The 57,671-nt window shown below is 66.9% G+C and carries 49 protein-coding genes (1 of these 49 running past the window's edge); 13 read left to right on the top strand and 36 right to left on the bottom strand.

Translation table 11 applies throughout. The features are described 5' to 3' along the window. From opcA to AC5Y49_RS20310, 3 genes are all read left to right on the top strand, one after another. Positions 1-829 carry the 3' portion of a glucose-6-phosphate dehydrogenase assembly protein OpcA gene (gene opcA / locus AC5Y49_RS20320; protein WP_499890389.1) on the top strand. It extends 83 nt beyond the left edge of the window, so only the last 829 of its 912 coding nucleotides appear in the window; its start codon lies off the left edge, out of view; its stop codon occupies positions 827-829. After that, complete coding sequence (gene pgl, locus AC5Y49_RS20315; protein WP_499890388.1) at positions 826-1,578, top strand: 6-phosphogluconolactonase; 753 nt, start codon at positions 826-828, stop codon at positions 1,576-1,578. The genes opcA and pgl overlap by 4 nt, the downstream gene beginning before the upstream one ends. Positions 1,579-1,831: 253 nt before the next feature. Beyond that, positions 1,832-2,218 (top strand): ATPase, encoded by a 387-nt coding sequence (locus AC5Y49_RS20310; protein ID WP_499890386.1) that lies wholly within the window; start codon positions 1,832-1,834, stop codon positions 2,216-2,218. Between the two features lie 7 nt (positions 2,219-2,225). On the opposite strand, the gene AC5Y49_RS20305 is transcribed toward AC5Y49_RS20310, so the two are convergent. The 9 genes from AC5Y49_RS20305 to AC5Y49_RS20265 all read right to left on the bottom strand — a co-directional run bounded on the left by AC5Y49_RS20305 (position 2,226) and on the right by AC5Y49_RS20265 (position 10,780). Beyond that, positions 2,226-3,335 carry a methyltransferase gene (locus AC5Y49_RS20305; RefSeq protein ID WP_499890384.1) on the bottom strand — a complete coding sequence of 370 codons (1,110 nt, stop codon included), beginning with the start codon at positions 3,333-3,335 and terminating at the stop codon, positions 2,226-2,228. A 55-nt stretch (positions 3,336-3,390) separates the two neighbouring features. Continuing rightward, complete coding sequence (secG, locus tag AC5Y49_RS20300; RefSeq protein WP_065013756.1) at positions 3,391-3,624, bottom strand: preprotein translocase subunit SecG; 234 nt, start codon at positions 3,622-3,624, stop codon at positions 3,391-3,393. Positions 3,625-3,669: 45 nt separating this feature from the next. Then, entirely contained in the window at positions 3,670-4,455 is a 786-nt protein-coding gene (tpiA, locus tag AC5Y49_RS20295) for a triose-phosphate isomerase (protein ID WP_499890382.1), read from the bottom strand. Between the two features lie 13 nt (positions 4,456-4,468). Then, positions 4,469-5,695, bottom strand: a complete 1,227-nt coding sequence (locus AC5Y49_RS20290) for a phosphoglycerate kinase (protein WP_499890380.1) — start codon at positions 5,693-5,695, stop codon at positions 4,469-4,471. A gap of 2 nt (positions 5,696-5,697) precedes the next feature. Then, positions 5,698-6,720, bottom strand: coding sequence for a type I glyceraldehyde-3-phosphate dehydrogenase (gene gap, locus AC5Y49_RS20285; protein ID WP_499890378.1), 1,023 nt, complete (start codon positions 6,718-6,720; stop codon positions 5,698-5,700). 154 nt (positions 6,721-6,874) lie between these two features. After that, positions 6,875-7,306, bottom strand: coding sequence for a type II toxin-antitoxin system VapC family toxin (locus tag AC5Y49_RS20280; protein WP_499890377.1), 432 nt, complete (start codon positions 7,304-7,306; stop codon positions 6,875-6,877). Continuing rightward, positions 7,303-7,560: a ribbon-helix-helix domain-containing protein gene (locus tag AC5Y49_RS20275; RefSeq protein WP_499890373.1), complete on the bottom strand. Its 258-nt coding sequence runs from the start codon at positions 7,558-7,560 to the stop codon at positions 7,303-7,305. The genes AC5Y49_RS20280 and AC5Y49_RS20275 overlap by 4 nt, the downstream gene beginning before the upstream one ends. A gap of 93 nt (positions 7,561-7,653) precedes the next feature. Beyond that, a complete protein-coding gene (locus AC5Y49_RS20270; protein ID WP_499890371.1) occupies positions 7,654-9,630 on the bottom strand; it encodes a hypothetical protein in 1,977 nt (658 codons plus the stop codon). Positions 9,631-9,703: 73 nt separating this feature from the next. Continuing rightward, complete coding sequence (locus tag AC5Y49_RS20265) at positions 9,704-10,780, bottom strand: ATP-grasp domain-containing protein (RefSeq protein WP_499890542.1); 1,077 nt, start codon at positions 10,778-10,780, stop codon at positions 9,704-9,706. A gap of 434 nt (positions 10,781-11,214) precedes the next feature. Between AC5Y49_RS20265 and AC5Y49_RS20260 the strand changes: the two genes are divergently transcribed. Both AC5Y49_RS20260 and AC5Y49_RS20255 read left to right on the top strand, forming a co-directional pair. After that, on the top strand, positions 11,215-12,153 hold the full coding sequence (locus AC5Y49_RS20260; RefSeq protein ID WP_499890369.1) for a methionyl-tRNA formyltransferase: 939 nt from the start codon (positions 11,215-11,217) through the stop codon (positions 12,151-12,153). After that, entirely contained in the window at positions 12,150-19,829 is a 7,680-nt protein-coding gene (locus AC5Y49_RS20255; protein ID WP_499890367.1) for an amino acid adenylation domain-containing protein, read from the top strand. Before AC5Y49_RS20260 ends, AC5Y49_RS20255 begins: the two co-directional genes overlap by 4 nt. Positions 19,830-19,844: 15 nt before the next feature. Here AC5Y49_RS20255 and whiA read toward each other — a convergent pair whose 3' ends face one another. The 8 genes from whiA to AC5Y49_RS20215 form a co-directional block, all read right to left on the bottom strand. Further along, the gene (whiA, locus tag AC5Y49_RS20250; RefSeq protein WP_082969301.1) at positions 19,845-20,822 is read right to left on the bottom strand and encodes a DNA-binding protein WhiA; all 978 of its coding nucleotides are present in this window, start codon (positions 20,820-20,822) and stop codon (positions 19,845-19,847) included. Next, positions 20,819-21,874 carry a uridine diphosphate-N-acetylglucosamine-binding protein YvcK gene (yvcK, locus tag AC5Y49_RS20245; RefSeq protein WP_499890365.1) on the bottom strand — a complete coding sequence of 352 codons (1,056 nt, stop codon included), beginning with the start codon at positions 21,872-21,874 and terminating at the stop codon, positions 20,819-20,821. Before yvcK ends, whiA begins: the two co-directional genes overlap by 4 nt. Positions 21,875-21,923: 49 nt before the next feature. Beyond that, positions 21,924-22,832 carry an RNase adapter RapZ gene (gene rapZ, locus AC5Y49_RS20240; protein WP_499890536.1) on the bottom strand — a complete coding sequence of 303 codons (909 nt, stop codon included), beginning with the start codon at positions 22,830-22,832 and terminating at the stop codon, positions 21,924-21,926. Between the two features lie 11 nt (positions 22,833-22,843). Continuing rightward, positions 22,844-24,787 carry an excinuclease ABC subunit UvrC gene (uvrC, locus tag AC5Y49_RS20235; RefSeq protein ID WP_499890363.1) on the bottom strand — a complete coding sequence of 648 codons (1,944 nt, stop codon included), beginning with the start codon at positions 24,785-24,787 and terminating at the stop codon, positions 22,844-22,846. 47 nt (positions 24,788-24,834) lie between these two features. Beyond that, a complete protein-coding gene (locus AC5Y49_RS20230; RefSeq protein ID WP_499890359.1) occupies positions 24,835-25,299 on the bottom strand; it encodes a PH domain-containing protein in 465 nt (154 codons plus the stop codon). Continuing rightward, a complete protein-coding gene (gene ribH / locus AC5Y49_RS20225; protein ID WP_499890357.1) occupies positions 25,296-25,778 on the bottom strand; it encodes a 6,7-dimethyl-8-ribityllumazine synthase in 483 nt (160 codons plus the stop codon). Before ribH ends, AC5Y49_RS20230 begins: the two co-directional genes overlap by 4 nt. A 48-nt stretch (positions 25,779-25,826) precedes the next feature. Continuing rightward, positions 25,827-27,104 (bottom strand): bifunctional 3,4-dihydroxy-2-butanone-4-phosphate synthase/GTP cyclohydrolase II, encoded by a 1,278-nt coding sequence (locus AC5Y49_RS20220; protein ID WP_499890356.1) that lies wholly within the window; start codon positions 27,102-27,104, stop codon positions 25,827-25,829. 92 nt (positions 27,105-27,196) lie between these two features. After that, positions 27,197-27,796, bottom strand: coding sequence for a riboflavin synthase (locus AC5Y49_RS20215; RefSeq protein WP_499890354.1), 600 nt, complete (start codon positions 27,794-27,796; stop codon positions 27,197-27,199). A gap of 70 nt (positions 27,797-27,866) precedes the next feature. Between AC5Y49_RS20215 and AC5Y49_RS20210 the strand changes: the two genes are divergently transcribed. After that, positions 27,867-28,568 carry an LppX_LprAFG lipoprotein gene (locus AC5Y49_RS20210; protein ID WP_499890353.1) on the top strand — a complete coding sequence of 234 codons (702 nt, stop codon included), beginning with the start codon at positions 27,867-27,869 and terminating at the stop codon, positions 28,566-28,568. 4 nt (positions 28,569-28,572) lie between these two features. Beyond that, the gene (locus tag AC5Y49_RS20205) at positions 28,573-30,111 is read left to right on the top strand and encodes an MFS transporter (protein ID WP_499890351.1); all 1,539 of its coding nucleotides are present in this window, start codon (positions 28,573-28,575) and stop codon (positions 30,109-30,111) included. On the opposite strand, the gene ribD is transcribed toward AC5Y49_RS20205, so the two are convergent. From ribD to AC5Y49_RS20170, 7 genes are all read right to left on the bottom strand, one after another. Then, positions 30,108-31,127, bottom strand: coding sequence for a bifunctional diaminohydroxyphosphoribosylaminopyrimidine deaminase/5-amino-6-(5-phosphoribosylamino)uracil reductase RibD (ribD, locus tag AC5Y49_RS20200; RefSeq protein ID WP_499890349.1), 1,020 nt, complete (start codon positions 31,125-31,127; stop codon positions 30,108-30,110). The two genes, AC5Y49_RS20205 and ribD, sit on opposite strands and share 4 nt — an antisense overlap. Then, the gene (rpe, locus tag AC5Y49_RS20195; RefSeq protein WP_499890347.1) at positions 31,124-31,813 is read right to left on the bottom strand and encodes a ribulose-phosphate 3-epimerase; all 690 of its coding nucleotides are present in this window, start codon (positions 31,811-31,813) and stop codon (positions 31,124-31,126) included. The genes ribD and rpe overlap by 4 nt, the downstream gene beginning before the upstream one ends. A gap of 10 nt (positions 31,814-31,823) precedes the next feature. Beyond that, a complete protein-coding gene (locus AC5Y49_RS20190; protein WP_499890345.1) occupies positions 31,824-33,221 on the bottom strand; it encodes an RsmB/NOP family class I SAM-dependent RNA methyltransferase in 1,398 nt (465 codons plus the stop codon). Next, complete coding sequence (gene fmt / locus AC5Y49_RS20185; RefSeq protein WP_499890341.1) at positions 33,218-34,150, bottom strand: methionyl-tRNA formyltransferase; 933 nt, start codon at positions 34,148-34,150, stop codon at positions 33,218-33,220. The genes AC5Y49_RS20190 and fmt overlap by 4 nt, the downstream gene beginning before the upstream one ends. 91 nt (positions 34,151-34,241) lie before the next feature. Then, positions 34,242-36,197, bottom strand: a complete 1,956-nt coding sequence (locus tag AC5Y49_RS20180) for an aconitate hydratase (RefSeq protein WP_499890339.1) — start codon at positions 36,195-36,197, stop codon at positions 34,242-34,244. A gap of 73 nt (positions 36,198-36,270) precedes the next feature. Next, a complete protein-coding gene (locus tag AC5Y49_RS20175; RefSeq protein WP_499890337.1) occupies positions 36,271-38,220 on the bottom strand; it encodes a primosomal protein N' in 1,950 nt (649 codons plus the stop codon). A 75-nt stretch (positions 38,221-38,295) separates the two neighbouring features. Further along, entirely contained in the window at positions 38,296-39,018 is a 723-nt protein-coding gene (locus AC5Y49_RS20170) for a lysoplasmalogenase (RefSeq protein ID WP_499890336.1), read from the bottom strand. Between AC5Y49_RS20170 and lipI the strand changes: the two genes are divergently transcribed. The 3 genes from lipI (at position 39,017) to AC5Y49_RS20155 (ending at position 41,928) form a co-directional block, all read left to right on the top strand. Beyond that, positions 39,017-39,955 (top strand): esterase LipI, encoded by a 939-nt coding sequence (gene lipI / locus AC5Y49_RS20165; RefSeq protein ID WP_499890334.1) that lies wholly within the window; start codon positions 39,017-39,019, stop codon positions 39,953-39,955. The genes AC5Y49_RS20170 and lipI overlap by 2 nt on opposite strands. A 97-nt stretch (positions 39,956-40,052) precedes the next feature. Then, positions 40,053-40,343, top strand: coding sequence for a hypothetical protein (locus tag AC5Y49_RS20160; protein ID WP_499890332.1), 291 nt, complete (start codon positions 40,053-40,055; stop codon positions 40,341-40,343). A 94-nt stretch (positions 40,344-40,437) separates the two neighbouring features. After that, positions 40,438-41,928: a flavin-containing monooxygenase gene (locus AC5Y49_RS20155; protein ID WP_499890330.1), complete on the top strand. Its 1,491-nt coding sequence runs from the start codon at positions 40,438-40,440 to the stop codon at positions 41,926-41,928. A gap of 38 nt (positions 41,929-41,966) precedes the next feature. On the opposite strand, the gene metK is transcribed toward AC5Y49_RS20155, so the two are convergent. The 5 genes from metK to mihF form a co-directional block, all read right to left on the bottom strand. Continuing rightward, positions 41,967-43,178, bottom strand: coding sequence for a methionine adenosyltransferase (metK, locus tag AC5Y49_RS20150; protein WP_499890328.1), 1,212 nt, complete (start codon positions 43,176-43,178; stop codon positions 41,967-41,969). Between the two features lie 100 nt (positions 43,179-43,278). Continuing rightward, entirely contained in the window at positions 43,279-44,523 is a 1,245-nt protein-coding gene (coaBC, locus tag AC5Y49_RS20145; protein WP_499890326.1) for a bifunctional phosphopantothenoylcysteine decarboxylase/phosphopantothenate--cysteine ligase CoaBC, read from the bottom strand. A gap of 36 nt (positions 44,524-44,559) precedes the next feature. Next, entirely contained in the window at positions 44,560-44,889 is a 330-nt protein-coding gene (rpoZ, locus tag AC5Y49_RS20140) for a DNA-directed RNA polymerase subunit omega (protein ID WP_499890324.1), read from the bottom strand. Between the two features lie 69 nt (positions 44,890-44,958). Next, on the bottom strand, positions 44,959-45,585 hold the full coding sequence (gmk, locus tag AC5Y49_RS20135; RefSeq protein ID WP_499890322.1) for a guanylate kinase: 627 nt from the start codon (positions 45,583-45,585) through the stop codon (positions 44,959-44,961). Between the two features lie 87 nt (positions 45,586-45,672). Continuing rightward, positions 45,673-45,990 carry an integration host factor, actinobacterial type gene (gene mihF / locus AC5Y49_RS20130; protein ID WP_003932123.1) on the bottom strand — a complete coding sequence of 106 codons (318 nt, stop codon included), beginning with the start codon at positions 45,988-45,990 and terminating at the stop codon, positions 45,673-45,675. A gap of 528 nt (positions 45,991-46,518) precedes the next feature. On the opposite strand from mihF, the gene AC5Y49_RS20125 reads away from it, so the two are divergent. After that, positions 46,519-46,926, top strand: a complete 408-nt coding sequence (locus AC5Y49_RS20125) for a TOBE domain-containing protein (RefSeq protein WP_499890318.1) — start codon at positions 46,519-46,521, stop codon at positions 46,924-46,926. A 22-nt stretch (positions 46,927-46,948) separates the two neighbouring features. On the opposite strand, the gene pyrF is transcribed toward AC5Y49_RS20125, so the two are convergent. The 7 genes from pyrF to pyrR form a co-directional block, all read right to left on the bottom strand. Beyond that, the gene (pyrF, locus tag AC5Y49_RS20120) at positions 46,949-47,767 is read right to left on the bottom strand and encodes an orotidine-5'-phosphate decarboxylase (RefSeq protein WP_499890315.1); all 819 of its coding nucleotides are present in this window, start codon (positions 47,765-47,767) and stop codon (positions 46,949-46,951) included. Then, the gene (gene carB / locus AC5Y49_RS20115; protein WP_499890311.1) at positions 47,764-51,111 is read right to left on the bottom strand and encodes a carbamoyl-phosphate synthase large subunit; all 3,348 of its coding nucleotides are present in this window, start codon (positions 51,109-51,111) and stop codon (positions 47,764-47,766) included. The genes pyrF and carB overlap by 4 nt, the downstream gene beginning before the upstream one ends. Before the next feature lie 94 nt (positions 51,112-51,205). Then, positions 51,206-52,324: a glutamine-hydrolyzing carbamoyl-phosphate synthase small subunit gene (gene carA, locus AC5Y49_RS20110; RefSeq protein ID WP_499890308.1), complete on the bottom strand. Its 1,119-nt coding sequence runs from the start codon at positions 52,322-52,324 to the stop codon at positions 51,206-51,208. Positions 52,325-52,397: 73 nt separating this feature from the next. Continuing rightward, complete coding sequence (locus AC5Y49_RS20105; RefSeq protein WP_499890305.1) at positions 52,398-52,901, bottom strand: PH-like domain-containing protein; 504 nt, start codon at positions 52,899-52,901, stop codon at positions 52,398-52,400. Next, positions 52,898-54,190, bottom strand: coding sequence for a dihydroorotase (locus AC5Y49_RS20100; RefSeq protein WP_499890300.1), 1,293 nt, complete (start codon positions 54,188-54,190; stop codon positions 52,898-52,900). Before AC5Y49_RS20100 ends, AC5Y49_RS20105 begins: the two co-directional genes overlap by 4 nt. Then, positions 54,187-55,134 carry an aspartate carbamoyltransferase catalytic subunit gene (locus AC5Y49_RS20095; protein WP_499890296.1) on the bottom strand — a complete coding sequence of 316 codons (948 nt, stop codon included), beginning with the start codon at positions 55,132-55,134 and terminating at the stop codon, positions 54,187-54,189. The genes AC5Y49_RS20100 and AC5Y49_RS20095 overlap by 4 nt, the downstream gene beginning before the upstream one ends. After that, on the bottom strand, positions 55,131-55,694 hold the full coding sequence (gene pyrR, locus AC5Y49_RS20090; RefSeq protein ID WP_499890294.1) for a bifunctional pyr operon transcriptional regulator/uracil phosphoribosyltransferase PyrR: 564 nt from the start codon (positions 55,692-55,694) through the stop codon (positions 55,131-55,133). Before pyrR ends, AC5Y49_RS20095 begins: the two co-directional genes overlap by 4 nt. A 94-nt stretch (positions 55,695-55,788) precedes the next feature. On the opposite strand from pyrR, the gene AC5Y49_RS20085 reads away from it, so the two are divergent. Both AC5Y49_RS20085 and AC5Y49_RS20080 read left to right on the top strand, forming a co-directional pair. Continuing rightward, positions 55,789-56,445, top strand: a complete 657-nt coding sequence (locus AC5Y49_RS20085; RefSeq protein WP_499890290.1) for a class I SAM-dependent methyltransferase — start codon at positions 55,789-55,791, stop codon at positions 56,443-56,445. Beyond that, positions 56,442-57,647, top strand: a complete 1,206-nt coding sequence (locus AC5Y49_RS20080; protein WP_499890286.1) for a serine hydrolase domain-containing protein — start codon at positions 56,442-56,444, stop codon at positions 57,645-57,647. Before AC5Y49_RS20085 ends, AC5Y49_RS20080 begins: the two co-directional genes overlap by 4 nt. Positions 57,648-57,671: the final 24 nt, after the last annotated feature.

Genomic DNA, 57,671 nt, shown 5'->3' with positions numbered 1-57,671 from the left:
GCTCGGCCGAGTCCTGACGCTGGTCATCGCGCCGGACAGCGAGGCGGTGCTCGAAGAATCCATCGACGCCGCCAACGCCGCCAGCCACGAGCACCCCAGCCGGGTGATCGTGGTGATGACCGGGGACGCAGATGCCGCCGAGGCGCGACTGGATGCCCAGTTGCGAGTCGGCGGTGACAGCGGCGCCGGCGAGGTGGTGGTGCTGTGGCTGTCGGGTCCGCTGTCCGGGCATTCCGCCAGTGTCGTGGTGCCGTTCCTGCTGCCCGATATCCCGGTCGTGGCGTGGTGGCCCGATGTCGCGCCCGCGGTGCCCGCCCAAGATCCGTTGGGCAAGTTGGCAATCCGGCGCATCACCGACGCGACCTACGGGGTCGATCCGCTGTCGGCGATCAAGAGCCGCCTACCCGGATATACCCCCGGCGACACCGACCTGGCGTGGAGCCGGATCACCTACTGGCGTGCGCTGCTCACCTCGGCTGTCGATCAGCCACCGCACGAGCCGATCACGTCGGCGCTGATTTCCGGCCTGAGGACCGAACCTGCCCTGGACGTGCTGGCGGGCTGGCTGGCCAGTCGTATCGACGGGCCGGTGCGGCGCGCGGTCGGCGAACTCAAAGTGGAACTGGTACGCAATACCGAAACGGTGACGCTGAGCCGGCCACAGGAGGGGGCGACGGCGACACTGAGCCGCACCGCCCGACCGGACGCGTTGGTTCCGTTGCCGCGCAGGGAAACCCGTGAATGCCTGGCAGAGGATCTGCGACGACTGGACCCCGACGCGATTTACTGTTCCGCGCTGGAGGGTATCGACCGAGTGGAGTATTTGTGACCAGCACTGTGGAGACCTTCCCCGACAGCGACGCGCTCGTCGCCGCGGCAGGCGAGCGATTGATCGGCGTCATCGAAGCAGCCGTGTCGGCGCGAGGCCGGGCGCTGATCGTGTTGACCGGGGGCGGCAACGGTAACCGGCTGCTGCGTTATCTCGACACGCAAAAGCAGCGGGTCGACTGGGCCAAGGTGCACCTGTTCTGGGGCGACGAGCGCTACGTGACCCACGACGACGACGAGCGCAACGAGAAGCAGGCCAGAGCCGCGTTGCTCGATCGCATCGACATCCCGGCGCGCAACGTGCACGCGATGCCGGCCAGCGACGGCGAATACGGCAGCGATCTGGCTGCCGCGGCGCTGGCGTATGAGCAAGTCCTGGCCGCCAACGCCGAACCCGGCAGCGCCGCACCTGATTTCGATGTGCACTTTCTCGGCGTGGGACCCGAGGGTCACATCAACTCACTGTTTCCCGACACACCCGCGGTGCGCGAAACCACCCGGCTGGTGGTCGGCGTCGACGATTCGCCCAAACCTCCGCCGGAACGTATCACCTTGACACTGCCCGCTGTCCAGCAGTCGCGCGAGGTCTGGACGATGGTGTCCGGCGCGGAGAAAGCCGATGCGGTGGCCGCCGCTGTGGCCGGCGCCGACCCGGTGTCGGTGCCGGCGGCCGGCGCCATCGGACGGGAACACACCGTCTGGTTTCTCGACAGCGAAGCAGCTTCCAAGCTTTCGCCCGCCTCCGGGTAAAAGGAAGCCTGAGTCGTGACTTTGGGGGTCGTCACGACCCAGGCTCCAGCTGTGGTGCCGAGCTAACGTCGGTGCTCGGCTTGCCGTTCGGCATACCCGGCCGCATACGCTTCGAGCCGGCGGATGACATCACGTCGCGCGCCGTGCATGGCCATCAGATGGCGCCGCCCGTCAACGTCACAGTGTTTTTCCCGCACACCTAATCGGACGCGGCGCGGACTGTCGCGGTTCCGGGTCAGGTCATAATGACGTCATGGCAGACAAAAGCGAACGCGCCCCCCGGGAACGGATCAAAACCCTCGCACAGGCAGCGTTGAACGCCGACGTGACGGTGGGGCAACTCGAAGACGTTCTGTCCGGTCTGGGCGACACCATGAATGAACTGAACAGTTCGCTGGCGAACTTGAATGCCACGGTCGAACGCTTGGGGAGCGGCTTAGACCATCTCGAGGACACGATGGCGGGACTGGACGATCTGGCGCGGCGACTGGTCACGCTCATCGAGCCCGTCGAGGCCATCGTGGAGCGCATCGACTACATCGTGAGTGTGGGTGAGACGGTGATGTCGCCGTTGTCGATCACCGAGCACGCGGTGCGCGGTGTGTTCAACAGTTTGCGGAATCGGACCGCCCGGCAGTAGCAGCCGCTTAGCTGGGCCGAGCCTCGACGACACTGACGGGGCTGGCGGTCTGCACCACCCGGGTCAGCCGGAATCCGGCCCGGCCGAGCAACTCACCGAATTCCGCCTCGGTGCGTTCGCGACCGCCCACGCACAGCAGCATCTCCAAATCGGCCCACTTGCCCAGAGATTCCCGCTGGTGCGTTGGTATCACGAATTCGACGAGCAGCACTTTCGCCGAGCTCTCGGTGGCCGCGCGGACGTTTCGCAGGATCCGTACCGCGTCGTCGTCGCACCAATCGTGGATGATGTGTTTGAGCACGTACGCGTCGCCGCCGGTGGGGATGCGATCGAAGAACGAGCCGGCCACCACGTCGACGCGGTCGGCGACGTTCCGTTCCGCCAGCACGGTCGGCGCATTGGCCACCACCTCGGGCATATCGAACAGCACCCCGCGCGCGGTGGGTGCGGCGGCCAGGACTGCGGCCAGCAACCTGCCGTGTCCGCCGCCCACATCGACGATCGTGGAGTACGGGCTGAAGTCGTAGGCGGCCACCACGGGCGTCAGCACCAACTCCGAGCTGCTGGTCATGGCCTGGTTGAACTTTTCGCCGTATTCGGGGTTGGCAGCGGCGTATTCAAAAAAGTCCATGCCGCGCAACACTGGCACAGCGGCTTTGCCGGTTCGCACCGAATCGGCCAGCGCGCTCCAGTGCTCGTGATGCTGAGGTGATCCGTAGAAGCGCGCGGCTCCTGCCATCGACACGGGTGCATCGGACCGCAGCGTCTCGCCCAGCGGGCTCAAGGCGTAACGGCCGTCGCGACGCTGACGGAAAACGCCGCGACTAACCAGGGCGCGCAACAACCGATGAAGCGCGTCCTGGTCGGCGCCGACGCGGCGAGCCAACTCGTCGATGGGCAGCGGTCCATCGCTGAGCGCATCGGCCACGCCGAGGTCGGCAGCCGCCGTGATCGCCTGCGCTGTCCAACCGGCGAGGATCATCTCGCTCATTGCTGCCGGCGCCGGAACGGTTTTCTGGTGCAGCCGGTAGAGGTAGTGACGTGCGGTTTCGACGAGGCGCGCCAGCTTGGCCGGCGGCACCTTGGTATCGCTGGGAATCGATCTCTCCTGACTCAAGTCGCACTCAAGGCGACGGCTAGCGGGCTATCGCCCGGGTGAGGTGAACAGCCGCTTAGCGGTACTTGATCATCAGGGCCATTCCGATGATGGACACCAGCCAGATCCCGGTGACGAACAGCGTCAACCTGTCGAGGTTCTTCTCCACCACCGTGGACCCAGACAGACTGGACTGCACGCCGCCGCCGAACAGGGTCGATAGACCGCCACCCTTGGCGCGGTGCAGCAGCACCAGGAGCACCACCAGCACGCTGGTGATCACCAGGATGATCTGCAGGGTCAATTCCATGGCCGCTACCCTACCGGGTTGGGTTCGGCCGGCCGCACAGGCCGGTTACGGAATCGGCCCGCCCGCGGCGATGGCGCACATGATCGCGAACTGCTCCCCGTCCAGCGACGCCCCGCCGACCAGAGCGCCGTCCACGTCGTCGCAGGCAATGAGGTCGCCGATGTTCTTGGCGTTCGCCGATCCGCCATAGAGCACCCGCACCGACTCGGCGACCTGCGGTGAGGCCAGTTCGCCGAGTTCTTTGCGGATGGCTGCGCACACCTCCTGGGCGTCGGCGGCGCTGGCCACCCTGCCGGTGCCGATGGCCCATACCGGCTCGTAGGCGATGACGACCTTGCCGATCTGTTCGGCGGAGAGCCCGGCCAGCGAGCCGCGCAACTGCTCGACGTTGTGGCTGACGTGGTTTCCGGCCTCGCGAACCTCGAGGTGCTCGCCGATGCACACGATCGGGGTCAGTTCGTGCTTGAGCGCCGCGGCGGTCTTGGCGGCCACCAGTGCGTCGTCCTCGCTGTGGTAGGTGCGCCGCTCGGAGTGACCGACGACGACGTAGCTGCAGCCGAGTTTGGCCAGGAAGACGCCGCTGATTTCGCCGGTGTAAGCGCCCGAGTCGTGCCGCGAGAGATCCTGGGCGCCGTAGGTCAGCCGCAGCTTGTCGCCGTCGACCAGGGTTTGCACGCTGCGCAGGTCGGTGAACGGCGGAATGACCGTCACGTCGACCTTGTCGTAGTACTTGTCCGGCAGCGAGAAGGCGATCTTTTGCACCAGCGCGATCGCTTCGAAGTGGTTGAGGTTCATCTTCCAATTGCCGGCGATCAGCGGCGTACGGCTCATCGGGATCCTTACCTCAGCTGCTCAGTACTTCTAGGCCGGGCAATGTCTTGCCCTCAAGGTATTCCAGTGACGCGCCACCGCCGGTGGAAATGTGCGAGAAGCCGTCCTCGGGCAGCTCCAGCGCCCGCACCGCGGCCGCGGAGTCACCGCCACCGACCACGCTGAATGCGCCCTTCCCGGTTGCGGCGGCGATCGCTTCGGCGACGCCTTTGGTGCCGGCGGCAAACGCCGGGAACTCGAAGACGCCCATGGGGCCGTTCCAGAAGATGGTCTCGGCGTTGGACAACAGTTTGGTGAAGCGCTGCACCGATCCTGGCCCGATATCCAGGCCCATCTTGTCGTCCGGAATCTCGTCGCAGGCGACGACCTCCGGCGGCGAATCGGCGGCGAATTTCTCGGCCACCACGATGTCCCTGGGCAGGCGCAGCACGTCGGCATAGGTGTCCAGCAACCGCCGGCAGGTATCGACCATCTCAGCTTCCAGCAACGATGAGCCAACCGAAAGACCCTGTGCGGCAAGGAAAGTGAAGCACATCCCACCGCCGATGACGATGCTGTCGGCTTTGGTGGCCAGCTTTTCGATCACGCCGAGTTTGTCCGAGACCTTCGAGCCGCCGAGCACCACCGCGTAGGGCCGTTGGGTGGAGCTGGTCAGCTGTTCGAGCACCTCGACTTCCGCGGCGACCAGCCTGCCGGCGTAGGCCGGCAGCAACGTGGCGACATCGTAGACCGAGGCCTGTTTGCGGTGCACCACCCCGAAGCCGTCGGAGACATAGGCGCCAGCCGAACCGTCTGGGCCACCGACCAGTTCGACCAGCTGCCGGGCCAGCGCGAGCCGCTCCGCGTCGTCTTTGCTGGTTTCGCGCGCGTCGAAGCGGACGTTCTCCAGCAGCAGTACATCCCCGTCGGTCAGCCCCTCGGCGCGGGCCAGTGCATCGGTGCCGACGACGTCGCCGGCCAACTGCACGTGCTGCCCCAGTTGCTCGCCGAGCGCCGAAGCGACCGGCGCCAGCGACAATTTCGGGTCGGGACCGTCTTTGGGCCGGCCCAAATGTGCGGTCACCACCACCTTGGCGCCGGCGTCGGTCAGCGCTTTCAGTGTCGGCACCGACGCACTGATGCGGCCGGGGTCGGTGATGGCGCCGGCGCCGTCGAGTGGAACGTTCAGGTCGGAGCGAACCAATACGCCGCGACCCGAAACTCCTTCGGCGAGAAGGTCGTCGAGTGTCTTAATGCTCACGGTTAAAGCGACTTGCCAACCATGGCCACGAGGTCGACGAGGCGGTTGGAGTAACCCCATTCGTTGTCGTACCAGGACACCACCTTGGCCTGGCTCTCGATCACCTTGGTCAACCCGGCATCGAAGATCGAGCTGTGCGGGTCGGTGACGATGTCGCTGGAGACGATCGGGGCGTCGTAGTACTTGAGGATGCCCTTGAGCTTGCCTTCGGCGGCGGCTTTGAACGCGGCGTTGATGTCTTCGGCGCTGGCCGATTTAGACAGGTCAGCGGTGAGGTCGGTCACCGAGCCGGTGGGGATCGGGACCCGCAACGCGTAGCCGTCGAGCTTGCCCTTGAGTTCGGGCATCACCAGGCCGATGGCCTTGGCGGCGCCGGTTGAGGTGGGCACGATGTTCAGTCCGGCAGCGCGGGCGCGGCGCAGGTCTTTGTGCGGGCCGTCCTGTAGGTTTTGATCGGCGGTGTAGGCGTGGATCGTGGTCATCAGGCCTTTGACGATGCCGAACTCGTCGTTGAGCACCTTGGCCAGCGGCGCAAGGCAGTTCGTGGTGCACGACGCGTTGGAGATGATGTTTTGGCTGCCGTCGTACTTGTCGTCGTTGACGCCCAAGACGATGGTGATGTCGGGGTCGGTGGCCGGCGCGGAGATGACGACCTTCTTGGCGCCGGCCTCCAGGTGGCCCTTGGCCTTCGCCGCGTTGGTGAAGATGCCGGTAGATTCGACGACGACGTCAGCGCCGAGGTCGCCCCACGGTAGGGCCGCGGGCCCTTCTTTGACCTCCAGCGCCTTGATCTTGTGGTTGCCGATCACGATGGTGTCGTCACCTTCGAGGCTGACGTCGTAGGGCAGTCGGCCCAGAATCGAGTCGAACTTCAGCAGATGCGCCAACGTCGCGTTGTCGGTGAGATCGTTGACGGCCACCACCTCGATGTCGGTGCTGGTCCCCTGCGCCTGCTGCCCCAGCAGGGCCCGGTAGAAGTTGCGCCCGATTCGCCCGAAGCCGTTGATGCCTACCCGGACCGTCACGTCTCTCGTCTCCTTGATTGCTGATGTGGTTCACGCGCCAGCCTAATAGGGTGCCGCCGTTGTCGTGCGGGCGGTGACCGACCAACAATTTCCGACGAGCACGACAGCCGGCTGACCGTGGCGTCAGCGGCCCACATGCGGCACTACAGGACGGCTACGCCGAGAGCGGATCGATCCACCGCACACCGGAGAACCGACTGAAGTCGACGTCGGTGGAACACACTTGTGCGCCGTATTCGATGGCCAACGCGGCGAGGTGCGCATCGCTCGTCAGATTCCCCGCCGCTCCGAGCGGAGCGAGCAACCCGCGAAGCACACTCGCATGACGCTCGGTCGGATGCAGGACCGTCACGCATGGCTGCTGTAGCCACTGATCGACCACGTCAAACGACTCGTCGACCGTCAACGGCCGGGCAAACACCGCCGAGCGGGTGGATAGCCGCACAAAGCCGATGAGGACATGCCATGCGAATGCGACGGTGTCGGAACCGGAAAGCGTTTCATCAAGCCAGTCCCGTGCCGCCTGGTGACGAGGCGACGACTCGTCCATCGCATAGACGAGGATGTTCAGATCGAGCAGGTTCATTTGCGCAGCGCGAGCTTGCGCAGGGTCTCCGCGTCTTCGTCGGCCCCGGCCAGCGCCAATGCCTTGTCGATATCAAACCCCGCCCGCAGGCCCATGTCGCGGCTTGGCGTGCGAAAGCGGCGCCGCGTCGGTTCGCCACTCAATCCGCGCCGCACGGCGTCATTAAGCACCGCCTTGAACGACGTTCCCCGCTCGCGTGCTGCGCGCTGCAGCGCAGCGACAACATCAGCGTCGAGCGTCACGGTCGTCCGCATGATGTCATCATAGCAGCAATAGGGATGCTGTCATGATGCTCTCATGAGCCGCCGGCTGCGGTCCATCGGCCGCCCGACGATCCTCCCGCTGCCTCAGCCAATCGCGTCGGCCCCGGCCATGCGGCCCACACCCCAGCTTCGCTGCAGGTATCCAATGACGCGGTCGAGTTCGGCCTGGGTCACCGACGCCCGTTCGCCCGGCTCGAGCGGGTCGAAATGGAAAATGTAGAGCCGCGAGGCGAACTGCTCGAACGGCAGGGATGCCTCGCCGAAGCGCTCGCCGTTGCCCGCGGTGCTGACCACAACGCCGTCGCCCCAGTCCTGGCCGCTGTCGTTGTTCGGGTTGTAGAAGTAGACGCGCATCGTCTCTTCGGGGTCAAGACTGACTCGCAGCACGGTGATCGCATGCCATCCGATGAAGCGGGCGGCGCTGTCGGTCACCGCGACACCGGCCGGCTGCGGGTGGATCAGTGGTTGGTTGCCGTTGTAGAAGGGGTGGTAGGCGGCGTAGAAGTGCCGCAGAAATCCGTCGACGTCGACGAGATCGCCGGTCGCCACATCGACGTTGATCCGGAACCCTCGCCCGGACCACCACCCGTGAAACTCCGGATTGACCCAGCGGTGTGGATCACCGTCGCGGCCGACACAACGCCGGCCCATCTCCGCGTAGATGCGATCCAGATGTGGAACCACCAGCAGGGACACGGGATCCAAGTCGATCGGCAACTTCGCTGAGGTGAAGGCCACTCCCTCCGCCACTTCCCGCGACGAGATCGGCTGTCCCTCGAAGTGCATGACGATCTCGTCGTCGCGGGCTGCCCACGCGACGGTCTGCAGCAGATAATCCGGATCGTTGTATGCCCACATCGAAAGGGCGCGCGCGGATTGGCACGTGGGGTTATCGCCCTGGCCGACACCCAGCGGCAGCCCGAGCATCGAGAGCGTCCCGGCCAACAGCCAGGTGTGCGGGTCCTGCGCGGGCCCGAAGGCCAGGGTCAGCCTTTCGCGCGAGTAGGCCGAGAGCGGGAGAGCCAACTGACGCCACAGCGACGGCGCCACCGGCGGCTGGTAGAGGATGCCGCGCTCGAGCAGCAACGCCAGCCCGTAGATGCACTGGGCGGTTTCGTTGTGGACGGCCGCAGCGATCAGGGCGTGCACGAGGTCGTGGTAGCACAGCAGGCAGTCGCGCCCGGTGCTCGACAAGCCCAACGCCTCGCCGAGTAGATAGTCCCCCTTCTCCAGCGAGAAACGCAGCAACACCGCGTGGTACGGCGACACCAGCCCCGTATCGTGCATCGAGCGCGCGAAGCCGGCTGCCTCGTATTGCAGGGTGGGTTCGTCCATCGACTCCAGCCGGGCGCGGTAGACCTCGGCGCCCGGGTCCTCGCGGCACGCGTCGGTGGTTCCGTACAGGCTGGTGATCAGGCGGTCCACGCCCAGACCGCCGTTGCCCAGGTCGATGTCGGGGTCACTGCGGGCGATCGAGATCTGCGTGATCATCTGCTTGATCTGGTCAACCTGGATGGGCCGCTGTCGCAGGACCCGCCAAATCTCGTCGACGAGGCGGTCCAGCACGCTGTCGTAGCCGATCTCGTCGACCAGATGCCGAAACAGGTCACGGGTCACTTTCGCCATCCGCCCCTGCAGTTCGCGTTCCGCCTCGGTCGGCGGGGTGAACAGCAGCGAAAGGTTGATCGCCATCACCTGCGACAGATGATGCCGGGCCTGCTCGGCCGAGATCAGCGGGTGCACATAGTCGCCCTGGGCGACCGCGAGCAGGCGGAGCAGGCTGACCGCCTCCAAGACCACGGTGTCTTGGACTTCGCTGCGCAACGAGCCGGTGCTCAGCACGGGGAGCAGGGTCTGCGGGGACTCCCAGTCCGTCCCGCGAAACAGACCCGCGGCTTCCAACTCAGCCGCACGCGCCTGCACCGCAGCGCAGCCACCCGGCTGCAGTAGCACCAGCCGCAGGCCGTCGAGGACACGGCGCACCTTGGCGGGCTTGCCGACATCGCCCGCCTCCGCCAACGCCCGGGTTGCATCGCTGAGCGTCTCCAGACGCTTGCTCAACGCCGCATTGTCACTGTTCACGTCGCTGTTTACTGCGTTCAACCAGGTTCCTCGTGTCCCTGCCGCCGCCGCTTCAGACGTAGAAATCGAGCTCTTCTTGCCGCTTCAGTAGCCGCCGCATCTCATACGGGTCCTCCCCGAAGAAGTAGATCAGACCCCAATGCGTGCCGAACGCGGTGCGCTTGGTCACCGTCTCCTCGAGCGGCGCGGTGAGCTCGTGCGACTCGAAATACTCGTGGTCCTCAGTCTCCTCAGGCATCGCGAGGTTGCTGACCACCCGGCGCCGCGGATACACCCCGAAGCATCCTGCGTGTCCCTTGGCGTCCACGACCTCACGCGGAAAGAATTCCTCGAGCTCCTCCTCGGTCGCCTTCGGGTCGAACGCCAGCACCAGCGCCTGGTAGCCGTTGAACCCATACGTGCGTTCCAGCAACTCGAAGACCTTGAAGCCGGGCGGCCGGTACGCGACCTCACCGAAGTACATCTCCCCATCGCTGGTGACGAAATACTCGGGATGGACGAATCCGAAGTCGATGTCGAAGGTTTTGATCAGTTTCTCGATCTGACGGGTGATCTGCGGGCGGTACTGTTCCAGCTCGGGCGATGCGGGGACGAAGACGGAATATCCCAGCGTCACGTATTCGGAGATGTTCAAAAAGCGGATCTTGCCGTTGTGCACCCACGCCTCCACCGCAAATTCCCAGCCGTCCAGATGCGATTCCATCAGCGCGGGGAATTCCTCGTCCGGGATCGAGTCGATGTCATCCGGGGTCCGGATCACCCGGTGGCCCAGGCATCCGGCCTTGTCGAATGCCTTGAAGTGGATCGGGTCATTGGGATCGCCGTCGAGTTTCAGCAAGGTCTGATTGACGCGTTTTAGGAAACGGAAGACATCGTCGCGGTCGTGGGCCTCCTCGAAAATGCCGACCCGGATCCCGCCGAGCTGTGCGCGTCGCTTCATCAGCGACTTATCCCGCAGCAGCATCGACTGGCCCAGCAGCCGCGGGCTGTTTAACAGCACCGAGTTGATCGCGCCGGCCCACTCGACGGTCTCTTCGAAGAGCGGGATCGCGACGTCGACGCCGAGCTCCCTGAGGGTCTCGGCGATTTCCATGGAACGCTCGTTCAGCCGCTCGAAGTTCCAAGCGATGTGGGGGATGCCGTGTTGCTGACAGTATTCTTCAGCCCATTCCGGCGCGACCACGACATATCGACGGTCGAAGCGATCCACTGCATCGATGGCGTTCAAGCTCCAGCCCAACAGCGCGATATAGCCTTTTTCCGGGTTACGGCTCGTTTCCGAATTGCGATCACTTGAGTTATCAACGGAATTCGGCAAAGCACTTCCCCCTTCTTCCCTTCTTCGAGTGTGATCTTGGCTCCACGCTACGCACCGGGTGCCATCGCCCACCCGCTCAGCCGAGATCCTCGAGCGTGGCCGGCCTGGCGGTGCACGACGCGCAACCCGCCGAAATTGGCCCCCCCGTCAAACTTAGGCAAGGCTAACGTAAGCTCCTCGGCGGATGGGCGGCGCTCGAGAACGCGGATAGCCCTGGCTGACGGTGAAGAGTTAGGGGCTTGCTGATGCGCATCGTGTTTTTCGGCTTTCAGGCCTGGGGCTATAAGACCCTGCAGGCGCTGATCGATCTGGATCACGACGTCGTACTCGCCGTCACCCATCCGACGAGCGAAGAGTGTTACAAGGCGATCTGGTCGGCGCCGGTCGACGAACTCGCGCGCGAGCACGGGATCCCGGTGCATCTTGCTGAGCGGATTGACGCCGAGACCATCGACTTGGTCAAGCGCAGCGAGCCGGACGTGATCGTCGTCAACAGCTGGTACTACCGGATGCCCGTCGAGCTCTATGACCTCCCGCCGCACGGAACTCTGAATTTGCACGATTCGCTGCTGCCGAAGTTCACCGGGTTCTCCCCTGTCCTGTGGGCGTTGATTAGTGGCGAGTCCGAATTCGGGCTGACCGTGCACCGGATGGACGACGGCCTGGACACCGGGGACATCCTGGTACAGCATTCGTTACCGATCCGTCCCACCGACACGGGCACCGAGTTGGTACTGCGAGGCATGGACCTCATTCCTGGTGCGCTGGCCGAAGCGCTGGATCGGTTGGAATCCGGCACCGCGGATTGGCGACCCCAGAACAAAGCCGAACGAACGTACTGCCACAAGCGTTCGGAGCGCGACAGTTTGATCGACTGGACCTGGCCCGCCGAAGATCTCGGTCGGTTCGTCCTTGCGTTGTCCGACCCCTATCCTCGCGCGTTCACCTATTACCGCGGTGAACGGATCGAAGTCATCGAGGCACGTGTTTCCGAGGCGCGGTACGGCGGTACCCCGGGCCGGGTGATCGTGCAGGAGGAAGGCGGCGCAGTTGTCTGCGGCCCCAACGCATATCGGGGCGACAATACCGGTCTGGTGATCACTCGTATTCGAACCGCGGACGGCGTCGAGCACCGCGGCGATCAATACTTTCGGCGCGGAGGCTACCTGGACAGCCACGCATGACTGTGGCCGCCGCAACGCTGGGGCTGACTCGGGCGCAACTGGACATCTGGCTTGCCCAGCAGACTGGTCGCTTTGCTGCGAAATGGCAGCTGGGCGTGCTGGTTCGGCTCGAGGGCGCGATCGACCCTGTCTTGCTCGAGCGGGCGGTCCGGCAGGTGGTGAGCGAGGCCGAGCCGCTCAGGGCTGCTTTTTGCGAAGTGAATGGGCAAGTTTTCCAACAGCTAGTCGAGTACCCGGACATTGAGCTTGCTCGCTATGACCTGCTGGAGTCGCGGGACCCCGCCCACGATGCCCATCGCATAGCGGCATCGATCCAACGCACCCCCATGCCGCTCGATGGCCCGCTGTTCAGGTTTGCGCTGTTGCAGACGCGAGTAGACGAATCGTATCTATTCGTGTGCGGCCACCACATCGTGATAGACGGAATGGGCATTGCGGCCGTCTGTCATCGGATCGCTACCGTCTATTCCGCGATCGCGACAGGGGAATCCGTTCCCCCTGCGATTTTTGGGTCGCTGCGTGAACTCATCGAGTGTGAAGCAGAATATGAAGCGTCCACCGATTATCTTGATGACCAGGCTTATTGGACGGCAAACCTTCCGCAGGAACGCGGGTCACGTCATCAATTGGCGCATGCCGCGGACAGGCGCGATCCTGGCGACTCGGCGGCGCTGGCGCAGATAGACCCGTTCGTCGTGGCCGAGATCCGCACGTTCTCAACCGCATTGGGAGTGCGTCGAGCATCGGTGATCACTGCAGCGTGCGCGCTGCTGGTGCACGGATGCGACGTTGAGGGTACGGAGGTAGTGCTCGATTTTCCAGTAAGCAGACGTGTGCGTCCGGCGGCGCAGACGGTGCCCGGAATGGTTTCCGGAGTAGTGCCGCTGGTGTTGAAGGCTTCACCGGGTTCGGCGGTTGCCGATTTTTGTCGCCATGTCGACACGCGCATGCGAGAAGCGGTGCAGCACCAGCGGTTCCCGGTGCACTTTCTCGAGAAGAAGGCGGGTCTTCGCAACTCCAACGAGGCCCCGAACAGGGTCATTGTCAATTTCATTCCGACGACCCGGGTAGCAGACTTTGCGGACGCTGCCGGATCGGGTGTCGTGACCCATTCTGGGTTCGAGGAGCAGCTTGAGTTGTGGTTCATCCGGGCCGATGAGCAGCTCTTTCTCAGGATGGCCGGCCCAGGCCAATTGTTCTCCGATCGCGACGCCAGCGAATTAGTTCAGCGGTTGGAGCGCATGTTGATGGCGATGACCGCCGATCCGGGTCGATCGCTGTCGTCGCTGGATCTGCTGGACCCCACTGAGCATGCCCGGCTGGATGATTGGGGCAACCGGGCGACATCGGGCGGTCCGGCAGCCGCGCCGGTGTCGATCCCGGGCTTGTTCACCGAACACGTCGAGCGCGCACCAGAGGCGGTGGCGCTGACAGCCCAGGGCGGTTCACTGACGTACCGGGAACTCGACGAGGCGGCCAATCGGTTAGCGCACCTGTTGGTTTCCCATGGCGCGGGCCGGGGCGAGCGGGTGGCACTGATGTTTTCCCGCTCCGCCGAGGCGATCATCGCGATCTTGGCGGTGCTCAAGACCGGGGCGGCTTACGTGCCGATCGACCCGGCGGTGCCACGGGCGCGGATTGAGTTCATGGTTGCCGACGCGGCGCCGATCGCAGCGCTGACCACAGCCGAATTTGCCGGTCGGCTGGATGGGCACGATCTGGTGGTCATCGATGTCGACGACCCTGCTACCGACAGCCAATCCGACACGGCGCCAGCCGCGCCCACCGCCGAGGACATCGCCTACCTCATCTACACCTCGGGCACTACTGGCGTGCCCAAGGGGGTGGCCGTGCCTCATCACAATGTGATCCGGCTGCTGGAGGCGCTGGACGGCGGGCTGAAGCCGTCGCCCGGCCAAGTATGGACACAAAGCCATTCCTTGGCGTTCGACTTCTCGGTGTGGGAAATCTGGGGGGCACTGCTGCGCGGTGGGCGGCTGGTAGTCGTGCCCGAATCGGTCACGCGCTCACCCGAAGAGTTCCACGCATTGCTGGTCGCCGAACAGGTCAGCGTGTTAAGCCAGACCCCGTCGGCGTTCTATGCGTTGCAGGCAGCCGATGCACTGGAACCGAAGCTGAGACAACAGCTCAAGCTCCAGACGGTGATATTCGGCGGCGAGGCACTGGAACCGTCGCGGCTTGCGGCGTGGTTTAACCACCACCCGCAACAACCGCGCCTGATCAACATGTACGGGATCACCGAGACGACGGTGCATGCCTCGTTCCGGGAAATTCTTCCCGTCGATGTCGACAGCACTGCCAGCCCGATCGGCGGGCCGTTGGCCCATCTTGGCTTCTTTGTGCTGGACGGGTGGTTGCGGCCGGTGCCCGCCGGCGTGGTCGGCGAGTTGTACGTGGCCGGTGCCGGCGCGGCCTACGGCTATTTCGGCCGTCCAGGATTGACGGCGTCTCGATTTGTGGCGTGCCCGTTCTCCGACGAAAGCTTTGCGGGACAACGGATGTACCGCACGGGGGATCTGATGTGGTGGGGCGCCGATGGGCAGCTGCGGTATGTGGGGCGCGCCGATGCGCAGGTCAAGATCCGCGGGTATCGCATCGAACTCGGGGATGTCCAGGCGGCGTTGTGCGGGTTGGACGGCGTGCAGCAAGCGGTGGTGACCGTCCGCGAGGACCACCCCGGCGATAAGCGCCTGGTGGCTTACACGGTCGGGGCCGTCGACCCCGGCGGGCTGCGCACCCAACTGGCGGATCGGTTGCCGCCCTACATGGTTCCCGCTGCCGTGGTGGCGATCGACGCGCTGCCGCTGACGATCAACGGCAAACTGGACACCCGTGCGCTGCCGGCACCGGAGTATCAGGATGGCGATAGGTACCGGGCCCCGGCCAGCACCGTCGAAGAACTCCTGACCGGGATCTACGCCCAGGTGCTCGGCGCGGAACGCGTCGGAGTGGATGATTCGTTTTTCGACCTCGGCGGGGATTCGTTGTCGGCGATGCGAGTGATCGCCGCGATCAACGCCAGCCTGGGAACCGGCCTTTCGGTGCGGACGGTTTTCGAGGCGCCCACGGTGGCGCAGCTGGCACCTCATGTCGGTACCGAGGCGGGTGGGGTGCAGCCGTTGGTGGCCGGTGAGCGGCCTTCGGTGATTCCGTTGTCGTTTGCCCAGAGCGGATTGTGGTTCCTGGATCAGCTGCAAGGGCCGTCGCCGACGTACAACATGGCGGCGGCGTTCCGGCTGTGCGGTCGCCTCGATGGCGACGCGTTGGGTGCGGCGATCGGCGATGTGGTGGGCCGCCATGAGAGCTTGCGCACCTCGTTTACGGCGGCCGACGGGGTTCCCCAGCAGCTGGTGATGCCCGCCGAGCAGGCCAACTTCGGCTGGCAGATCGTCGACGGCACCGGATGGTCGGCGGTCCAGCTGGACGAGGCCATTGACGCCGCGGCACGGCACAGCTTTGACCTGACAGCCGAGATCCCTTTGCGGGCAGCACTTTTCCGCGTCGCCGATGATGACCATGTCCTGGTGGCTGCGGTGCACCACATCGCCGGCGACGGCTGGTCGATCACCCCGCTGATGCGTGATCTGGGTATGGCCTATGCCAGCCGATGCGCGGGACGGGCACCCGATTGGGCCGACCTTCCGGTGCAGTATGTCGACTACACGCTGTGGCAGCGGGCCCACCTTGGTGATCTCGACGACGTCGACAGCCCCATCGCCGCCCAGCTGGCCTATTGGGAGGACGCCCTGGCCGGGATGCCCGAGCGCCTCGTGCTGCCCACCGATCGGCCCTACCCGCCGGTCGCCGATTACCGCGGCGCCAGGATCGCGGTGGAGTGGTCGGCGCAGTTGCAGCAGCAGGTCGCCCGGGTGGCCCGCGAAAACGACGCGACCAGCTTCATGGTCATTCAGGCCGCCCTGGCCGTGTTGCTGTCCAAGTTCAGCGCCAGCAGCGATGTGGCCTTCGGGTTCCCGATCGCCGGTCGCCGCCATCCCGCGCTCGATGAGCTGGTGGGCTACTTCGTCAACGCCTTGGTGCTGCGGGTCGATCTGGCCGGTGACCCGACCGTCGCCGAGGTACTCGCCCAGGTGCGACAGCGCAGCCTGGCCGCCTACGAGCACCAAGACGTGCCCTTTGAGGTACTCGTTGAACGGCTTAACCCCATCCGAAGCCTGAGCCATCACCCCCTGATCCAGGTGGCATTGGCCTGGCAGAACTTCGCCTGGCAGCATGACGGCCCAGCGGCCGGGTTGGCCCTGGGAGACGTGCAGGTCACTCCCATGCCGGTGGACACTCACACCGCCCGCACGGACCTATCCATTTCCCTGGGGGAACGCTGGACCGAGGCCGGTGAGCCCGACGGGATTTGGGGAGGCGTGGAATTCCGTACCGACGTGTTCGATGCGGAACGCATCGAGGGGCTGATCGAACGGCTACAGCGGGTGGTGCGGGCCATGACCGCCGATCCCGCCCAACGGCTTTCGTCGATCGACGTGCTCGACGCCGGTGAGCATGCCCACCTGGATGAGATCGGCAACCGAGCGGCGTTGACCCAGCCCGCGCCGACGCCGGTGTCGATTCCGGCGTTGTGGGCCGCCCAAGTCGCGCGCACGCCCGAGGCGGTGGCGGTGACCTGTGCGGGCCGCTCACTCAGCTATCGCGAGGTTGACGAGTCCGCTAACCGGTTGGCGCATCTGCTGGCCGGGCAGGGCGCTGGCCCGGGTGAGTCTGTGGCGCTGATGTTTCCACGGTCCGCCGAGGCGATCACCGCGATCTTGGCGGTGCTCAAGACCGGGGCGGCCTATCTGCCGATCGATCCGGCGGTGCCGCGGGAGCGGCTCGGGTTCATGGTTGCCGATGCGGCGCCGATCGCCGCGATCACCACCAGCCGGTTGGGCGACCTGTTCGACGGGTGCGACCTGCGGGTCGTCGACGTGAACGACCCCGCTCTTGACGGGCAACCCAGCACCGCGCTACCGGCGCCGCGCCCCGACGACATCGCGCACATCATCTACACCTCCGGCACTACCGGTACGCCCAAGGGTGTGGCGGTCACCCACCACAACGTCACCCAACTGATCGAGTCGTTGGATACCGCCCTACTTGCGCCGGGACAGGTAGGGACGCAGTGGTATTCGTATGCCTTCGACGCCTCCATTGAAGAGATCTGGGGTGCACTGTTCCACGGTGGACGGCTGCTGGTAGTGCCCGAGTCGGTGGCGGCCGCACCGGAAGACTTCCAGGCCTTACTGGCTGCGGAGAAGGTCGATGTCGTGCATCAGACCCCCTCTGCGGTGGGGGCGCTTTCCCCTGAGGGCTTGGAATCCGCCGCGCTGATCGTGGCCGCCGAGCCCTGTCAGACGGAACTGGTCGACCGGTGGGCGCCCGGCCGGGTCATGAACAATGCCTACGGACCGACCGAGACCACGCTGTGCGTGACGGTCAGTGCGCCGTTGAAGCCTGGGGGCGGGGTGCCGATCGGCGCGCCCGTCGCAGGGGCGGCGCTGTTCGTGCTGGACAACCGGCTCCACCCGGTGCCCGCCGGGGTGGTTGGTGAGTTGTATGTGGCCGGCCGCGGGCTCGGCGCGGGCTATGTGCGCCGAGCGGCGTTGACCGCGTCGCGGTTTGTGGCCTGCCCGTTCGGCACTACCGGGGCGCCCGGCATCCGGATGTATCGCACCGGTGACCTCGTGCGCTGGCGCAGCGATGGGCAGCTGGACTATGTGGGGCGCATCGATGAACAGGTCAAAATTCGCGGGTACCGCATCGAACTCGGTGAAGTCTCCGCAGCCCTGGCCGAACTGGACGGCGTCGAGCAGGCGGTGGTCATCGCCCGCGAAGACCGCCCCGGCGACAAACGCCTGGTGGGCTACGTCATCGAGTCGATGCCGGGATCGGTGGACCTGCCCAGCGCGCGCGCGAAGCTGGCCAACCGGCTACCGGCCTACATGGTCCCCGCCGCGGTCGTGGTGGTGTCGGCGCTGCCACTCACGCTCAACGGGAAACTCGACACCCGCGCGCTGCCGGCGCCTGACTACCAGGGCGCCAATCAATACCGCGCGCCGGCCAACGCCATCGAGGAGATCCTGGCCGGCATCTACGGTCAGGTCCTGGGACTCGAGCGGGTCGGAGCCGACGACTCATTCTTCGACCTGGGCGGCGATTCACTTTCTGCGATACGCGTAATCGCCGCGGTCAACACATCTTTGGACCTCAGCCTTACGGTCCGCGCCCTGTTCGACGCGCCGACCGTGAGCGGCTTGAGTCAACAGTTGGACAGCCAGGCCACCGATCCCCGCTTTGTGGCCGTGCACGGTCACGACACCACCGCGGTGCACGCCGCCGACCTCACGCTGGACAAGTTCATCGACGCTGCGACGCTGGCGGCCGCTCCGACCCTGCCGGGCCCCAGCACCGAGGTGCGGACGGTCCTGTTGACCGGGGCGACCGGCTTCCTAGGGCGCCACCTGGTGTTGGACTGGCTCGAGCAGCTCGAGCTGACCGATGGCACGCTGATTTGCCTGGTGCGGGCCAAGTCCGACGACGATGCGTGGCAACGGTTGGAAAAAACCTTCGCCGGTGGAGAGTTCGACGGTGACCCGCAAGTGCTGCAGCGCTTCCGAGAACTGTCCGCCGATCATCTGCAGGTCATCGCCGGCGACAAGGGCGAAGCCAACCTAGGTCTGGACCAGGAGACCTGGCAGCGGCTCGCTGACACCGTCGATCTGATCGTCGATCCCGCAGCCGTGGTCAACGCCGTCCTGCCCTACAGTGCACTGTTCGGGCCCAACGTCGTCGGCACTGCCGAGCTGATCCGTATCGCGCTCACCACGAAACTCAAGCTCTACACCTACGTTTCGAGTGCCAACGTGGGCCACCAAATCGAGCCGTCGGCGTTCACCGAAGATGCCGACATTCGGGTCATCAGCCCCACCCGCGCAATCGACGACCGGTTGGCCAACGGCTGCAACAGCAAGTGGGCCAGCGAGGTGCTGCTGCGTGAGGCCAACGACCTGTGCGGGCTGCCCGTCGCGGTGTTCCGCTGCGACGTGATCCTGGCCGACGCCACCTACGCCGGCCAGCTCAACATGACGGACATGTTCACCCGGGGAATGTTGAGCCTGGTGGCCGCCGGGATCGCGCCCCGGTCGTTCTACCAGCTCGACTCCGACGGCAAGCGGCAACGCGCCCACTTCGACGGGCTGCCAGTCACATTCGTCGCCGAGGCGATCGCCACGCTGGGCGCCCAAGTGGCCAGTTCGTCTCTAACGGGCTATCAGACCTATCACGTGGTGAATCCGCACGACGACGGCATCGGGCTCGATGAGTACGTGGACTGGCTGATCGAGGCCGGCTACCCGATCCAGCGCATCGATGACTTTGCGGAGTGGTTACAGCGGTTCGAGACCGCGCTGCGCGCCCTGCCGAATCGACAGCGCCGGCATTCGGTGCTGCAGATGCTGCTGTTGCGCGGTTCCCATCAATGGCAGCCCCTGGATCCGCCGAACGGCTCCTACGCGCCCGCCGAGCGGTTCCGGGCTGCGGTGCAAGAAGCCAAAATTGGCCCCGACAAGAACGATCCGGACATCCCGCACATCTCGGCGCCGATCATCGTCAAATACGCCACCGACTTACAATTGCTCGGGCTGCTCTAAAGGGCGTAGTTTGGGTTAGGCGTCTTCCAGCAGGTCCGCAGTCACCGCCGACTCGGTGTCCGGGATGCCGTCCTGTTTGGCCTTTCGGTCAGCCATCGACAGCAACCGTCGAATGCGCCCCGCCACAGCATCTTTCGTCATTACCGGATCGGCCAGCCGACCCAGCTCCTCGAGTGAGGCCTGCCGGTGTTCGACGCGCAGCTTGCCCGCCGCGGCCAGATGGTCGGGCACGCTGTCACCGAGAATCTCCAGCGCCCGCTCCACCCGGGCGGCCGCAGCCACCGCCGCACGCGCCGAGCGCCGCAAATTGGCGTCATCGAAGTTAGCCAGCCGGTTAGCCGTCGCCCGCACCTCGCGGCGCATCCGGCGTTCCTCCCATACCAGCCGGGTGTCCTGGGCGCCCATCCGGGTCAGCAAGGCGCCGATCGCCTCGCCGTCGCGAACCACGACTCGATCGGCCCCCCGTACCTCGCGGGCCTTCGCACTGACACCGAGCCGGCGCGCCGCGCCCACCAGCGCCAGCGCGGCCTCCGGGCCAGGGCAGCTGACCTCCAGCGCCGACGAGCGCCCCGGCTCGGTCAGCGAGCCGTGCGCCAGGAAGGCCCCGCGCCAGGCTGCCTCCGCGTCGGCGACGCTGCCACCGACGACCTGCGCGGGCAGGCCCCGCACTGGGCGTCCCCGCAGATCCAGCAGTCCGGTTTGGCGGGCCAGCGCCTCGCCGTCGTTGGCGACCCGCAGCACATATCGGGTTTGCTTGCGAATCCCACTGGCGGACAACATATGCACGATCGCGTTGTAGCCATACAAGTCGAAGATGTCCTTGCGCAGCCGCCGGGCGATGCTGCCCAGGTCAACCTCGGCTTCGACCACTACCCGGCCCGCCACGATGTGCAGTCCACCCGCGAACCGCAGCAAGGAGGTGACCTCGGCCCGCCGCGCGCTCACCGAGCTCACCACCAGCCGGCTCAACTCGTCTTTGACTTCGGCCGTCATTGCCACCCGTCGTCACCTCTCGGTCCGTCTGCGCCGGTCTTTCGACCTTTACCTTCAATCGACATGGAAGCCGTCACTGACGGCGCTGCTGGGCCGGTGTCGCGCACCCCCACCCCTTCCAGCGCGGCGGCCAGCTTGCCGGGGTCATGTAAAGGTGTACCAGGCCGGGCCACGTCGGCGAACTGAACCTGCGCCTGCAGCAGCGTCGCGGTGCGGCGCAGCTGGTCACGCTCCCGCTCACTGGGCACCCGCTCCGCGTCGATGATGATGTCGTGGACGGTGAAGTCCGGGGCGTGCTGGGCAAGGACGTGCAGATGGCGCTCCACCGAGAAGCCCGCCGTCTCCCCTGGCTCGGCGACCAGGTTGAGGACCAGCGCCCGGCGGGCGGTGGTGGCCTGCAGCGCCGCGGCCAGCCCCGGCACCAGCACATGCGGGATCACGCTGGTAAACCACGACCCCGGGCCCAACACCACCAAATCGGCGCTCATGATCGCATCGATGGCCTGCCGGGTGGCCGGCGGGTCGCCCGGCAGCAGTCGTACCCGCCGCACCTTGCCGGGAGTGGTCGCGATCGCCACCTGGCCGCGGATCAGCCGGAACATCCGCGGGTCGGCTTCCAGGCCGGAGACGTCGGCCTCGATCTGCAGCGCGATCGGACACATCGGCAACACCCGGCCCCGGACACCGAGAATGCGGCCCAGTTCGTCGAGCGCGGCGACCGGGTCGGCCAACACCTCGGACAGGCCTGCGACCAGCAGGTTGCCGATCGGATGCCCGGCCAGGGCGCCGCTGCCGCCGAACCGGTGCTGCAGGATGGTCGCCCACAGCTGGCCGTGCGGGCTGTCGGATGCCAACGCCGCCAACGCCATTCGCAGATCGCCGGGTGGCACAACATCCAGTTCGCTACGCAGCCGGCCCGACGACCCGCCGTCGTCGGCAACGGTGACCACCGCGGTGACGTGCGGCGTCAGGCGGCGGGCCGCCGAGAGCGTCGCATACAGCCCGTGACCACCGCCGAGGGCGACAATGCTGGGACTGGTGCTTGTGCTCATTCGCGCCGCTCCTCCTCATCGCTTCGCTCTGCATCGTCGCCGGCGGTGCTCATTCGCGACCTAGATCCCGGTGCAGCACCCGCACCGACAGTCGAGTGTTGGGCTCGAGCAGCCCCGCCAACGCTTCGGCGATGGCCACACTGCGATGCTTGCCGCCGGTGCAGCCGATGGCGACGGTCATGTAGCGCTTCCCCTCCCTGCGGTACCCGTCGACAACCAGGGACAGCAACCGATGGTAGGTCTCCAGGAACTCCGCCGCGCCACTCTGGCCGAGCACGTAGTCACGAACCGCCGGATGCTGGCCGGTATGCGGGCGCAATTCGTCGACCCAATGCGGGTTGGGCAGGAAACGCACGTCCATCACCATGTCGGCGTCCATCGGCAGCCCGTACTTGAAGCCGAAGGACTCGACGGTGACGCTGGTGTGGGCGACGGCCTCGGTGCCGAATGCGCGTTCGATGCTTTCCCGCAGCGCCCGCACCGACAATGTCGAGGTGTCGATGATCAGGTCGGCGCTCGCGCGCACCGGCGCCAGCATCTCGCGCTCGGCGGCGATTCCCTCGGCCAATGTCTGCTGGCCCTGCAAGGGATGGCTGCGGCGGTTCTGCTCGTAGCGGCGTACCAGCATGTCGTCGGAAGCTTCCATGAACAGCACCCGCGGAGTGATGTTGCGGGTGGCCAGATCGGTGCGCACCCAGTCCAGGTCTCCGGTGAACCCGCGGGACCGCACGTCCATCACCACCGCGAGCTGGGTGATGCGCGACCCGGCCGCCAGCCCGAAATCCACCATCCGGGTGATCAGCTGCGGCGGCAGGTTGTCGGCGACATACCAGCCGAGGTCCTCGAGCACCTTTGCCGCGGTGCCGCGTCCCGCACCCGACAGCCCGGTCACCAAAACCACATCAATTCCGGATTCGGTTGTGCCGCTGGCATTATCGGGCTTGCGCACCAACTCCATTCCGTCGCCTGTCATCCCGAAGCCTGTTCAGCGATCTGGTCTCCGCCGCGCAGCGCTGCGAGTACCGCGGTCGCGGTCGCCACACCGATGCCCGGGACCGCGATGATCTCCTCGATGGTGGCCTCCTTGAGCCGGGCCACCGACCCGAAATGGGTGACCAGCGCCTTGCGGCGATGCTCGCCGAGCCCGGGCACCGCGTCCAGCGCCGATGCGGTCATCCGTTTGGATCGTTTGCTGCGGTGATAGGTGATCGCGAACCGATGCGCCTCGTCGCGGACCCGCTGCAGCAAATACAAGCCCTCGCTGTTGCGGGGCATGATGATCGGGTCCGGTTCCGAAGGCACCCACACCTCTTCGAGGCGCTTGGCCAGCCCGATCACCGCGACATCAGTGATGCCGAGGTCATCGAGCACTGCGCTGGCCGCGTTGACCTGCGGCGCGCCGCCGTCCACGACATAGAGGTTGGGCGGGTAGGCAAACTTTCGCGACTTCCCTTCCGGGGCAAGGGTGTTCGCGTCCTGCAGGTGACGAGCGAAGCGGCGCCTGGTCACTTCGGCGATCGAGGCGACGTCGTCGGAGCGGCCGCGGCCGGCGGCTTCCCGGATGGCGAAGTGACGGTAATCCGACTTGCGCGGCAACCCGTCCTCGAATACCACCAGCGAACCCACCACGTCGGTGCCCTGCACGTGGCTGATGTCGACGCATTCGATCCGCAGCGGTGCGTCCGCCAAGCCAAGCGCTTCCTGAATATTCTGCAGCGCAGCCGATCTGGCGGTGAAGTCGCCGGCCCGCCTCAGCTTGTGTTGCTGCAACGCCTCTTTGGCGTTTCGCTGCACCGTCTCGGCCAGCGCCCGCTTGTCGCCGCGGCGCGGCACCCGAAGTTTCACCCGCGACCCGCGCAGTTGCGAAAGCCAGCTGGCCAGCTCGTCGGCGTTGGGCGGCAGACAGGGCACCAGGACTTCGCGGGGTACCGGGTTGGTGGATTCGTCGGCGGCGCCATCGAGCTCGGCCTGGTCGGCGTAGAACTGGGTCAGGAACTGCTCGACAAGCCGCGCTTCTCCCGAATCACCGGGGTCGCCGGGCTTTTCGACGATCCAGCCGCGCTGGCCGCGGACCCGCCCGCCACGGACGTGAAATACCTGGACTGCGGCTTCCAGGTCGTCGTCGGCGAACGCCACCACGTCGGCGTCCGTACCGTCACCGAGCACCACGGCCTGCTTTTCCAGCGCCCGTTTCAACGCGGAGAGATCATCACGCAGCCGCGCGGCCCGCTCGAAGTCGAGTTGCTCGGCGGCCGCGTTCATCTGCTGTTCGAGGGTCCGCGCGTACCGGTCGGTCTTGCCGGACAGAAAGTCGCAGAAATCCAGCACGATCTGGCGATGCTGCTCGGCGCTGACCCGGCCGATGCACGGCGCCGAACACTTGTCGATATAGCCGAGCAGACACGGCCGGTCGATTTGCTTGTGACGCTTGAACACTCCGGCCGAACAGGTGCGCGCCGGGAACACCCGGGTCAGCAGGTCCAGGGTTTCCCGGATGGCCCAGGCATGCGAGTACGGTCCGAAATAGCGCACGCCCTTGCGCCTTGGGCCGCGGTAGACCATCAGCCGCGGGAATTCCTCGTTGAGCGTGACCGCGAGCACCGGGTAGGACTTGTCGTCGCGGTAGCGGACGTTGAATCGCGGGTCGAACTCCTTGATCCAGTTGTATTCCAGCTGCAGCGCCTCGACCTCGGTGTTGACCACCGTCCACTCGACCTTGGCCGCGGTGGTCACCATCTGTCGGGTCCGCGGGTGCAGGCCGGCGACGTCGGCGAAATACGATGTCAGCCGGCTGCGCAGGCTCTTGGCTTTGCCAACGTAGATCACTCGGCCGTACTGGTCCCGGAATCGGTAGACGCCCGGCTCGACCGGGATGGACCCGGGCGCGGGGCGATACGTCGCGGGATCTGGCACGTTTACAGGCTAGTCGGCGCTCAGGGGAGTCGAATGTGAAGTTGGGTTCACGCTCGCGGAGGTTGATAGCGCGCCACCAGCGCCCGCACGGCGTCCATGGCGTCCACCGCGCGGTCCTTGTCGACGGCCTGGATCGCCATCAACGGGATGTACTCATCGTCGGGCAGGTCAACCCGCGCCCAGCGGGCACCGGCGGGAAACGACACCCCGACCACGTCAGACCAGGGAACCAGTCGGTCGCCGAACAAGTTGCGTACCGACAGCCCGGGCTTGCCCACCCGCAACCGTGGGCGGGTGAACAGCAGCGCCAGGCCGGCGAGGATCAGGCCCAGCACCACGAACGCCACCTGGTCGGCGGTCTGGAAGATCACTCCGCTGGACTTGATTTTCAGCAAAAAACCGACGGCGATGTGCGCCGCGGCGATCACGAAGGCCGCGGCATAGGCGAAATACGGCGTCAGGTGCGGACGTACCACGACATCCCAATCGGACCGGCCGGACTCCGCGGTCACGACTTTGCGCGCAGGTCGCGCAGGGTCAATGCGGTGCTCAGCGCGGCCGCCGTCGCCTGAGCCCCCTTGTCCTCGGCCGACGTCGGCAATCCCGCCCGGTCCAGGGCCTGCTCTTCGGTGTTGGTGGTCAGCACGCCATTGGCGACCGGCGTGGAAGCGTCCAGCGAGACCCGGGTCAGCCCCTGCGTCACCGCGTCACAGACATAGTCGAAATGCGGTGTGGCACCGCGAATCACCACCCCCAGCGCGACGACGGCGTCATGCTCGCGCGTCAGCGCCTGAGCCACCACCGGGATCTCGATTGCGCCGAGGACCCGCACAACCGTCGGGGTTTCGATCCCCCAATCACCGGCGACTTTGCAGGCACCGGCCAGCAGCGCGTCACAGATCGTGGTGTGCCAGGTGCTGGCTACGATCGCCAGCCGCACGCCGGACGCGTCGAGCGCCGGCATTTCCGGCACACCGGCGCCTCCACTCATATTGCGCCGCTCCTCCTCATCGCTTCGCTCTGCATCGTCGCCGGCGCGTCATAGAGCTCCCCCGAATTCGCCTGGCAGATGGACGGATTCGTGGTAATCCTCCAGGCCGACCAGGTCGTGGCCCATCCGGTCACGTTTGGTCATCAGATACCGAATGTTTTCGGCGTTGGCCCGCACCGGCAGCGGCACCCGCTCGATGATGTGCAGCCCATAGCCGTCGAGGCCGACCCGTTTGGCGGGATTGTTGGTCAGCAACCGCATCGAACGAACTCCGAGATCGACCAGGATCTGCGCTCCGATGCCGTAATCGCGTGCGTCTGCCGGTAATCCGAGTTTGAGGTTGGCGTCGACGGTGTCGTCGCCGGCGTCTTGCAGCTGATAGGCCTGCAGTTTGTGCATCAGGCCGATACCGCGCCCCTCGTGACCACGCATGTAGAGGACCACCCCGCGGCCCTCCCGCGCGACCATCGCCATCGCGGCGTCGAGTTGCGGGCCGCAGTCGCAGCGGCGCGACCCGAACACGTCGCCGGTCAGACATTCCGAGTGCACCCGCACCAGCACGTCATGCCCGTCGTAGTTGGGACCGGCGACCTCACCGCGAACCAGCGCCACATGTTCGACGTCTTCGTAAATGCTGGTGTAGCCGACCGCCCGGAATTCGCCGTGCCGGGTGGGGATGCGGGCCTCGGCGACCCGCTCGATGTGCTTTTCGTGCTTGCGCCGGTACTCGATCAAGTCGGCGATGGCGATCAGCGCCAGACCGTGCTCGTCGGCGAAGACCCGCAGCTCATCGGTCTGCGCCATCGCACCCTCGTCTTTTTGGCTGACGATCTCGCAGATCGCACCGGCCGGCTGCAATCCGGCCAACCGCGCCAAGTCCACAGCGGCTTCGGTGTGACCGGGCCGGCGCAACACTCCACCGTCTTTGGCGCGCAACGGAACCACATGCCCGGGCCGGGTGAAATCGTCGGCGATACTTGCCGGCTGAGCAAGTAGCCGCATCGTGGTCGCCCGATCGGAAGCCGAGATACCGGTACCCACACCATTTTTCGCATCGACAGTAACGGTGTAGGCAGTGCCGTGTTTGTCTTGGTTCACCGCATACATCGGCAACAGCCCGAGCCGGTCGCAGATCGCGCCGTCCAGCGGTACGCACAAATACCCGGACGTGTAACGCACCATGAACGCGACGAGTTCGGGGGTGGCCTTTTCGGCGGCGAAGATCAGGTCGCCTTCGTTTTCGCGATCCTCGTCGTCGATGACGACAACGGCCTTGCCGGCCGCGATGTCGGCAACCGCCCGTTCGACGGAGTCCAACCTCGTCATCTGTGCCACCCTGGTCTGTTCCCGGCAGGGAACGCAGTCCGAATTGTTGTATTCAGTATGAACCACGGGGGTTGCGCTGGTATTGCGGTGGCTTACTGAGCGGGACGGTTGAGCAGGCGTTCGACATACTTCGCGATCACATCGACCTCGAGATTGACCGACGTCCCCACCGCAGCACGGCCCAACGTGGTCAGTTCCAATGTGGTCGGGATGAGCGACACCTCAAACCAGTCCTCACCGACCCCGGAGACGGTCAGCGAGATGCCGTCGACGGTGATAGAGCCCTTTTCCACGACGTAGCGGGCCAACGCCGTGGGCAACTCGATCCGCACGACTTCCCAGCGTTCGGCCGGGTTGCGCGCCAGGATCTGGCCGGTGCCGTCGACGTGGCCCTGCACGATATGCCCGCCCAGTCTGCTGGCCAGCGCCGCGGCACGTTCCAGGTTGACCGGGCTGCCGGCGGCAAGCGCGCCCAGGCTGGAGCGGTCCAGCGTCTCACCCATCACATCGGCGGTGAACTGACCGCCGGCCAGCACCTCGACCACCGTCAGACACACCCCATTGACGGCGATCGAGTCGCCGTGACCGGCGTCGGCGGTGACCACCGGACCGTGAATGGTGAAGCGCGCCGAATCACCCAGGTCGTCCTTGGCGATCACTTCGCCCAATTCCTCGATGATCCCGGTGAACACCGCCTCAGGCTAGTGACTCGCTCGCCCTCGCGCGACGCCGCTGCCAATGCCACCCTCTACGATGCAACCTATGCAGACGCGTCGTCGACTACTCGTTGTCCTTGCCGCCGTCAGCCTGGCCGCCGCTCTGGTCGCCGGCTGCTCGTCGTCCTCCAAAAAGAACACCGCCCCGCTACCGGATGCGGCGAACCTGGTCAAGCAGTCCAGCCAGACCACCAAGAAGGTCAAAAGCGTGCATCTGGTGCTGTCGGTCACCGGGAAAATCAAAGGGCTGCCGATCAAGACGCTGTCTGGCGACCTGACCACCGACCCCACCGCTGCGAAAGGGCACACCACGATCACGTTTTCGGGGTCCGACATCGACGCCGATTTCGTGGTCTACGACGGCACGCTGTATGCGGCAATGACACCCAATAAATGGAGCGACTTCGGCCCGGCCGCCGATATCTACGACGTGTCCACGATCCTGAATCCCGAGGATGGTCTGGCCAACGTGCTGGACAATTTCACCGACGCCAAAGCCGAAGGCCGCGAGAACATCAACGGGCAGGACACGGTTCGCATCACCGGAAAAGTCTCCGGCGAGGCGCTGCATCGGCTGGTGCCGACGGTGAATGAGACCCAATCCCTGCCGGCGACGGTTTGGATCCAGGAGAACGGCGACCACCAGTTGGTGCAGGCCAAATTGGATCCGAGTGCGGGTAACTCGATCCAGATGACCTTGTCCAACTGGGGTGCGCCGGTCCAGATCACCAAGCCACCGGTGAGCTGAGCTAATGCAGGCTGGACGCAAAGTCGCGATCAGCGCCGGCAGCCTCGCGGTGCTGCTCGGTGCCCTCGACACCTATGTCGTGGTCACGATCATGCGCGACATCATCACCACGATCCACATCCCGATCAACCAGCTGCAGCGGATCACCCCGATCATCACCTGGTACCTGCTGGGCTACATCGCGGCGATGCCGCTGCTGGGCCGGGCCTCCGACCGGTTCGGGCGCAAACTCATGCTGCAGGTCAGCTTGGCTGTGTTCGCCGTCGGCTCGGTGGTCACCGCGCTGTCCGGCGGCCTGGACATGTTGGTGGTTGGTCGCGTCATCCAGGGTCTGGCCGCCGGTGCGCTGCTGCCGGTGACGCTTGCCCTGGGCGCCGACTTGTGGTCGCAGCGCAACCGTGCCGGTGTGCTCGGCGGGATCGGCGCCGCGCAAGAGCTCGGCAGCGTGCTGGGTCCGCTATACGGGATCTTCATCGTCTGGCTGACCAGCCGCTGGCAGGACGTGTTCTGGATCAACGTGCCGCTGGCCGCCGCCGCGATGCTGATGATTCACTTCAGCTTGCCGTCGCGGGGCCGCAGCACTGAGCCGGAAAAGATCGACCTGGTCGGTGGGGTGTTGCTGGCGATCGCGTTGGGGTTGGCAGTCGTCGGGCTCTATAACCCGACCCCCAACGGGCACGAGGTGCTGCCGAGCTACGGGCCGCCGCTGGTCATCGCCGCAATCGGCGTGGCCGTGGTGTTCGCCGTCTGGGAACGCTTCTCCCGGACCAGATTGATCGACCCCGCGGGTGTGCGCTTCCGGCCTTTCCTGGCCGCGCTGGGCGCCTCGGTGGCCGCCGGCGCAGCGTTGATGGTGACGCTGGTCGACGTGGAGTTGTTCGCCCAGGGTGTGCTCGGCAAGGACCAGGACGAGGCAGCGTTGATGCTGCTCTGGTTCCTGGCCGCCCTGCCGATCGGCGCACTGACAGGCGGGTGGATCGCCACCAGAATCGGCGATCGGCTGATGACGTTCATCGGGCTGCTCATTGCGGCCGGCGGCTACTGGCTGACGTCGAAGTGGACGATCGACCTGTTGTCGCAGCGCCACGACATCCTGGGCTTGTTCAGCCTGCCCGCAATGGACACCGACCTGGTGATCGCCGGGCTGGGGCTGGGCCTGGTGATCGGGCCACTGACCTCGGGCAGCCTGCGGGTGGTGCCGTCGGCGCAGCACGGCATCGCCTCGGCGCTGGTGGTGGTGGCCCGGATGACCGGGATGCTGATCGGGGTGGCTGCGCTCAGCGCCTGGGGTTTCTACCGGTTCAACCAGATCATCGCAGCCAAATCGGCAGCAGTTCCGGACAACGCCAGCCTCGCGGTTCGGCTGGCCCTGCAAGGCCAGCTCTATCGGGAATCGTTCGCCGAGATGTACGGCGGGATCTTCACCGTCACGGCGGTCGTCTGCGTGGTAGGGGCGCTGCTGGGTCTATTGCTGTCCAGCCGGCGGGTGCACACCGAAGAGCCGGAGCAGCCCGAGCGCGAAGCGGTCGCACCGAAGGTTTAACGCGGCACCAGGCTGAGCACCAGATCGGGCCCGACCCGTTCGGTGCCGTCGAAGCGCCAGCGCAGTGCCCGCGCGATACTGGGTACTCCGACGTCGTCGACCGCGGTGATCGGCCCGCCGAGCAGGATCGGCGCCACGTAGGCCAGGATCCGGTCGATTGCCCCGGCCCGTAAAAATGCACCCGCCAGCGTCGGCCCACCCTCCAGCAGCACGTCGGTGCGATCCGACAGCGCTTTGAGCACCTCGGCCGGGTCGTGGGTGCGGATCACCATGGTCCGCGAGTCGTCGTTGAGAACCTTTGCTTCGGAATGGATTTCACGCTTTCCCACCACGACGCGCAGCGGTTGGCGATCGGCCAGACTGCCGTCGGCGAGCCGGGCCGTCAACGCCGGGTCGTCGGCGAGCACCGTGCCGGTGCCCACCACGATCGCGTCGGCGGCTGCCCGGCGGCGATGCACGTCGGCGCGGGCCGCTTCGCTGGTGATCCACTGGCTGGAGCCGTCGGCGGCCGCGCTGCGCCCGTCGATGCTGGTGGCGTATTTCCATGTCACATGAGGCAGGCCGGTTCGTTGCTTGTGCAGCCACTCCCGCAGCGGACCGGCGATCACCAGATCGGCCTGCACATCGGTGACGACGTGCACCCCGGCGGCCGCCAACCGCGCGGCACCGCCGGCCGCGATCGGATTCGGGTCCGCAACCGCATACACCACCGACGCGATACCGGCGTCGAGCAGCGCATCCACGCAGGGCGACGTTTTCCCGTGGTGATTGCACGGCTCCAAGGTGACCACCGCGGTACCGCCCCCAGCCAAACTGCCGGCCCGCCGTAGCGCCACTACTTCGGCATGCGCGCTGCCGGTCGGTCCGGTGCCGCCCACCCCGACCACCCGGCCCTCGCGGTCCAGGATGACCGCGCCGACCGGCGGATTCGGATAGGTTGCGCCCTTGACCAGGTCCGCATGCTCGACCGCCAGGCGCATGGCGCCGTCGTGGTCGATGGCCGCCGCAGTACTCATCGGCGCAGATGCGGTGACGCGGCGCCGGCCCGTCGCCGCAGCGCCTCGACCGCCTCGCCCGGGTCGTCGGCGTTGTAGACGGCCGATCCGGCGACGAAGCAGTCGACACCAGCCTCGGCGGCCTGCTCGATGGTGTCGGCGTTGATGCCGCCGTCGATCTCCACCAGGATGGTCAGCTCGCCGGAGTCCACCATTTTGCGCACCGTGCGCACTTTGCTCAACACCTCGGGGATGAACTCCTGGCCACCGAAGCCGGGCTCAACCGACATCACCAGAAACGTGTCGAAATCCTTGAGGATGTCCAGATAGGGCTCCAGCGGCGTGCCCGGTTTGATGCTCAGCCCAGCCTTGGCGCCGGCCGCCCGGATGTCGCGGGCCACGCCGACGGGGTTGTCGGTGGCCTCGGCATGGAAGGTGACGTTGTAGGCGCCGGCTTCGGCGTAGGGCGGCGCCCACCGGTCCGGGTTCTCGATCATCAGATGGCAATCCATCGGAATATCGCTGGCCTGCAGGAGGCTTTCCACCACCGGCAGACCGATGGTCAGGTTCGGCACGAAATGCGCGTCCATCACGTCGACATGCAGCCAATCGGCGCCGGATACCACAGCGGCTTCGTCGGCAAGACGGGCGAAATCGGCGGCCAGGATCGACGGCGCGATCAGGGGCCGATCGGTGTTGGCGGGCATGGGGATCAGCCTACTGTGGGCCTACTTGCAGAGCGGCGGCGAACATGGCGTCGGTGCCGTGCCGGTGCGGCCACAGCTGAACATAGGGACCCTCCCCCAAATCGGCGACCGGCTCGAACAGTGGCCGGGTGTCCAGCGCACGCACCGGGTGGCGGCGCAGCGCGTCGGCGACGACACCGACGGTTTCGGACAGATGCGGAGAGCAGGTGGCATACAGCACCACCCCGCCGGGCCGGGTCAGTGCGATTGCGGCCGTGAGCAATTCACGTTGCAGCCGCGTCAGCGCCGGAATATCACTGGGCTGCCGCCGCCAGCGGGCCTCGGGCCGGCGCCGCAGCGCGCCCAGCCCGGTGCAGGGCACGTCGACCAGCACCCGATCGAAGCCCGGCTCCAGGCCGGTTTCGCGCCCGTCGGCCCGCAGCACGTCGACCGGTAGACCGCGGGTATTCGCCGCTACCAGGTCGGCGCGATGCGGTGCCGGCTCCACCGCAGTGACCCGGGCGCCGCGTCCGGCGCCCACAGCGGCCAACAGTGCGGTCTTGCCGCCGGGCCCGGCGCACAGGTCCAACCAGCGGCCCGCGTCGTCGGTCACCGGTGCCAGTGTCAACGCGCGGGCCACCAACTGGCTGCCCTCGTCCTGGACCAGCGCTTGGCCGTCGCGCACCGCGGGTAGCTCTCCCGGGTCGCCGGCCGGCAGGTAGACCGCATACGGCGAATACCGGCCGACGGTGCCAGTCACCGCATCGGCCAGCTCGGAGGCCGTCATGGTCCCGGGCCGCGCCGCCAGATGCACCTGCGGGCGCTCGTCGTCGCTGGCCAACACGGCGTCGAGTTCGCCGGCAGCGGCGCCCAATGCGTCGGCGAAAGCCTGGGCGATCCAGCGGGGGTGGGCATGGACGAAGGCGGCATGCCCGACAGGGTCGGTCGCCGGGTCGGGCGCCAGCTCCTCGACCCAGGACCGCTCGTCGCGGGCGCTGACGGTTCTCAGCACACCGTTGACGAATCCTGCACGCGCCGAGTCGAATTCGATCGCTGCCTGCTCGACGGTGGTGGACACCGCGGCGTGGGCTTCCACCCTGGTGCGCAGTAATTGGTACGTGCCGAGCCGCAGCAGATCGAGCAGCACCGGGTCGATCGCGTCGGGCGACCGCCCGGCGGCCGCGCCAATGACGGCGTCGAGCAGACCGCGGGTGCGGCTGGTGCCGTAGGTGAGTTCGGTGGCGAAAGCGGCGTCACGCCCGGTGATCTGACGTTCACGCAGCAGCGCGGGCAACGCCAGGTTGGGGTAGGCGTCGCGCTCAGTGACGGCTCGCAGCACGTCGAACGCGGCCTTCCGGGCGGGGTCCAGCGGCCGGCGCCGCGGTGGCCGTCGGCCTGGTTGGCTGCGGCGCGACTTGGCCGGCGTCATGAGGCGCGCGCCGCGGAGTCCAGCCGGGCGCCGCGAGCCCAATCGACAGCCTTCATGAACTTCTTTCCCGGCGGCTGGATTTCACCGAGTTGCACCGGCTGCGAGCCGGTCCCGACCTGCACCACATGGCGACCGACCTGAATCTGCCCGGGCTGCAGGAGCTCTGACGTCTCGGTGTCGACGCGGACCGGTCCGAGCTTGACCCGCAAGCCTCCGATCAACGTCCACGCGCCGGGATGGGGTGTGACGGCGCGGATGCGACGCTCGACGACCTGGGCCGGCAGATCCCAGCGCACCCGGGCTTCGTCGACGGTGATCTTCGGTGCGACGCTGACCCCGTCGGCCGACTGCGGCACCGGGGTCAGCGCCCCGTCGGCGATGCCGTCCAGCGTCGTCTCCAGCAGAGCGGCTCCCGAAACAGCCAGCCGGTCAAGCAGATCTCCGGCAGTGTCGCCCGGCTTGATCGTCTCGGTGACGACGCCGTAGACCGGTCCGGAATCCAGACTCGGCTCGATCTGGAAGGTGGTCGCTCCGGTGATCGGGTCCCCCGCCGCCACGGCGGCCTGCACCGGCGCGGCGCCGCGCCACGCGGGCAGCAGCGAAAAATGCAGATTGACCCAGCCGTGTGGGGGCACCGCCAGCAACCCGTCACGCAGCAGCGCGCCGTAGGCCACCACCGGGCAGCAGTCCGGCGCTAATTGGGCCAGCTCAGCGACGAACTCGGGGCTGTTCGGTCGCGTCGGCCGCAGCACCGGAATGTTGCGGTCGAGCGCCAGCCGGGCCACCGGCGACGGCTGCAGATGCCCACGCCGGCCCGACGCGGCATCGGGCCGGGTGAGCACCGCGACAACCTCGTGGCGCGGGGAGTCGATGAGCCGGCACAGTGCGGGCAACGCAGGTTCGGGGGTGCCGGCGAAAACGAGGCGCACCAGATCATCCTATTGGCATTGACTCTGCGGCTACCGCGCAGAAGTGCGAGTAGCTAGCCTGGTCAGCGCAGACTCAACGCAATGCCGGCCATCAGCCTTCTTCTTCCGCCAACCGCGGAATCAGGCCACCCGCCAACACATCCTTGACCTGCCGCGGCGAAAGCCGATGCCGCACAGTGAAAGACTTGTCCTTGGTGACGTTGTCCACCTGCAGGGTGTCGCCGTCGGCCAGGGCATCGCGGACATTCTGGATGCGCAGGGTGTCGTCCTGATCGATCGTGTCGTAGTCGTCGGCGTTGTCGAACTCGAGTGCCAGGACGCCGTAATTGGCGAGGTTCTGCCAATGGATGCGCGCGAACGACTTTGCGATGACCGCCCGCAAACCCAGATAGCGCGGGGCGATCGCGGCGTGCTCCCGGGAGGAACCCTGACCGTAGTTCTCGCCACCGACAACGATGTGACCGTCCTCGCCGGCCTCCTGGGCCCGCTCCGGATAGGACTCGTCGATTTGGGTGAAACTGAACATCGCCAGTTTGGGAATGTTGGAGCGAAATGGCAGTGCCCGTGCGCCGGCCGGTGAGATTTCGTCGGTGGAGATGTTGTCCTCCACCTTGAGCAGTACCGGAGCCTCGATTTCGTCGGGCAGCGCCGAAAGTTCCGGAAGGCTGGAGATATTCGGCCCTTTGACCGGTTCGACCTTTAGGGCTTCGTCCTCCGGTAATGGCTCCACCAACATCGCGGTGTTGACCGAGCTCTGCCCGGGCAGCTCGAGCTTGGGGTAGTCCATTTTCACATCGCGTGCCCAGTCCCGCGGGTCGGTGATGACGCCGGTCAATGCGGACGCGGCGGCGGTCTCCGGCGAGCACAACCAGACCGAATCTTCTTTCGTCCCGGAACGGCCGGGGAAATTGCGTGGCATGGTGCGCAGGGAGTTGCGGCCGACGGCCGGCGCTTGGCCCATGCCGATGCAGCCCATGCATCCGCTCTGATGGATACGCGCCCCGCCGATCACCAGCTCGGCCGTCGCGCCCATTTTGGTCAGATCGGCCAGGATCTGCCGCGACGTCGGGTTGACGTCGAAGCTGACTTGCGGTGCTGTTTGGCGCCCGGCCACCATTGCGGCCGCGATCGCGAAATCGCGCAGCCCGGGGTTGGCGCTCGAGCCGATGACCACTTGCGCGATCTCCTCGCCGGCGACCTCGCGTACCGGCACCACGTTGCCCGGTGACGATGGTTTGGCGATCATCGGTTCGACCTTAGACAAATCGATGCTGTCCTCGACGTCGTAGCCGGCGTCGTCGTCGGCGAGCAGCTCTACCCAGTCGTCCTCGCGCTCTTCTGCGCGCAAGAACTCGCGGACAGCGTCGTCACTGGGGAAAACTGTTGTGGTGGCGCCGAGTTCGGCTCCCATGTTCGCAATCACGTGGCGGTCCATGGCTGTCAGGCTGGCCAGCCCCGGCCCGTAGTACTCGATGATCCGGTTCACCCCGCCCTTGACGTCATGTCGGCGCAGCATCTCCAGGATGACGTCTTTGGCCGAACACCATTCCGGCAACTCGCCTTCCAGGCGGATGCCCCACACTTCCGGCATGCGAATGTGCAGCGGTCTCCCGGTGATCGCCAGTGCGACCTCCAGCCCGCCCACCCCGATCGCCAGCATGCCCAGCGAACCGGCAGCCGGTGTGTGTGAATCCGAGCCCACCATCGTCTTGCCTGGAATCCCGAACCGCTGCATATGTGTTGGGTGCGAGACCCCGTTGCCGGGCTTGGAGAACCACAGCCCGAACCGCTGCGCGGCGGTACGCAGATATTCGTGATCTTCGGCGTTCTTCTCGTCGGTTTGCAGCAGGTTGTGGTCGACGTACTGGACACTGACCTCGGTACGGGCGCGGTCGAGTTCCAGTGCCTCGAGTTCCTGCATCACCAGCGTGCCGGTGGCATCCTGTGTCAACGTCTGGTCGATATGGATGGCGATCTCTTCGCCGGGGGACATCTCACCCGCTTCGAGGTGCGAGTCGATCAACTTCTGCGTGACATTCAGTGACATACCGGCTCCTTATCTGGTGGCGATACTGGCACGTGCCCGTATAGCGAGTACCCAGTTGAGCCGGTGAATCCGCTCAGCCGATGTGCAATGGATCGACCTGCACGCGCACCGGCTCGTGGTCTTGCCGGGCGCTGAGCATCGCGACGGCCCGGCGCAGTGCCGCTGCCAGCGCCAAACCCTGCTCACGGGGCACCCGCACCAATATCCGGGCTACCGGCAGGTCCGCGGCGGCGCCGGCCGGACGACGCGCGCCGGCCGGCAGATCGACCGGGCCAAGCAGCTCGGCGCCGCCCGGCAGTTGGGTGTGGTCCAGCAGCGCAGCGACCGCGACGGTGCTGCCGTCGAGCGCGGCGATGTGCACACTCGGCGGCAGCCCAACCTCGGCGCGGGCCGCCGACTCGGCTTCGGCGTGCCCGACCGGATCCCACCGGATCAGCGACTGCACGGTCGGAATCGCCGATTCGGCGACAACCGCGACTACCCCGCCGTCGCCGCGGGCACGCACCAGCGCCGCGGCGGCTAGCCAGCGCCGCAGGGTGTCCTCGGCCGCGCGCAGATCCTGCCGGCCCAGCAGCGCCCAGCTGTCCAGTAACAGCGCTGCACCGTAGCCGCCGACTGCCCGCGGTTCGGCTCCCGGGGTGGCGACCACCAGGGCCGCGCGGTCGGCGACTTCCGACACCACCGCCTCACCACCGGACGTGATCACCGTTGTCTGAGGAAATGCCCGGCCGAGTTCCTCAGCGGTGCGCCGGGCGCCGACGACGACGGCACGCACCGCGGTCGAGCCGCAGCGCGGGCACCGCAGTGCGGCATCGACGCGTCCGCACCAGCGGCAGACCGCAGCACCGGTATCGGGCAGCGACAGGGGGCCCGTGCAGTGCCGGCATCGTGCGATCGCCCGGCAGCGTCCGCAGGCCAGCGAGGGCACATAACCTCGGCGGGGTACCTGGACCAGCACCGGCGCGTCGGCATCCAACGCGGAACGCGCGGCCCGCAAGGCAACCGAAGGCAACCGCGCGCTGCGGGCCGCCGGGTCGCGTTCGTCGGCGTAACCGCCGTCGTCGAGTGCGACCACCCGCGGGGTGCGAACCCGCACTACCGGGCGGGCCGCGACGATGTCGTGGGCCCATCCGCTGCGCACCAGCGCATGCGCTTCGGCAGTACGGGCATAGCCGCCGATCAGCGCCGCGCAGCGCGTCTGATGCGCACGCAGCATCGCCACCTCGCGCGCGTGCGGATACGGGGCCCGCGGTTCGGCCAGCGTGTCGTCGCCGTCGTCCCAGACCATGATCAGACCCAGGTCGGTCACCGGGGCGAACACTGCGCTGCGGGTGCCGATGACCAGTCGCGCGCTGCCGCGCAGCGCCGCCAGCCACCGCCGATAGCGTGCGGCGGGTCCCAGTCCGGCCGATAACGCCACGATGCTGGCCGCATCAAGCAGCGCGGTCGCCGCCTGCCACAGTTCGTCCACGTCGCGCTGATCGGGCACCACCGCCAACACTCCCCGACCGGCTTGCACTGTCTGCGCGGCCGCCTCGGCGAACCGGTCGGTCCAGCGCTCGCCGGGCAACGCCTGCCAGACCGCGCGCGCGGCCCGCGACTCAGCCAGCGCAGTCAAAAACTGGCCGCCGCGACCGTAGACCTGCCAGCCGACCGGATCGACCGGCTTAACCACGGGTTGGCTTGGTGGCGTTGCAGTTTCGCGTTCAACCCGGGCATGTCGGGCCGGTATCGCCAGCCGAAGCACGTCGGCTCGGGTGCCGGCGTAGCGTGCAGCGACCGCGTCCACGAGTCGACGGGTCTCCCCGGTGAGCACCACTTCGGCCGAGACGACACGGTCCAGCCAGGCCAGCTTGCCGACATGATCGGTGTCGGTACGGCGTTCCAAGACGAATCCGTCGACCAGTCGGCCGTGGAATCGCACCCGTACCCGCACCCCGGGGTGCGCGTTGTCGGACTGGTCGGCTGCGACCAGATAGTCGAATTCGCGGTCCAGATGCGGCACCGTCAACAGGGGCAGCACCCGGGCGATGGGTTCATGCTCCGCGGGCTGCCGCCTCCCCCCGCGAGCGTGCGTGTCCCCGACCGACACGCCGCGCTAATCTCCGGGTTTGCGCACGCTCGCGGGAGTCCGGCCGAAGAAGAAACCGGCCGTAATCAGGATCTGCGCTGCCGCATAGGTCCACCAGACCGGCACCGCCAACGCTTCATTGCCCAGCACGAACCGGCCGATACCGATCATCGCGTCCGATGCCGCAAAGCACACCGCGCCCACTGCGGTCCAGGCCGTGGGCAGCCGCGCCAGCAGCGCAGCACAGACCATGGCGCCCAGCACCACGATGTAGACGATCACCGGCACCGTGAGGTTTTCGCGCGCCAGCCCCGACCAGAACCACACCAGCAGCGCCAGACACGCCACGCACGTCGCCGCGACCGCCAGCAGACGCGGAAGGGACCGGGCCGCCAGCGGGACCAGCACCCCCAGAAAACACAGGTGCGCCAGCAGGAACGACGCCAGCCCCAGCACGAACGACGTCGTCCACCACGGGATGGCCAACAACACGTCGCCGATCGCCGAGAACACCAGCGCCGGCATCAGCCAGCGCCGCTCGCGGACAATCGGATGCGCAACTGCCGCGCCGACCAGTAGCAGCGCCATCGAGGCTTTGAATATCGGCTGGCCGGTGAACCGCCCGGTCAGTTCGGCGCCCGGGGGCGAACGTAGTGCCGTCACGGTCAGAAATAACCCGTAACCGACCCCTGCCCAGCCGGCCAGCACCCAGGCGCCGCTCACCGTGCGCGGTGCGTACGGTGTCTGCATGTCCGACGACACCGGTTCTGCTATCGACCCCATTCTGCTGAAGGTACTGGATAAGGTGCCGTTCCGGTTATCGCTCGACGACGGGCTCGAGGCGGCCCGGAAACGGTTTCGTGACCTGCCGCGGCGTTCGGTGCACCCGGAGCTGCGAGTCGACAACCGCACCATCGACGGCCCTGACGGGCCTATTGGCGTCAGAATCTATTGGCCCGCAACGGATGCCGTATTGCCGGTGGCGGTGTACTTTCACGGCGGCGGCTTCGTCGTCGGCGATCTGGACACCCACGACGGCACCTGTCGCCAGCACGCCGTCGGCGCCGAGGCGGTCGTGGTATCGGTGGACTACCGGCTGGCACCCGAGCATCCCTATCCCGCTGCCGTTGAGGATGCCTGGGCCGCAACGCAATGGGTCGCCCAGCACGGCAACGAGCTCGGAGCCGACGTCACCCGGTTAGCAGTGGCCGGGGACTCGGCGGGCGGCACCATCGCCGCGGTGATCGCGCAGCGTGCTCGCGACGAAGGCGGCCCGCCGATCGGCTTCCAGCTGTTGTGGTACCCGTCCACGCTGTGGGACTCGTCGCTGCCGTCGTTCACCGAAAACGCCGCGGCGCCGGTCCTGGGCCGCGACGCCGTCGCCACGTTCTCCCGTTGGTACGCAGGCGAAGTCGACCTACGCGAGCCGCCAGCGGGGATGGCGCCGGGACGGGCGAAGAATCTGGCGAACTTGGCGCCGGCGTACATCGCCGTCGCCGGACATGACCCGCTGCGTGACGACGGGCTGCGCTACGGCGAGCTGCTCGACGCCGCCGGCGTCTCCGTCGAGGTGCATAACGCCGCGACGCTGGTACACGGCTACGTCGCCTACGCCGGTGTGGTGCCCGCTGCCACCGAGGCCACGGACCGTGGGCTGGCCGCGCTGAAGAAGGCGCTGCACCGGTAGCGCGTCACCGTTCCTGGCCTGGACCGATGCGAGCGCCCCTATCCACCACTACAGTGGGCGGTTTCCGTGGACACGAACATCGAACAGGAGCCGATTCATGCTGGTACTGACGCCCGCGGCCGCCCAGGCCGTCAAGGCCGTGACCGCCGCGCCAAACGCCCCAGAAGAGGCGGGCCTGCGGATCGCGCCGACCGCGGATGAACAGAACGCCTTGCAGCTCAGCGCGACAGAGGGGCCAGGCGACGGCGACCAGGTCGTGGAGGGCGAGGGCGCCAGGGTCTTCCTGGAACCGCGAGTCGCCGAGTTTTTGGACGACAAGGTGTTGGACGCACGAGTGGACGACGAGGGCGCCCACTTCGTGTTGCTTGACCAAGCAGACCAAGCATGAGTTGATCCCGCAGGTCCGCAACGGGCCGGCGTCGTAGCTCATAGAGTTGCTGCATGATCACCGCATGGGGCACGCATCGTCGGGAGCGGCGGGCATGACGACGAGTACGCAGCCCGACTACCACACCCTTGTCGTCGGCGCCGGATTCTCCGGTATCGGCGCCGCCATCAAACTCGACGAGGCCGGACTCGGTGACTATCTGGTGATCGAAGCCGGCGACGGCGTCGGCGGCACGTGGCACTGGAACACGTATCCCGGTATCGCCGTGGACATTCCGTCGTTTTCCTACCAGTTCTCGTTCGAGCAGCGGCCCGACTGGTCACGAACGTATGCACCGGGCAACGAGCTGAAGGCCTATGCCGAACACTGCACCGACAAGTACCGCATTCGGCCCAAGATCCGGTTCAACACCAAGGTCTTGTCCGCGGAGTTCGACGACGAGCAGGCGCTGTGGCAGGTGCACACCGATCCCGGCGGGGCGGTCACCGCGCGGTTTTTGATCAACGCCAGCGGTGTGCTCACCGTGCCCAAGCTGCCGGACATCGATGGCGTCGACTCGTTCGACGGCATCACGATGCATACCGCGCGCTGGGACCACCAGCAGGACCTGAGCGGTAAGCGGGTCGGCATCATCGGCACCGGCGCCTCGGCAGTTCAGGTGATTCCGGAGATCGCGCCAATCGTCAAGCAGCTCACCGTTTTTCAGCGCACACCTATTTGGTGTTTTCCGAAGTTCGACGTGCCGCTGCCCAAGCCGGCGCGCTGGGCGATGCGGATCCCGGGCGGCAAGGCGGTTCAGCGGTGGGCCAGCCAAGCCTATGTCGAGGCGACCTTCCCGATCCCGGCGCAGTACTTCACGGTATTTCCGATGGCCCGGTGGATGGAACGAGCCGGGCGGGCCTACCTGCGCCAACAGGTCGAGAATCCGGAGGTGCGTGGGCAGCTCACACCCCGTTACGCCGTGGGCTGCAAGCGGCCCGGCTTCCACAACAGCTATCTGTCGACGTTCAACCGCGACAACGTCCGGCTGGTGACCGAGCCGATCGACAAGATCACGCCGTCGGCGGTGGCCACCACGGGTGGCGACAGCCACGAGATCGACGTGCTGGTGCTGGCGACCGGCTTCAAGGTGATGGACACCGACAGCGTGCCGACGTTCGCGGTCAGCGGCAGCGGCGGGCGGTCGCTGAGCCAGTTTTGGGACGAGCACCGGTTGCAGGCTTACGAAGGGGTCAGCATTCCCGGCTTCCCGAACCTGTTCAGCGTGTTCGGCCCCTACGGCTATGTCGGGTCATCGTATTTCGCGCTGATCGAAGCGCAGACACACCACATCGTGCGGTGTCTGAAGCGGGCCGGTCACGACGGCGCGATCCGCGTCGAAGTCACCGAGCAGGCCAACGACCGGTACTTCGCCGAGATGATGCGTCGTCGGCACCGCCAGGTCTTCTGGCAGGACAGCTGCCGGCAGGCCAACAGCTATTACTTCGACAAGAACGGCGATGTGCCGCTGCGGCCCACTACGACCGTCGAGGCCTATTGGCGCAGCCGTCGTTTCGACCTCGACGACTACCGCTTCACGGCTTAACAGCCGAGCGTGAAGCTGCGTTCACGTTGGGCGGAGAATTAGATCGCTGATTTCAGCGCGTCGACCTTGTCCAGCCGCTCCCACGGCAGGTCGACGTCGGTGCGGCCGAAATGGCCGTAGGCGGCGGTCTGCGCGTAGATCGGCCGCAGCAGGTCCAGGTCGCGGATGATCGCGCCGGGCCGCAGGTCGAACACCTCGCCGATGGCCTTCTCGATTTTGATCGGGTCGACGGTCTCGGTGCCGAACGTCTCGACGAACAATCCCACCGGGGCGGCCTTGCCGATGGCGTAGGCGACCTGCACCTCCACCCGCTCGGCCAGCCCGGCGGCCACGACGTTTTTGGCGACCCAGCGCATCGCGTAGGCCGCCGAGCGGTCCACCTTCGACGGATCCTTGCCGGAGAACGCGCCGCCGCCGTGGCGGGCCCAGCCGCCGTAGGTGTCGACGATGATCTTGCGGCCGGTCAGCCCGGCGTCGCCCATCGGACCGCCGAGCACGAACTTGCCGGTCGGGTTGACCAGCAGCCGGCAGTCGGAGGTGTCCATGGTGTCGTGCGCAAGGTCGGACAACACCGTGTTGACGACCTTCTCGCGAATGTCCGGGGTCAGCGTTGCTTCCAAGTCGATGCCGTCGGCGTGTTGGGTGGACAGCACCACGGTGTCCAGGCGCACCGGGACGGCGCCGTCGTACTGGACGGTGACCTGGGTCTTACCGTCCGGCCGCAGGTAGTCCAGCACGCCGTTCTTGCGAACCTCGGTGAGCCGGCGCGACAGCCGGTGCGCCAGCGCGATCGGCAGCGGCATGTACTCGGGGGTGTCTTTGATCGCATAGCCGAACATCAGGCCCTGGTCGCCGGCGCCCTGCGCGTCCAGCGGGTCACCCGCACCCTCGACGCGGGTCTCGTGGGCGGTGTCGACGCCCATGGCGATATCGGGCGACTGGGCGCCGATGCCGATGTTGACACCGCAGGTGGTCCCGTCGAAGCCCTTGTCCGATGAGTCGTAACCGATGTCGAGGATGCGACTGCGGACGGTGTTGGTGATCTCGGCGAACGCTTCCTTCGCCGTCGTCGTCACCTCCCCGACCACATGAACCTGGCCGGTGGTGACCAGCGTCTCGACCGCCACCCGGGACCTCGGATCGTCGGCCAGCAGCGCGTCGAGCACCGAGTCGCTGATCGCGTCACAGATCTTGTCGGGATGGCCCTCGGTTACCGACTCACTGGTGAACAGCCGACCCTTTTCGCTCACACCCAGATCCTTCCCATTCTCCACAAAATGTTAGTTAGGCGAAGTATATCGCCATGTCCGTCGCCCGGCCTGCGGGGCCGGGCGTCACACGATAACGCGCCTACCCGCTGCCGCCCTGCAGAAAGGTGGCGATTGCGTCCACGATACGACTGGCCATCAGCGTCTTGGAGCCATGCTGCAGCGCTGTCTCCGTGCCGTCGGAGCTCAGCAACCAACCGTCGTTGCTGTCCACCTCGAAAGCCTTACCCTCGCCGACGGCGTTGACCACCAGCAGGTCGCAGCCTTTGCGGCGCAGCTTGGCCCGGGCGTGAAACAACACGTCGCCGTTCTCGTCGCCGGTCTCGGCGGCGAACCCGACGATGGCCCGCATGTTGGGCAGTTGGCCGTCGGCGCGGGATCGCACTGCGGTGGCCAGCACGTCGTCGTTGCGGACGAGCTCGATAACCGGCGGCGCCTCGGCGCCCTTCTTGATCTTGGCGGTCGCCACCTGCGACGGACGGAAGTCGGCGACGGCCGCAGCCATCGCCAGCACGTGGGCGTCGGGCGCGTGCTTGGAGACCGCGTCGCGCAGCTGCTGCGCGGAGCTGACGTGCACCACCTCGACGCCGGCGGGGTCGATGAGCCCGGCGGTGTGTCCGGCGATCAGCGTCACCTCAGCGCCGCGCTGGGCGGCCACTCGCGCCAGCGCATAGCCCTGCTTGCCCGAGCTGCGGTTGCCGATGAAGCGCACCGGGTCGATCGGCTCGCGGGTGCCCCCGGCGGTCACCAGCAGCCGGCAGCCGGCCATGTCGTAGGGCAGCGCGTCGTGCCGCTCCAGCAGCAGGTGAACCAGGGTGGTGATCTCCTCGGCCTCGGGCAGCCGGCCGGCGCCGCTGTCGGCGCCGGTAAGCCGCCCGGACGCGGGTTCCAGTACCACTGCACCGCGACGGCGCAGAACCGCGACGTTGTCGACGGTGGCCGGATGTAACCACATCTCGGTGTGCATGGCGGGCGCGAACAGGACCGGACATCGCGCGGTCAGCAGGGTCGCCGTGAGCAGATCGTCGGCCCGGCCGGCGACGGCCCGGGCCAGCAGGTCGGCGGTGGCCGGCGCGACGACGACCAGATCGGCCTGCTGGCCGATCGCGACGTGCGGCACCGCCGGGACATCATCGAAGACGCCGGTGCGCACCGGCTGGCCGGAGAGCGCCTCGAAGGTCGCGGCCCCGACGAAGCGAAGGGCGGATTCGGTGGGGATGACCTGCACCTGATGGCCGGCTTCGGTGAGCTGGCGAACCACGGTGCACGCCTTGTAGGCGGCGATGCCACCCGAAACGCCGACGACGATCCGTTTGCGGTCCATCACTCCCGCTCTTCGAGCATGCCGTGGCGCCTGACCGTCTTATTCGCCTTCGGTGTGCTCGAGCAGGTCGGCGTGGATCTCGCGCATCGCGATCGACAACGGCTTTTCCTGCAGCCCAGGCTCGACCAGCGGCCCGACGTACTCGAGGATGCCTTCACCGAGTTGGTTGTAGTAGTCGTTGATCTGCCGGGCCCGCTTGGCCGCGTAGATCACCAGCGCGTATTTGCTCGACACGCGGTCCAGCAGCTCGTCGATGGGTGGGTTGGTGATGCCCAGCGGCGTGTCGTAGCCGACCGCGCCGGACGCCGGATCCAGTTGATCCATGGTGGAGACGGCGGCAAGTTGGGCGTCGGATTGCGGGGTGCTCACGTAAGTCTTTCTCCTGGCGGCGTAGAGCGGCGGACAATGTGTGGTGGTGAATCGGCTCTAGATGGCGGATCACGCCGTATCCGGCGCGGTGCCCACCAGCAAGGATACCAACTCCGAGCAGGCAGTTTCCAATCGACTGTTCACCACGATCTCATCGAAATCACCCTGAGCTGCCATTTCGGTGCGGGCGGTGGTAAGCCGACGGCGAATTACGTCGGCGGTCTCGGTGCCGCGGCCGACCAATCTGGCCTCCAGCACCTCCCAGCTCGGCGGCGCCAGGAACACAGTGATCGCCTCCGGCAGTGCCTGCTTGACCGCGCGCGCTCCGGCCAGGTCCACCTCGATCAGCACCGGATGGCCGGATTCGGTGGCCGCTCGGACCGGCTGGGCCAGCGTGCCGGACCGGTGTAGCCCGCCGTGGATGTCGGCCCACTCCAGCAGCGCGCCCTCGTCGATCAGCTGCTGAAATCGCGCAGCCGTCACGAAGTGGTAGTCGACACCGTCGACCTCGCCTGGACGGGGTTCCCGAGTCGTCGCCGACACGCTGAAATGCAGGTCGGGGATGCGCTCACGCAGGCAGCGGACCAGCGTCGATTTGCCGACTGCGGAGGGACCGGACAGCACGACGACCCGTCCTGCGGCTTGCGGCCGCAGCCGTGGATCGCGCTCGCCGTCCGGTCCTCCGTCGGCGCTCACCGACTCCCCTCAACTAACGTGCCCGACTGTCCCCCGCAAGCGGGGGGACCCCCGACCCAGGCCGCTCCGGCCTGCATCGTCGCCGGGTTAGGAGAAGTCGAACTTTTCCAGCAGTGCCTTGCGCTGACGATCGCCGAGCCCACGCAGGCGGCGGGTCGGTGCGATTTCGAGCTCGGTCATGATTTCCTGCGCCTTGACCTTGCCTACCTTCGGCAACGCCTCCAGCAGCGCAGATACCTTCATCTTGCCCAAAACCTCGTCGGTCTCAGCATCCTTCAGCACCTGCTTGAGGTTGGTGCCGCCGCGCTTGAGCCGGTCCTTGAGCTCGGCACGCGCTCGACGCGCGGCAGCAGCCTTCTCCAACGCGGCCGCGCGCTGCTCGTCGGTCAACTGGGGAAGGGCCACGATTCCTCCGTCTCATCGATCTTTGGTTTATCTCAGCCGGGTACTCCAGCCAGCGGAGACGACCGTACTCACGGTGCCAGACGAAATCTAACCCGCCCCCCTGGTTAGAGCCACAAAGGCCCAGCGTGCGGGGCGGTGCGGCGGTACTTCGGCAAGGCAGGCGGCGACTTGGCCAGGCACCGTCCCGGCGAGCTACCTTTGCCTGTGCGGGACCCGGATCCGCTGTCTAGCAGGGGTTTTGGGCTGCCGCTCCGGCCTGACACTGGCGAGGCCCACGCGTCGGGACTGCCTCAAAAGGTGCTGACAACCCGAAATTTGATCAATTACGCACGTCACGGCGTGTCGCGCGTGTCGCGCGGCGCTTCGCGCCGGGGCCGGCAACGCGGCTCTCGGCGTTTACCGGGCCCTCGGCGGCGGGATGGGCGGGGCTGGGCCACGCGACAGCTATTACTACGTTGCGTAGTAGGAACTGATGTTGTCCGCGCCGACGGGCCGGTCCGAAGTAGTCGCACAGGATAGGATCGGCTCGTGCCGACGATGCGGATCCGTGAGGCCGCCGAGCTGCTGGGGGTCAGCGACGACACCGTTCGGCGGTGGATCGACCAGGGCACCCTGTCCGTCAGCCACGACCAATCCGGTCGAAAGGTGATCGCCGGCGACGTCCTGGCGGAATTCGCGCGAACCAACGCGCCGCTACAGCCGCCAAACCCGCTCGGCGTCGGCAGTTCGGCACGCAACCGCTTCGTCGGCTTGGTCACCAAAGTGGAGTCGGACAAGGTGATGGCCCGTGTCGAGATGCAGTGCGGACCGTTCACGGTCGTATCCCTGATGAGCGCCGAGGCCGCTCGCGAGTTGGAGCTGGAGCCTGGCAGCGTCGCGGTGGCCGTCGTCAAGGCCACCACCGTGATCGTCGAAACACCCGGGCAGTCCGCCTAACCAGACGCAAGGCGGGTTCGCGCTAGCCCGCCGTCAGGTATGCGACCGCGTCGCGCATCTGCTCGCCGGCCGCGCGGAGAGCGACGACGTCCGGTCCGGCCCGCAGCACGTCGCGCGACACCGCGGGCCATAGCTGGTTTGAGCTCGCCCCACCCAGGTGCGACAACGCGTCGGGCCGGCCGCCCTGGGCGCCGATACCAGGTAGCAGCACCGGTCCAACGAGGTCGCTGAGATCGGGTACCTCGGCCAGCGTCGCGCCGACGACAACCCCGACCGAAGCGGGTTGGCGGGTCCGGTTCCACACGGTGACGTCGTCGACCACGGTCTGCGCAACAGTGCGACCGCCGCTCATGGCCCGCTGCACGCCGGCACCTTCCGGGTTGGACGTCGCGGCCAGTACGAACACTCCCCGCCCGCGGGTCGCCGCGGTGTCCAGCAGCGGCTGCAGCGAACCGAATCCCAGATAGGGCGAGGCCGTCACCGCGTCGGCCGTCAGCGGCGACTCGCCCAGCCACGCTTCGGCGTAGGCGGCCATCGTCGACCCGATGTCACCCCGTTTGGCGTCGGCCAGCACCAGCACACCAGCGGCACGCAGGGCGCCGATCGTGCGCTCCAAAACCTGATATCCGCCGGCACCATAGGCCTCGAAAAACGCCACTTGCGGTTTGACCATGGCGAACCCGGCGAACGCCTGCACACAGGTGTCGCAGAACGCTGCCAAACCGTCGGGTGTCAGCGGCAGATCCCAGCTGCGCAACAGTTCAGGATGCGGGTCTATACCAAGACATAACGGTCCGCGCTGCGACCTGGCCTCGGCCAGTTTGGCGCCGAATCCGGTCATGCTCGATGGTCGCCGATGGCGCTGTGCAACTCTTGCAGCGAGCGCACGCCGATGTCTCCGCGGATTCCTGCTTCGATGCCCTGGACGGCAGCCGAGGCGCCCTGCACGGTCGTCACGCAGGGGATGTTCATTCCCACTGCCGCCGAACGGATCTCGTAGCCGTCGATGCGAGGGCCGGAGTTGCCGTAGGGCGTATTGATCACCATGTCGACCTCACCGGCGCGGATCGCGTCGACTGCCGACAGCGGCGGCCGGTCCGGTTGCGGCGGTTCGAAATGCTTGCGCACCTCGTCGCAGGGAATACCGTTACGGCGCAACATCTCCGCGGTGCCTTCGGTGGCCAGCACCCGAAAGCCCAAGTCGGCCAGCCGCTTGACCGGGAACACCAGCGACCGCTTGTCACGGTTGGCCACCGACACGAACACCGTGCCCTGCGCCGGCAACGAACCGTAGGCCGCGGTTTGGCTTTTGGCGAATGCGCTGCCGAAGTCGCGGTCGATGCCCATGACCTCGCCGGTCGATTTCATCTCAGGGCCCAGCAGCGAGTCGATTCCGGACCCGTCGGCGGTGCGGAACCGGTGGAACGGCAACACCGCTTCCTTGACCGCGATGGGTGCGTGCGGCGCGGCGCTGGCGCCGTCACCGGAGACCTCCAGTAGCTTCTCGGAGCGCAGCTGGGCAATGGTGGCGCCCAGCATGATTCGCGCGCAGGCCTTGGCCAGCGGTATCGCCGTTGCCTTCGAGACGAAGGGCACGGTGCGGCTGGCGCGGGGGTTGGCCTCCAGCACGTAGAGCACGTCGTCCTTCAGCGCGAATTGCACATTGAGCAGCCCCACCACGCCGATGCCGTGCGCGATCGCCTCGGTGGCCCGTCGCACCTTGTCGATATCGGTGCGCCCCAGCGTGACCGGAGGAAGCGCGCACGCCGAGTCCCCGGAGTGGATGCCGGCCTCTTCGATGTGCTCCATGATGCCGCCGATATAGACTTCGCTGCCATCGCACAATGCGTCGACGTCGATTTCGATCGCATCCTCGAGGAAGCGGTCGACCAGCACCGGGTGCTCGGGCGACAACTCGGTGGCGCGGGCGATGTAGCCCTGCAACGTCTCGTCGTCGTAGACGATCTCCATGCCCCGACCGCCCAGCACATACGACGGCCGCACCAGCACCGGGTAGCCAATCTCGGCAGCGATCCGGCGGGCCTGCTCGAAGGTTGTCGCGGTGCCGAACCGTGGTGCCGGCAGCCCGGCCGCATTGAGCACGTCGCCGAAGGCGCCGCGGTCTTCGGCCAAATCAATGGCTTCCGGCGGCGTTCCGACGATCGGCACGCCGGCGTCGGCGAGCCGTTGCGCCAGACCAAGCGGCGTCTGGCCGCCGAGCTGCACGATGACACCGACCACTCCCGGACCACCGATGCCCGACTGGGACTCGGCGTAAAACACCTCCAGCACGTCCTCGAAGGTCAGCGGCTCGAAGTACAACCGGTCGGCGGTGTCGTAGTCGGTGGAGACGGTCTCCGGGTTGCAGTTGACCATCACCGTCTCAAAGCCGGCCCGCGACAACGTGGTTGCCGCATGTACACAGCTGTAGTCGAACTCGATACCTTGGCCGATGCGGTTAGGGCCCGACCCGAGGATGAGCACCTTGGGTTTGTCGGTCTGCGGTGCCACCTCGGTCTCAGCGGCCGGGTCGAGCTCGTAGCTGCTGTAGTGGTACGGCGTCTTGGCCTCGAATTCCGCCGCGCAGGTGTCCACAGTCTTGTACACCGGGTGGATGCCCAGCCGTCCCCGCAGTGACCGCACGCCGTCCTCGCCGGCCAATTCCGGTCGCAGCGCGGCGATCTGGCGGTCGGACAGGCCGTTGTGCTTGGCGCGCTGCAGCAGATCCACGTCGAGCACCGCGGCGTCGGCCAGCTCGCGCCGCAGCACCACAAGCTCGGCGATCTGTGCGACGAACCACGGATCGACGCCGGATGCGTCCGACACCTGCTCGACCGAGGCGCCCAGCCGCAACGCCAGCTCGATGTCGTAGAGCCGGCCCTCGGTCGGGGTGCGCAGCCGTTGCAGGGTGTCCTCGACGTCTGTTTGCGGGTCCGCCTTGGTCCAGAACCCGGCACGACTGGTTTCCAGCGATCGCATCACCTTGCCGAGCGCCTCGACGAAGTTGCGGCCCAACGACATTGCCTCGCCGACGGATTTCATCGTGGTGGTCAGCGTCGGATCGGCGCCAACGAACTTCTCGAACGCGAACCGCGGCGCCTTGACCACGACGTAGTCCAGCGTGGGTTCGAAACAGGCCGGGGTTTCTTTGGTGATGTCGTTGAGGATCTCGTCGAGGGTGTAGCCGATGGCCAGTTTGGCCGCGATCTTGGCGATCGGGAATCCGGTGGCCTTGGACGCCAGCGCCGAGGACCGCGACACCCGCGGATTCATCTCGATGACGATCAGCCGACCGTCGCGCGGGTTGACCGCGAACTGAATGTTGCAGCCGCCGGTATCCACGCCCACCTCGCGCAGAATCGCGATGCCCAGATCCCGCATCCGCTGGTATTCCCGATCGGTCAACGTCATCGCCGGCGCGACGGTCACCGAGTCACCAGTGTGCACACCCATCGGGTCGACGTTTTCGATCGAGCACACCACCACGACGTTGTCGTTGCCGTCGCGCATCAGCTCGAGTTCGAATTCCTTCCAGCCGTAGATCGATTCTTCGATCAGCACGTTGGCGCTCGGTGAGGCGGCCAGCCCGGCGCCGGCCATCCGATCGACTTCCTCAGCGCTGTGCGCCATTCCCGAGCCGAGACCGCCCATCGTGAAGCTCGGCCGTACGACCACCGGCAGCCCAAGCTCGTCGACGGTCTCGCGGACCTCGTCCATCGTGAAACACACGCGGCTGCGCGCGGATTCGCCACCGACCTTGGCGACGATGTCTTTAAACCGCTGCCGGTCCTCGCCGCGCTGGATGGCGTCGAAATCAGCGCCGATCAGCTCGACGCCGTAGCGCTCCAAAACCCCGTTCTCGTAGAGCGCGACCGCGGTGTTGAGTGCGGTTTGGCCACCCAGAGTGGCCAACAGCGCGTCGATCTTGTTGCCGCGCTCGGCCTGCTGGGCGATGACCCGTTCGACGAAGCCCGGGGTGATCGGCTCGACGTAGGTGTGGTCGGCATACTCCGGGTCGGTCATGATGGTGGCCGGGTTGGAGTTGACCAGGCTTACCTGCAGCCCCTCGGCGCGCAGCACCCGGCAGGCCTGAGTGCCCGAATAGTCGAACTCGCAGGCCTGCCCGATGACGATGGGGCCCGAGCCGATCACCAAGACATGGTTGAGGTCATTGCGACGCGGCACTAGTTGCCCACCCTTCTGGCGCGAGCGTGCGTGTTCCCGCCCGCACTCCGCATGCCATCTGGAACACGCACGCTCGCGGTAATGGTGAGGGGGCTCATCGCCGGGCCTCCATCAAGTCTACGAACTGGTCGAACAGGTATTCCGCGTCGTGCGGGCCGGCGGCGGCCTCCGGATGATATTGCACCGAGAAAGCCTGCCCATCAACAAGTTTGACGCCTTCCACGACACCGTCGTTGGCGCAGGTATGGCTGACGACGGCCGGGCCGAATGGTGTGTCGAACCGCTGCCCTGCCTCGCCCTCCAGGGCGAAGCCATGGTTCTGCGCGGTCACCGCGACCCGCCCGGTGGCATGATCCATCACCGGGATGTTGATCCCGCGGTGGCCGAACACCATCTTGTAGGTGGACAGGCCCAACGCGCGGCCCAGGATCTGGTTGCCGAAACAAATGCCGAACAACGGGATTCCGGCGCCCAGCACCTCTCGGGTCAGCTCGACGATATGCGCGGCGGTGGCCGGGTCGCCCGGACCATTGGACAAGAACACGCCGTGCGGCCTGATCTCGGCGATCTGGTCGAAGGTCGTCGACGACGGCAGCACATGGCTGCGGATGCCGCGGCGGGCGAAGTTGCGCGGCGTGTTGGTCTTGATCCCGAGATCCAGCGCGGCCACGGTAAACCGTTGCGGCCCGTCAGGGTCGACGACATAGCTGCCGTCGGTGCTGACTTGGCCCGCCAGGTCGGCGCCCAGCATCGCCTGCTGGCCCTGCACCCGCTGTAACAGCTCCTCGGGGTCGGCGAGCGCCGCGCCGGAGAACACACCCGCCTTCATCGATCCGCGGCTGCGCAAATGCCGCACGACCGCGCGGGTGTCGATGCCGGCGATCCCGACAATCTGTTGGCGCGCCAGTTCGTCTTCGAGGGTGGTGGTGGCCCGCCAGTTCGACGGCCGCGGCGAGGGATCCCGCACGGCGTAGCCGGCGACCCAGATTCGATCGCCGCGGCTCTCGGCGTCCTCGTCGTTCCAACCGGTGTTGCCGATCTGCGGTGCAGTAGCTATCACGATCTGACGGTGGTAGCTGGGATCGGTCAGCGTCTCCTGATAACCCGACATCCCAGTGGAAAACACCGCTTCACCAAGCGTCTGGCCGATCGCCCCGAACGGAGTCCCGGTGAAGATCCGGCCGTCCTCGAGGACCAGCACTGCTTTACTCATGAGCGCCACTCTCCCCCGCAAGCGGGCGGTGCCCCCGCCTCATCGCTGCGTACCAAATTGTCGCCGGCGCACGTCATGATGCTTCCTCCGGCAGCCAGCGGGCGTAGTCGTCGCGGTTGTCGCCGCAAAAGCCGGTGTCGATCTCGGCGCCGGACGGCAGCCGCCAACGGATCGCCAGGATCCCGTTGCGCGGGGTTACCTTGCCGACTATGCCGCGTTCAGTGCGGATGGCGCTGATCGACTCTTGCGGAATCCAGATCGGCCGGGCGCCGCTGCGTTGCACCATGATCCCTTCCGGATAGCGGGTGAGTACCGCCTTGGTGCGGTAGCCCAGATCGCCGACCGCGACCCGGTCGTGCCAGCTGGGCACCAGCGTGCAACCGACGTATACGCCGCGTGTCGGCGCGACGGTGGGCGCGCCCACCGTGTCGGGTACCGGCGGCAGCGTGCCGACCAGCGCAGCCTGCCGTTCGCCGCGACGGCGCCAACCGCGGATCATCAGCTGGATCACGAACGTGATTCCCACCACCAACACAGCGGCGAAGATCAGCGAGATGACCAGCGTCCCGGAGTTCACGCGGGGCTCTTTCCGTCGCGCGCGGTGACCTTGCCACGCAACAGCGTCGCGGTCACCGCTGCAGGCAGCGTCATCGATTCGTAGGGCGTGTTGGCCGATCGGCTGGCCAACTCCGCGCCGGTTACCGTCCAGCTGGCGTCCGGATCCACCACGGTCAGGTTGGCCGGTTCGCCAACATCCAGCGGACGGCCCTGATCGGGCAGCCGCGCGATGCGGGCGGGATTTTCGCTCATCACCCGCGCCACGTCCCGCCAGGACAGCAGGCCTGGAACCACCATCGTCTGCACCACCACCGATAGCGCGGTCTGCAATCCGAGCATGCCGGGCAGCGCAGTGGCGAACTCGACGCACTTCTCGTGCTCCGCGTGAGGGGCGTGATCGGTGGCCACACAGTCGATTACCCCGTCAGCCAAGGCCTGACGCAGCGCGATGGCGTCAGTGGCTTCGCGCAGCGGCGGGTTGACCCGGTTGCGCCCGTCGTAGCTGGCGAGTCGGCTGTCGTCGAGCAGCAGGTGATGCGGTGTCACCTCCGCGGTAATGGAGATCCCTTGCTGCTTAGCCCATTTCAGTAGCTCTACGGTGCCGGCGGTGGAGGCATGGCAGATGTGTACCCGGGCGCCGGCGTCGCGGGCCAGCAGCGCGTCACGGGCGACGATCGACTCTTCGGCCGCGCGGGGCCATCCCGACAGCCCCAGCCGCGCCGCATTGGGGCCCTCATGGGCGACGGCGCCGGCCGTCAACCGTGGCTCCTCGGCGTGCTGGGCGACCAGCACACCGAGGCCGGTCGCATACTCCAGGGCGCGGCGCATCACCAGTGGGTCGTAGACGCACTTGCCATCGTCCGAGAACATCCGCACCTGTGCGGCGCCGGCGGCCATCATGCCCATCTCGGTGAGCTGGGTGCCGGCCAGGCCGACGGTGACCGCTCCGACCGGGTGCACGTCGACCAGGCCGACCTGCTGGCCGCGATGCCAGACGTGGTCGGTGACCACCGGGCTGTCGGCGACGGGATTGGTGTTGGCCATGGCGAACACCGCGGTGTAGCCGCCGAGCGCAGCTGCGGCCGAACCGGTTTCGATGTCCTCGGCGTATTCGCGGCCCGGTTCACGGAGATGGGTGTGCAGATCGACAAATCCCGGTAGCAATACCTGGCCGGTGGCGTCGATCACATCGGCGGAATCGGGAATCGCCAGTCCCGCGCCGATTTCGGCGATCTGACCGTCGTCGACCAGCACGTCAACCCGGTCTCCCTCGCCGTAGCGGTGCACACCGCGGATCAGCACACTCACGCTGCGATATCCTCCGCCCCCACCAGCAGGTGGAACAACACTGCCATTCGCACATGCACCCCGTTGGAAACCTGCTGCAGCACCGCCGATTGCGAAGAGTCGGCCACTGAGAACGCGATCTCCATGCCGCGCAGCATCGGGCCCGGATGCAGCACCACGGCGTGGCCGGGCAGCATGGCCTGCCGCCGGTCGGAGAGCCCGTAGAGCACCGAATACTCGCGCGCAGTGGGGAAAAAGCCGCCGTTCATCCGCTCGGCCTGCACCCGCAGCATCAGCACCGCATCGGCGGCGGGCAGTTCGGCGTCCAGGTCGTAGGACACGGTGACCGGCCAGTCGGCGACCCCGACCGGCAGCAGCGTGGGCGGCGCAACCAGCACCACTTCGGCTCCCAGGGTCGCCAACAGCATCACGTTAGAGCGGGCGACCCGGCTGTGCAGGATGTCACCGACGATCACGACGCGCCGGCCCTCGATGCCGCCGAGCCGCTGCCGGATGGTCAGGGCGTCCAGCAGCGCCTGGGTCGGATGCTCGTGGGTGCCGTCGCCGGCGTTGATCACCGACGGCCCGCCGGAGTCGGTGGCGGTCCAGTCGGCGAGCCGATGCGCCGCACCCGAGGCCGGATGGCGGATCACCAATGCGTCGGCGCCGGCGGCGCGCAGCGTCAGGGCGGTATCGCGCAGCGACTCCCCTTTGGCCACTGAGGATCCCGTCGCACTGACGTTGATCACGTCGGCGCTCATCCACTTGCCGGCCACCTCGAACGACACCCGGGTACGGGTGGAGTTCTCGTAGAACATGGTGATCACGGTGCGCCCGCGCAGCGTGGGCAGCTTGCGCACCTCGCGACCGACCAGGGCCTCGGCGAACCGGTCGGCGTCGTCGAGGATCGCGGTGGCGTCGTCGCGGGACAGGTCACCGGCCGCCAACAGATGCCTCGGGCTCATCGGGAGATCACCACCCCATCACGGTCGTCGTGCTCGACCAGCAGCACGTGCACACTCTCGCTGCGCGAGGTCGGCACGTTCTTGCCCACGTAGTCGGCGCGCACCGGCAGCTCACGGTGGCCGCGGTCGACCAGCACCGCCAACTGCACGGCCCGCGGCCGGCCCTGGTCGCGCAGCGCGTCGAGCGCCGAGCGCACCGACCGTCCGGAGTAGAGCACGTCGTCGACGAGGATCACCAGCGCGTCGTCGATGCCGCCGACCGGGATCGAGGTGGCCTCCAGTGGGCGCGGCGGCTTTTGCATCAGGTCGTCGCGGTACAGGGTGATGTCCAAAGCACCGCAGGCGACCTCGACGCCGGCGAACTCGGCGATGTGAGCGGCCAGCCGCTCGGCCAGCGCCACCCCGCGGGTCGGGATGCCCAACAGCACCACCCTCGGCGCGTCGGGTCCGTCCAGCGCGGTCTTTTCGATGATCTGGTGCGCAATACGGGAAATGGTGCGGCTCACGTCGGCCGCCGACATCAATTCGCGGCCGGTGCCGGTGTCACCCGCAGCACCCATGCGAGACCTTGACCTCCTTCTCCGCCTCACCGGACGGATCGTTAAAGGATGTCGACTGCCCGGCAGCCTAGCACTGCCAACTACCCTGGCGAAAATGACAGGCACCGAATCGTCCGGCTTTTCGGGTATCGATTTCGACGCCCTCTACCGCGGCGAAAGCCCGGGCGGGGGCCGGCCGGCGGTGACGACGCCGCCCTGGGACACCAAGGCACCCAAGGACAACGTCGTCGCCTGGCAGGAGCAGGGCCTGGTGCACGGTGAGGTCCTCGACGTCGGTTGCGGTCTCGGTGACAACGCCGTCTATCTGGCCCGCCAGGGTTTCCGTGTCACCGGGCTGGACATCTCGCCGACCGCGCTGATCACCGCCGAGCGCCGCGCCAGGGACGCGGGCGTGCAGGTGACGTTCACGGTGGGCGACGCGACGACCCTGGCCGGCTACACCGACGCCTTCGACACCGTCATCGACAGCGGCATGTTCCACTGCCTCGACGAGGACGGCAAACGCAGCTACGCCGGCGCGGTGCACCGCGCCACTCGGGCCGGCGCCACCTTGTTGCTCAGCTGCTTCTCCGACGCCAACCCGCCGGACGAGGACTGGCCGCGGCCCGCGGTGTCTGAGCAGACGCTGCGCGACGTGCTCGGCAATGCGGGCTGGGACATCGAGTCGCTGGAACCGGCGGCGGTGTACCGCGAAGGGTGGGGCGGCGAGATGGTGTTCTGGTACGTCCATGCGCAACGGCGGGCCGAGTGAATCTCGAGGGAAATCAGACCTCCATCCGGGAGGCCTGCGACGCCGGGCTGCTCGCTGGCGCATTGACCATGGTGTGGCAGCGCGGAAAAGTGTTGCAGGTCAACGAGGTCGGTTACCGCGACCTCGACGCCGGGCTGCCGATGCAGCGCGACACGCTGTTTCGCATCGCGTCGATGAGCAAGCCGGTCACCGTCGCCGCCGCGATGAGCTTGGTTGACGAGGGCAAGCTCGCGTTGCGCGCGCCGATCTCACGCTGGCTGCCCGAGTTCACCGAGATGCGCGTGCTCGACGATCCGGCTGGACCCCTGGGTCGGACACATCCGGCGCAGCGGGCGATCCTGGTCGAAGACCTGCTCACCCACACCAGCGGTCTGGCATACGGATTCTCAGTCGGCGGTCCGATCTCGCGGGCATATGTCCGGTTGCCGTTCAGTCAAGGTCCCGACACCTGGCTGGCCGCGCTGGCGGAACTGCCGCTGGTCCATCAACCGGGTGACCGGGTCACCTACAGTCACGGCATCGACGTGGCCGGCGTGCTGGTCTCGCGGATCGAGGGCAAGCCATTTCACCAGGTTCTCGACGAACGGATTCTGCAGCCGCTGGGCATGACCGACACCGGGTTCTGCGTCTCGGTCGAGGGGCGGCGGCGAGCCGCAACGATGTACCGGCTCGATGAGAACGACCGGCTGCGCGACGACGCAATGGGGCCGCCCCACCTGACGATGCCGAATTTCTGCAACGCCGGCGGCGGACTGTGGTCGACGGCCGACGACTATCTGCGATTCGTCGAAATGCTGCTGGCTAACGGCACTCTCGACGGCGTACGCGTGCTGTCAGAAGAGTCGACGCGCGCGATGCGCACCGACCGGCTCACCGCCGAGCAGAAGCGACATTCGTTTTTGGGAGCGCCGTTCTGGATCGGTCGCGGGTTCGGGCTGAACCTTTCGGTGGTGACCGATCCGGCCAAGTCGGCACCGTTGTTCGGGCCCGGCGGCCTGGGCACATTCAGTTGGCCGGGGGCCTACGGGACGTGGTGGCAGGCCGATCCGGCGGCCGACCTGATCCTGCTGTACCTGGTGCAGAATCTGCCCACGCTGTCATCGGATGCGGCCGCCGCGGTCGGGGGGAACACGTCGCAGGCCAGACTGCAAGCCGTACAACCGAAGTTCGTGCGCCGCACCTACCGCGCGTTGGGGCTGTAGGGCTTCGCCGAGATCGACGCTAGC

The sequence above is a fragment of the Mycobacterium sp. NGS62 genome (assembly GCF_059812285.1).
Note: the sequence above shows the minus strand (reverse complement) of the source record. Positions and strands in the feature narration are given on the sequence as shown.

Bases quoted from the DNA above. Each gene is read 5' to 3' on its own strand.
- AC5Y49_RS20310 (WP_499890386.1), top strand. From the start codon at position 1,832: ATGGCAGACAAAAGCGAACGCGCCCCCCGGGAACGGATCAAAACCCTC.
- secG (WP_065013756.1), bottom strand. From the start codon at position 3,624: ATGGAATTGACCCTGCAGATCATCCTGGTGATCACCAGCGTGCTGGTG.
- tpiA (WP_499890382.1), bottom strand. From the start codon at position 4,455: ATGAGCCGTACGCCGCTGATCGCCGGCAATTGGAAGATGAACCTCAAC.
- AC5Y49_RS20280 (WP_499890377.1), bottom strand. From the start codon at position 7,306: ATGAACCTGCTCGATCTGAACATCCTCGTCTATGCGATGGACGAGTCG.
- AC5Y49_RS20275 (WP_499890373.1), bottom strand. From the start codon at position 7,560: ATGCGGACGACCGTGACGCTCGACGCTGATGTTGTCGCTGCGCTGCAG.
- AC5Y49_RS20260 (WP_499890369.1), top strand. From the start codon at position 11,215: ATGCGCATCGTGTTTTTCGGCTTTCAGGCCTGGGGCTATAAGACCCTG.
- AC5Y49_RS20255 (WP_499890367.1), top strand. From the start codon at position 12,150: ATGACTGTGGCCGCCGCAACGCTGGGGCTGACTCGGGCGCAACTGGAC.
- whiA (WP_082969301.1), bottom strand. From the start codon at position 20,822: ATGACGGCCGAAGTCAAAGACGAGTTGAGCCGGCTGGTGGTGAGCTCG.
- yvcK (WP_499890365.1), bottom strand. From the start codon at position 21,874: ATGAGCACAAGCACCAGTCCCAGCATTGTCGCCCTCGGCGGTGGTCAC.
- rapZ (WP_499890536.1), bottom strand. From the start codon at position 22,832: ATGGAGTTGGTGCGCAAGCCCGATAATGCCAGCGGCACAACCGAATCC.
- ribH (WP_499890357.1), bottom strand. From the start codon at position 25,778: ATGAGTGGAGGCGCCGGTGTGCCGGAAATGCCGGCGCTCGACGCGTCC.
- AC5Y49_RS20220 (WP_499890356.1), bottom strand. From the start codon at position 27,104: ATGACGAGGTTGGACTCCGTCGAACGGGCGGTTGCCGACATCGCGGCC.
- AC5Y49_RS20210 (WP_499890353.1), top strand. From the start codon at position 27,867: ATGCAGACGCGTCGTCGACTACTCGTTGTCCTTGCCGCCGTCAGCCTG.
- AC5Y49_RS20205 (WP_499890351.1), top strand. From the start codon at position 28,573: ATGCAGGCTGGACGCAAAGTCGCGATCAGCGCCGGCAGCCTCGCGGTG.
- ribD (WP_499890349.1), bottom strand. From the start codon at position 31,127: ATGAGTACTGCGGCGGCCATCGACCACGACGGCGCCATGCGCCTGGCG.
- rpe (WP_499890347.1), bottom strand. From the start codon at position 31,813: ATGCCCGCCAACACCGATCGGCCCCTGATCGCGCCGTCGATCCTGGCC.
- AC5Y49_RS20190 (WP_499890345.1), bottom strand. From the start codon at position 33,221: ATGACGCCGGCCAAGTCGCGCCGCAGCCAACCAGGCCGACGGCCACCG.
- AC5Y49_RS20180 (WP_499890339.1), bottom strand. From the start codon at position 36,197: ATGTCACTGAATGTCACGCAGAAGTTGATCGACTCGCACCTCGAAGCG.
- lipI (WP_499890334.1), top strand. From the start codon at position 39,017: ATGTCCGACGACACCGGTTCTGCTATCGACCCCATTCTGCTGAAGGTA.
- AC5Y49_RS20170 (WP_499890336.1), bottom strand. From the start codon at position 39,018: ATGCAGACACCGTACGCACCGCGCACGGTGAGCGGCGCCTGGGTGCTG.
- AC5Y49_RS20160 (WP_499890332.1), top strand. From the start codon at position 40,053: ATGCTGGTACTGACGCCCGCGGCCGCCCAGGCCGTCAAGGCCGTGACC.
- AC5Y49_RS20155 (WP_499890330.1), top strand. From the start codon at position 40,438: ATGACGACGAGTACGCAGCCCGACTACCACACCCTTGTCGTCGGCGCC.
- pyrF (WP_499890315.1), bottom strand. From the start codon at position 47,767: ATGACCGGATTCGGCGCCAAACTGGCCGAGGCCAGGTCGCAGCGCGGA.
- carA (WP_499890308.1), bottom strand. From the start codon at position 52,324: ATGAGTAAAGCAGTGCTGGTCCTCGAGGACGGCCGGATCTTCACCGGG.
- AC5Y49_RS20095 (WP_499890296.1), bottom strand. From the start codon at position 55,134: ATGAGCCCGAGGCATCTGTTGGCGGCCGGTGACCTGTCCCGCGACGAC.
- pyrR (WP_499890294.1), bottom strand. From the start codon at position 55,694: ATGGGTGCTGCGGGTGACACCGGCACCGGCCGCGAATTGATGTCGGCG.
- AC5Y49_RS20085 (WP_499890290.1), top strand. From the start codon at position 55,789: ATGACAGGCACCGAATCGTCCGGCTTTTCGGGTATCGATTTCGACGCC.